The 57,671-nt window shown below is 61.4% G+C and carries 48 protein-coding genes and 1 tRNA gene (1 of these 49 running past the window's edge); 21 read left to right on the top strand and 28 right to left on the bottom strand.

The annotated features are described in order from the left end of the window. Nucleotides 1–3,339, bottom strand: partial view of a glutamate synthase large subunit gene (gene gltB, locus AC07E3_RS16390; RefSeq protein ID WP_478363374.1) — the 5' portion only. The gene continues 1,395 nt to the left of window position 1, outside the view; the window shows 3,339 of its 4,734 coding nt (coding positions 1–3,339); its start codon is at nt 3,337–3,339; the stop codon falls past the left edge of the window. Between the two features lie 548 nt (nt 3,340–3,887). Here gltB and AC07E3_RS16385 point away from each other — a divergent pair. The 5 genes from AC07E3_RS16385 to AC07E3_RS16365 all read left to right on the top strand — a co-directional run bounded on the left by AC07E3_RS16385 (nt 3,888) and on the right by AC07E3_RS16365 (nt 7,734). After that, nucleotides 3,888–4,940 (top strand): threonine aldolase family protein, encoded by a 1,053-nt coding sequence (locus AC07E3_RS16385; RefSeq protein WP_478363372.1) that lies wholly within the window; start codon nt 3,888–3,890, stop codon nt 4,938–4,940. A gap of 149 nt (nt 4,941–5,089) precedes the next feature. After that, on the top strand, nt 5,090–5,395 hold the full coding sequence (locus tag AC07E3_RS16380; RefSeq protein ID WP_007008556.1) for a BufA1 family periplasmic bufferin-type metallophore: 306 nt from the start codon (nt 5,090–5,092) through the stop codon (nt 5,393–5,395). Nucleotides 5,396–5,439: 44 nt separating this feature from the next. Beyond that, complete coding sequence (bufB, locus tag AC07E3_RS16375; RefSeq protein WP_223006193.1) at nt 5,440–6,360, top strand: MNIO family bufferin maturase; 921 nt, start codon at nt 5,440–5,442, stop codon at nt 6,358–6,360. Next, nucleotides 6,344–7,159 (top strand): HvfC/BufC N-terminal domain-containing protein, encoded by an 816-nt coding sequence (locus AC07E3_RS16370; RefSeq protein WP_478363370.1) that lies wholly within the window; start codon nt 6,344–6,346, stop codon nt 7,157–7,159. The genes bufB and AC07E3_RS16370 overlap by 17 nt, the downstream gene beginning before the upstream one ends. Further along, complete coding sequence (locus tag AC07E3_RS16365) at nt 7,159–7,734, top strand: DoxX family protein (RefSeq protein ID WP_336069207.1); 576 nt, start codon at nt 7,159–7,161, stop codon at nt 7,732–7,734. Before AC07E3_RS16370 ends, AC07E3_RS16365 begins: the two co-directional genes overlap by 1 nt. A 157-nt stretch (nt 7,735–7,891) precedes the next feature. On the opposite strand, the gene AC07E3_RS16360 is transcribed toward AC07E3_RS16365, so the two are convergent. Then, on the bottom strand, nt 7,892–8,350 hold the full coding sequence (locus AC07E3_RS16360; protein ID WP_007008552.1) for an Hsp20 family protein: 459 nt from the start codon (nt 8,348–8,350) through the stop codon (nt 7,892–7,894). Nucleotides 8,351–8,779: 429 nt separating this feature from the next. Between AC07E3_RS16360 and AC07E3_RS16355 the strand changes: the two genes are divergently transcribed. Continuing rightward, entirely contained in the window at nt 8,780–9,739 is a 960-nt protein-coding gene (locus tag AC07E3_RS16355) for an alpha/beta fold hydrolase (RefSeq protein WP_478363368.1), read from the top strand. A 6-nt stretch (nt 9,740–9,745) separates the two neighbouring features. Here the strand turns inward: AC07E3_RS16355 and hisN are convergent, their stop codons facing one another. Continuing rightward, entirely contained in the window at nt 9,746–10,516 is a 771-nt protein-coding gene (gene hisN / locus AC07E3_RS16350) for a histidinol-phosphatase (RefSeq protein ID WP_007008550.1), read from the bottom strand. A 289-nt stretch (nt 10,517–10,805) separates the two neighbouring features. After that, nucleotides 10,806–11,696 carry an N-formylglutamate amidohydrolase gene (locus tag AC07E3_RS16345; protein WP_336069198.1) on the bottom strand — a complete coding sequence of 297 codons (891 nt, stop codon included), beginning with the start codon at nt 11,694–11,696 and terminating at the stop codon, nt 10,806–10,808. Between the two features lie 184 nt (nt 11,697–11,880). Here AC07E3_RS16345 and cpdR point away from each other — a divergent pair, with 184 nt between their 5' ends. Both cpdR and AC07E3_RS16335 read left to right on the top strand, forming a co-directional pair. Continuing rightward, nucleotides 11,881–12,243 (top strand): cell cycle two-component system response regulator CpdR, encoded by a 363-nt coding sequence (gene cpdR / locus AC07E3_RS16340; protein ID WP_007008549.1) that lies wholly within the window; start codon nt 11,881–11,883, stop codon nt 12,241–12,243. 117 nt (nt 12,244–12,360) lie between these two features. After that, nucleotides 12,361–12,435, top strand: a tRNA-Val gene (locus AC07E3_RS16335). Nucleotides 12,436–12,544: 109 nt separating this feature from the next. On the opposite strand, the gene AC07E3_RS16330 is transcribed toward AC07E3_RS16335, so the two are convergent. Then, nucleotides 12,545–13,309, bottom strand: coding sequence for a GntR family transcriptional regulator (locus AC07E3_RS16330; protein ID WP_336069195.1), 765 nt, complete (start codon nt 13,307–13,309; stop codon nt 12,545–12,547). 87 nt (nt 13,310–13,396) lie between these two features. On the opposite strand from AC07E3_RS16330, the gene kynU reads away from it, so the two are divergent. From kynU to AC07E3_RS16305, 5 genes are all read left to right on the top strand, one after another. Then, nucleotides 13,397–14,617 carry a kynureninase gene (kynU, locus tag AC07E3_RS16325; RefSeq protein ID WP_478363400.1) on the top strand — a complete coding sequence of 407 codons (1,221 nt, stop codon included), beginning with the start codon at nt 13,397–13,399 and terminating at the stop codon, nt 14,615–14,617. Between the two features lie 194 nt (nt 14,618–14,811). Further along, on the top strand, nt 14,812–15,981 hold the full coding sequence (locus AC07E3_RS16320; RefSeq protein ID WP_459438732.1) for an efflux RND transporter periplasmic adaptor subunit: 1,170 nt from the start codon (nt 14,812–14,814) through the stop codon (nt 15,979–15,981). Then, nucleotides 15,978–19,100 (top strand): efflux RND transporter permease subunit, encoded by a 3,123-nt coding sequence (locus AC07E3_RS16315; protein WP_478363364.1) that lies wholly within the window; start codon nt 15,978–15,980, stop codon nt 19,098–19,100. The genes AC07E3_RS16320 and AC07E3_RS16315 overlap by 4 nt, the downstream gene beginning before the upstream one ends. Nucleotides 19,101–19,210: 110 nt before the next feature. Then, nucleotides 19,211–19,693: a MaoC family dehydratase gene (locus AC07E3_RS16310; protein ID WP_478363362.1), complete on the top strand. Its 483-nt coding sequence runs from the start codon at nt 19,211–19,213 to the stop codon at nt 19,691–19,693. Between the two features lie 210 nt (nt 19,694–19,903). After that, complete coding sequence (locus tag AC07E3_RS16305) at nt 19,904–20,611, top strand: methyltransferase domain-containing protein (protein ID WP_223006202.1); 708 nt, start codon at nt 19,904–19,906, stop codon at nt 20,609–20,611. Nucleotides 20,612–20,818: 207 nt separating this feature from the next. Here AC07E3_RS16305 and AC07E3_RS16300 read toward each other — a convergent pair whose 3' ends face one another. Both AC07E3_RS16300 and AC07E3_RS16295 read right to left on the bottom strand, forming a co-directional pair. After that, a complete protein-coding gene (locus AC07E3_RS16300; protein ID WP_322338529.1) occupies nt 20,819–22,825 on the bottom strand; it encodes a BCCT family transporter in 2,007 nt (668 codons plus the stop codon). Nucleotides 22,826–23,040: 215 nt separating this feature from the next. Beyond that, nucleotides 23,041–24,051 carry a DUF2156 domain-containing protein gene (locus AC07E3_RS16295; RefSeq protein WP_322338528.1) on the bottom strand — a complete coding sequence of 337 codons (1,011 nt, stop codon included), beginning with the start codon at nt 24,049–24,051 and terminating at the stop codon, nt 23,041–23,043. 138 nt (nt 24,052–24,189) lie between these two features. On the opposite strand from AC07E3_RS16295, the gene AC07E3_RS16290 reads away from it, so the two are divergent. Then, nucleotides 24,190–24,870: a helix-turn-helix transcriptional regulator gene (locus AC07E3_RS16290; RefSeq protein WP_478363359.1), complete on the top strand. Its 681-nt coding sequence runs from the start codon at nt 24,190–24,192 to the stop codon at nt 24,868–24,870. Nucleotides 24,871–24,892: 22 nt separating this feature from the next. Next, entirely contained in the window at nt 24,893–26,314 is a 1,422-nt protein-coding gene (locus AC07E3_RS16285; protein WP_478363357.1) for an MFS transporter, read from the top strand. Here the strand turns inward: AC07E3_RS16285 and AC07E3_RS16280 are convergent. From AC07E3_RS16280 to AC07E3_RS16255, 6 genes are read right to left on the bottom strand one after another with little or no spacing between them, the layout of a single operon-like run. Further along, nucleotides 26,311–26,607: a hypothetical protein gene (locus AC07E3_RS16280; protein WP_336069174.1), complete on the bottom strand. Its 297-nt coding sequence runs from the start codon at nt 26,605–26,607 to the stop codon at nt 26,311–26,313. The genes AC07E3_RS16285 and AC07E3_RS16280 overlap by 4 nt on opposite strands. Before the next feature lie 60 nt (nt 26,608–26,667). Next, nucleotides 26,668–27,210, bottom strand: a complete 543-nt coding sequence (locus AC07E3_RS16275) for a sarcosine oxidase subunit gamma (RefSeq protein WP_478363355.1) — start codon at nt 27,208–27,210, stop codon at nt 26,668–26,670. Continuing rightward, nucleotides 27,203–30,187, bottom strand: a complete 2,985-nt coding sequence (locus tag AC07E3_RS16270) for a sarcosine oxidase subunit alpha (protein WP_478363353.1) — start codon at nt 30,185–30,187, stop codon at nt 27,203–27,205. Before AC07E3_RS16270 ends, AC07E3_RS16275 begins: the two co-directional genes overlap by 8 nt. Then, nucleotides 30,187–30,480, bottom strand: a complete 294-nt coding sequence (locus tag AC07E3_RS16265) for a sarcosine oxidase subunit delta (RefSeq protein ID WP_336069167.1) — start codon at nt 30,478–30,480, stop codon at nt 30,187–30,189. Before AC07E3_RS16265 ends, AC07E3_RS16270 begins: the two co-directional genes overlap by 1 nt. Nucleotides 30,481–30,484: 4 nt before the next feature. Then, nucleotides 30,485–30,835: a cupin domain-containing protein gene (locus AC07E3_RS16260; RefSeq protein WP_478363350.1), complete on the bottom strand. Its 351-nt coding sequence runs from the start codon at nt 30,833–30,835 to the stop codon at nt 30,485–30,487. 23 nt (nt 30,836–30,858) lie between these two features. Further along, nucleotides 30,859–32,112, bottom strand: coding sequence for a sarcosine oxidase subunit beta (locus tag AC07E3_RS16255; protein ID WP_478363348.1), 1,254 nt, complete (start codon nt 32,110–32,112; stop codon nt 30,859–30,861). Nucleotides 32,113–32,365: 253 nt separating this feature from the next. Here AC07E3_RS16255 and AC07E3_RS16250 point away from each other — a divergent pair, with 253 nt between their 5' ends. Further along, nucleotides 32,366–33,127, top strand: coding sequence for an SDR family oxidoreductase (locus AC07E3_RS16250; RefSeq protein ID WP_478363346.1), 762 nt, complete (start codon nt 32,366–32,368; stop codon nt 33,125–33,127). Nucleotides 33,128–33,136: 9 nt separating this feature from the next. On the opposite strand, the gene AC07E3_RS16245 is transcribed toward AC07E3_RS16250, so the two are convergent. After that, a complete protein-coding gene (locus AC07E3_RS16245) occupies nt 33,137–34,201 on the bottom strand; it encodes a hypothetical protein (protein WP_478363344.1) in 1,065 nt (354 codons plus the stop codon). 252 nt (nt 34,202–34,453) lie between these two features. Here AC07E3_RS16245 and rpsU point away from each other — a divergent pair, with 252 nt between their 5' ends. The 3 genes from rpsU to AC07E3_RS16230 all read left to right on the top strand — a co-directional run bounded on the left by rpsU (nt 34,454) and on the right by AC07E3_RS16230 (nt 36,299). Then, nucleotides 34,454–34,681 (top strand): 30S ribosomal protein S21, encoded by a 228-nt coding sequence (gene rpsU, locus AC07E3_RS16240; RefSeq protein WP_007008828.1) that lies wholly within the window; start codon nt 34,454–34,456, stop codon nt 34,679–34,681. Between the two features lie 127 nt (nt 34,682–34,808). Further along, nucleotides 34,809–35,672 (top strand): tetratricopeptide repeat protein, encoded by an 864-nt coding sequence (locus tag AC07E3_RS16235; protein ID WP_083212899.1) that lies wholly within the window; start codon nt 34,809–34,811, stop codon nt 35,670–35,672. A 141-nt stretch (nt 35,673–35,813) separates the two neighbouring features. Beyond that, nucleotides 35,814–36,299: a DUF992 domain-containing protein gene (locus AC07E3_RS16230; protein ID WP_336069154.1), complete on the top strand. Its 486-nt coding sequence runs from the start codon at nt 35,814–35,816 to the stop codon at nt 36,297–36,299. A 79-nt stretch (nt 36,300–36,378) separates the two neighbouring features. Here the strand turns inward: AC07E3_RS16230 and AC07E3_RS16225 are convergent, their stop codons facing one another. The 14 genes from AC07E3_RS16225 to AC07E3_RS16160 form a co-directional block, all read right to left on the bottom strand. Then, nucleotides 36,379–37,776, bottom strand: a complete 1,398-nt coding sequence (locus tag AC07E3_RS16225; RefSeq protein ID WP_478363340.1) for an NAD(P)(+) transhydrogenase (Re/Si-specific) subunit beta — start codon at nt 37,774–37,776, stop codon at nt 36,379–36,381. A 1-nt stretch (nt 37,777) separates the two neighbouring features. After that, entirely contained in the window at nt 37,778–38,203 is a 426-nt protein-coding gene (locus AC07E3_RS16220; RefSeq protein WP_007008832.1) for a proton-translocating transhydrogenase family protein, read from the bottom strand. Then, nucleotides 38,203–39,525 carry a Re/Si-specific NAD(P)(+) transhydrogenase subunit alpha gene (locus AC07E3_RS16215; RefSeq protein ID WP_478363337.1) on the bottom strand — a complete coding sequence of 441 codons (1,323 nt, stop codon included), beginning with the start codon at nt 39,523–39,525 and terminating at the stop codon, nt 38,203–38,205. Before AC07E3_RS16215 ends, AC07E3_RS16220 begins: the two co-directional genes overlap by 1 nt. Before the next feature lie 80 nt (nt 39,526–39,605). Then, nucleotides 39,606–39,833 (bottom strand): aa3-type cytochrome c oxidase subunit IV, encoded by a 228-nt coding sequence (locus AC07E3_RS16210; RefSeq protein WP_007008834.1) that lies wholly within the window; start codon nt 39,831–39,833, stop codon nt 39,606–39,608. Nucleotides 39,834–40,034: 201 nt separating this feature from the next. Continuing rightward, on the bottom strand, nt 40,035–40,874 hold the full coding sequence (locus tag AC07E3_RS16205) for an ABC transporter ATP-binding protein (protein WP_025030465.1): 840 nt from the start codon (nt 40,872–40,874) through the stop codon (nt 40,035–40,037). A 71-nt stretch (nt 40,875–40,945) separates the two neighbouring features. Next, nucleotides 40,946–42,265 (bottom strand): ABC transporter substrate-binding protein, encoded by a 1,320-nt coding sequence (locus tag AC07E3_RS16200; RefSeq protein ID WP_478363334.1) that lies wholly within the window; start codon nt 42,263–42,265, stop codon nt 40,946–40,948. A 72-nt stretch (nt 42,266–42,337) separates the two neighbouring features. Beyond that, nucleotides 42,338–43,414 carry a branched-chain amino acid ABC transporter permease gene (locus AC07E3_RS16195; RefSeq protein ID WP_336069144.1) on the bottom strand — a complete coding sequence of 359 codons (1,077 nt, stop codon included), beginning with the start codon at nt 43,412–43,414 and terminating at the stop codon, nt 42,338–42,340. Between the two features lie 3 nt (nt 43,415–43,417). Then, nucleotides 43,418–44,377, bottom strand: coding sequence for a branched-chain amino acid ABC transporter permease (locus AC07E3_RS16190; RefSeq protein WP_336069141.1), 960 nt, complete (start codon nt 44,375–44,377; stop codon nt 43,418–43,420). Nucleotides 44,378–44,396: 19 nt separating this feature from the next. After that, complete coding sequence (locus tag AC07E3_RS16185) at nt 44,397–45,221, bottom strand: ABC transporter ATP-binding protein (protein ID WP_336069139.1); 825 nt, start codon at nt 45,219–45,221, stop codon at nt 44,397–44,399. Next, complete coding sequence (locus tag AC07E3_RS16180; protein WP_478363330.1) at nt 45,218–47,194, bottom strand: AMP-dependent synthetase/ligase; 1,977 nt, start codon at nt 47,192–47,194, stop codon at nt 45,218–45,220. Before AC07E3_RS16180 ends, AC07E3_RS16185 begins: the two co-directional genes overlap by 4 nt. 351 nt (nt 47,195–47,545) lie before the next feature. Continuing rightward, nucleotides 47,546–48,220 carry a Crp/Fnr family transcriptional regulator gene (locus AC07E3_RS16175; protein ID WP_336069135.1) on the bottom strand — a complete coding sequence of 225 codons (675 nt, stop codon included), beginning with the start codon at nt 48,218–48,220 and terminating at the stop codon, nt 47,546–47,548. Nucleotides 48,221–48,281: 61 nt separating this feature from the next. Beyond that, the gene (locus AC07E3_RS16170) at nt 48,282–49,067 is read right to left on the bottom strand and encodes an N-acyl amino acid synthase FeeM domain-containing protein (RefSeq protein ID WP_336069133.1); all 786 of its coding nucleotides are present in this window, start codon (nt 49,065–49,067) and stop codon (nt 48,282–48,284) included. Between the two features lie 164 nt (nt 49,068–49,231). Then, nucleotides 49,232–51,580 (bottom strand): putative bifunctional diguanylate cyclase/phosphodiesterase, encoded by a 2,349-nt coding sequence (locus AC07E3_RS16165; protein WP_478363327.1) that lies wholly within the window; start codon nt 51,578–51,580, stop codon nt 49,232–49,234. Nucleotides 51,581–51,629: 49 nt separating this feature from the next. Beyond that, nucleotides 51,630–55,109, bottom strand: coding sequence for an indolepyruvate ferredoxin oxidoreductase family protein (locus AC07E3_RS16160; protein WP_478363325.1), 3,480 nt, complete (start codon nt 55,107–55,109; stop codon nt 51,630–51,632). A gap of 448 nt (nt 55,110–55,557) precedes the next feature. Between AC07E3_RS16160 and AC07E3_RS16155 the strand changes: the two genes are divergently transcribed. Together AC07E3_RS16155 and AC07E3_RS16150 are read left to right on the top strand one after the other, a co-directional pair. Continuing rightward, a complete protein-coding gene (locus tag AC07E3_RS16155) occupies nt 55,558–56,130 on the top strand; it encodes a TRAP transporter small permease subunit (protein WP_478363323.1) in 573 nt (190 codons plus the stop codon). Next, nucleotides 56,130–57,521 carry a TRAP transporter large permease gene (locus AC07E3_RS16150; RefSeq protein WP_478363321.1) on the top strand — a complete coding sequence of 464 codons (1,392 nt, stop codon included), beginning with the start codon at nt 56,130–56,132 and terminating at the stop codon, nt 57,519–57,521. Before AC07E3_RS16155 ends, AC07E3_RS16150 begins: the two co-directional genes overlap by 1 nt. Nucleotides 57,522–57,671 lie beyond the last annotated feature (150 nt).

The raw sequence follows: 57,671 nt of genomic DNA, 5'->3' as shown, positions 1-57,671 counted from the left end.
CGGGCTGCCGGCATGCTTGATGGAGGTGAGCGGCGAAGCGCCCGTGCCGCCATCATAGCCGGAGATGGTGATGTGATCGGCGCGTGCCTTGGCGACGCCAGCCGCAACCGTGCCCACGCCGACCTCGGAGACGAGCTTGACGGAAACGTCGGCCTCCGGATTGACGTTTTTCAGGTCATAGATGAGCTGCGCCAGATCCTCGATGGAATAGATGTCGTGGTGCGGCGGCGGCGAAATGAGGCCGACGCCCGGCGTGGAATGGCGCACCTTGGCGATGGTGGCGTCGACCTTGTGGCCGGGAAGCTGACCGCCCTCGCCGGGCTTCGCGCCCTGCGCCACCTTGATCTGCATCATGTCGGAATTGACGAGATATTCGGTGGTGACGCCGAAGCGACCACTGGCGATCTGCTTGATGGCCGAGCGTTCGGGGTTCACCGAACCGTCGGGCATGGGCATGTAGCGGTCCGGCTCCTCGCCGCCCTCGCCCGTGTTCGACTTGCCGCCCAGCGCATTCATGGCGCGCGCCAGCGTGGTGTGCGCCTCGCGGCTGATGGAGCCGAAGGACATGGCGCCGGTGGAGAAGCGCTTGACGATTTCGGAAGCCGGCTCGACCTCGTCGAGCGAAACAGGCTTGCGGCCGGCATCCCTGGCCGTCTTGACCGAGAAGAGGCCGCGAATGGACTTGGCGTCTGCCGCCTCGCCATCGACCATCTTTGCGAAATCGCGATAGGTCTCGAAGGACTTGCCGCGCACGGCATGCTGGAGGGAGGCGACGGCATCGGGCGACCAGATGTGGGCTTCGCCGCGCATGCGGTAATTGTATTCGCCGCCCACTTCGAGTGCGTTCTTCAGCACCGGGTCGGAGCCGAAGGCCGAAGCGTGGCGACCTGCCGTTTCGGCAGCGATCTCCTCCAGCCCGACACCTTCAATCGTGGTGGCGGTGTTGGTGAAATACTGCTCGATGAAATCGCTTTCGAGACCGACGGCATCAAAAATCTGCGCACCGCAATAGGACTGATAGGTGGAGATGCCCATCTTGGACATGACCTTCAGAATGCCCTTGCCGATGGCCTTGATGTAGCGCTGCACGACCTCCTGCGGGTCCACCTCGGGCGGGAACTCGCCGGCCTTGTGCATGGCAAGCAGCGTGTCGAAGGCGAGATAGGGGTTGATCGCCTCGGCGCCATAGCCGGCAAGACAGCAGAAATGGTGCACCTCGCGCGGCTCGCCGGATTCGACCACGAGGCCGACGGCGGTGCGCAGCCCCTTGCGGATCAGGTGATGATGAACGGCGGCGGTGGCAAGCAGCATCGGGATGGCGATGCGGTCCGGGCCGATCTGACGGTCGGACAGGATGATGATGTTGTAACCGCCGGCAACGGCAGCCTCGGCGCGGTCGCACACGCGCTCCAGCGCGCCGCGCATGCCGGCAGCCCCCTCGCCGGACGCATAGGTGACGTCGATGGTCTTGGTGTCGAACCGGTCCTCGGTGTGGCCGATGGAACGGATCTTTTCCAGATCCCCATTGGTGAGGATGGGCTGGCGCACCTCAAGCCGCTTGCGGCGCGAGGAGCCGACCAGATCGAAAATATTGGGCCGCGGGCCGATGAAGGAGACGAGGCTCATCACCAGTTCTTCGCGGATCGGATCGATCGGCGGGTTGGTGACCTGCGCAAAGTTCTGCTTGAAATAGGTGTAGAGCAGCTTGGGTTTGTCGGACATGGCCGAGATCGGCGTGTCGGTGCCCATGGAGCCGATGCCCTCCTGGCCGGTCGTGGCCATGGGCGCCATCAGCATCTTCGTGTCTTCCTGCGTGTAGCCGAAGGCCTGCTGCAGATCGAGCGGGGAGACATCCTTGCGCAGGGCGCGCGGCTCCACCGGCTTCAGATCCTCAAGGATGAGCTGGGTGTTGTCGAGCCACTTCTGGAAGGGGTGCTTCGTGGCAATCTTCGCCTTCACCTCTTCATCGGAGATGATGCGGCCTTCTTCCATGTCGATCAGGAGCATGCGGCCGGGCTGGAGACGCCATTTGCTGACGATCTTCTCCTCCGGCACCACCAACGCACCGGCTTCAGACGCCATGATAACGCGATCGTCGTCGGTGACGATGTAGCGCGCCGGACGCAGGCCGTTGCGGTCGAGCGTTGCGCCGATCTGGATGCCATCGGTAAAGGCCACGGCAGCCGGGCCATCCCACGGCTCCATCAGCGCCGCGTGGTATTCGTAGAACGCCTTGCGCTCGTCGCTCATCAGACGGTTGCCGGCCCAGGCTTCCGGGATCAGCATCATCATGGAATGGACGAGCGAATAACCGCCCTGGAACAGGAATTCGAGCGCGTTGTCGAAGCAGGCCGTGTCGGACTGGCCCTCATAGGAAATCGGCCAGAGCTTGGAAATGTCGTTGCCGAAGAGCTCCGAATCCACCGAAGCCTGACGCGCCGCCATCCAGTTGACGTTGCCGCGCACGGTGTTGATCTCGCCATTGTGGGCGACCATGCGATAGGGGTGCGCCAGCTCCCAGGAGGGGAAGGTGTTGGTGGAGAAGCGCTGGTGCACGAGAGCCAGCGCCGTCTCGAAACGCGGATCCTTCAGGTCTTTATAATAGGCGCCGAGCTGATAGGCGAGGAACATGCCCTTGTAGACGATGGTGCGCGCCGACAGCGAGACGGTGTAGAAACCATGCGTGCCGCCTTCCAGCTCTTCGCGCACACGGCCCGAAATCACTTTACGCAGGATGTAGAGCCGCCGCTCGAAATCCTCTTCATTCTGGATACTCGCCCCGCGCGCGATGAAAATCTGCCGGTGGACCGGCTCGGAAGCAACGATTTCGGGCGCCTTGGACAGGCAGGAATTGTCGACCGGCACATCACGGAAACCGATCAGCTCCTGGCCTTCCGAGCGCACCACGTCGGCGATGATCGTATCGATCTTCTCGCGCAGCACGCCATCGCGCGGCATGAAGAAATGACCGACGCCATAGTGGCCGGGCTCGGGAAGCTCGACGCCGCGTTCGGCCCATTCTTCACGATAGAAACGGTCGGGGATCTGCATCAGCATTCCCGCACCGTCGCCCACGAGCGGATCAGCCCCCACGGCACCGCGATGGGTGAGGTTTTCGAGCATGGCAAGCCCGTCCTGGACGATGCTGTGCGAACGTTTGCCCTTCATATGCGCGACAAAGCCGACACCGCAGGCGTCATGCTCATTGCGCGGATCGTAAAGGCCCTGCGCGGCCGGCAGGCCGGGCACGATTGTCTTCGCTGTGCGTTTGACGGTGGCCGTTCCGGCCTCGGCGGCAGGTTCGAACCTGGTCGAAACAGATGGCGTCATTTCCGTCATCGCAATTCCTCACTATTGTTGCCCAGAGCCTCTCCTCACTGGGCGGTCGTTCAGTCGCCGGGCTGCCCTTGCGGCCATCCGGGGTGTATGCACGGCATTTCCATTTAGAAGCCGGAGGAACGCTACCGGTTCGCTCCGGCGCATTTTCTTGTTCTTGGGCGGGGCATTCCTGCCTATGGATTTTGCTCCGGTCATTGCCGGACCGCCTTCGTCGCGCCGATCACCGCTACATTACCACGACCCGGGGAGGCGTTTGCAATGCACCGTAACATGACCCGCACGTAATAAGACAGGATTGCTGTCCTAATCGCTGAAATGCCAGAAATACCAACACCAGACAAGACGGAAATGCAAATTTTTTGCGCAAAAAGCGAAAGAAAATTCCCAAACTGCAAGTATTGTCGAAATTATCCGTCATCACCGCAGATCATCCTGCAAAGCAAAAGAATGACCGCAACATCTCATCCCGGGGGCTTGATACGGAGGGGTGAAGCGCGCAATGTCGCGCCGCCACTGCTTATTTTAAGGTCAAAAGAGAGATCGACTGCATGAATTTCGCCTCCGACAACTGGGCCGGCGCCCATCCGCAAATCGCCGAAGCGCTCACAAACAATGCAGGCGGCTATGCATCGGCTTACGGTACCGGCGATCTGGACAGGCAGGTCGAGCGAACCTTCTGCGATATTTTCGAACGCGACGTGGCGGTGTTCTTCGTCGGCACCGGCACGGCCGCCAACAGCCTGTCGCTTGCGTGGGCTGCCAAACCCGGCGGCGTTGCCTTCTGCCACACGGAGGCCCACGCGATCGATGACGAAGGCGGCGCTCCAGAATATCTGACCGGCGGCGCGCGCCTCAAGGGTGTTGCAGGCCCGTTGGGGCGCATGGACCCGAATGCGCTCGACGTGGCGATCCGCGCGCATCCGGCCGAGTTCGTGCATGCAGGACAGCCCATGGCGGCGTCCATCACACAGGCAACCGAGATCGGCACGCTCTATTCCCTTGAGGAAATCGAGAAAATCGCCGGCATCTGCCGCGAGGCCGGCATCCCGCTGCACCTCGACGGCGCGCGCTTTGCCAACGCCCTGGTGGCGCTTGAAACCACACCGGCAGAGATGACCTGGAAGCGCGGTGTAGACATCGTCTCCTTCGGCGGGACCAAGAATGGCTGCTGGTGCGCGGAGGCCATTGTCGTGCTCGACCCGGCAAAGGTCGGGCAAATGCATTTCCTGCGCAAGCGCGCTGCGCACCTCTTTTCCAAATCGCGCTTCATCGCCGCACAGTTCGAAGCCTATTTCCGGGACGATTTATGGCTAAAGACGGCACAGCACGCCAACGCCATGGCCGCCGACCTCGCATCTGCCATTTCGGCCGCCGACGGCACGCGTCTCGCCTGGCAGCCACAGGCAAATGAGGTGTTTGCACTGATGACCGCCGAGAAGGCAAAGACACTGCAGGCCGCGGGCGCGAAATTTTACCCGTGGAAACCCCCTCTATCCTTTACCAGCGAGGTCAGCGCAGGAGAGGTTCTTCATCGGTTTGTGACCAGCTTTGCCACCGAGCGCTCCGAGATCGAAGCGTTCAGGCAGGCCCTGAACGGTTGAGCAGAAGGCGCGCGCGATAAACACCGCCTCACGCCCAAGTGATGGTGGCTCGCGCGCGCTTGATTTCCAAGTGAACTGTCCCTCTGAAAAAACGGGTCCTGCCGGAGCTGAAATCCGGCTTCGACACGACCTCTAGAGGAGATCATTTCATGTCCACGAAAACCGCACTCACCGCTGCCTACATTGCCGGCACAGTCGCTGCCGCTCTGTCGGCCGGTACACTCGCCACGACCACCGCTGCCCAGGCACAGGAAAAAGAAAAGTGCTATGGTGTTTCCATGGCCGGCAAGAACGATTGCGCTGCCGGCCCCGGCACCACCTGCGCCGGCACTTCGAAGGTCGACTATCAGGGCAACGCCTGGACCTATGTGGATGCAGGCACCTGCACCACGATGGAACTGCCCGGCGAACGCATGGGCTCGCTTGAGCCGCTCGATCGCGATCTGCCGTCCTGATCGACCTGACTGCATCCTGAACCAGTAATGCCGGGAGGCGCCTGATGGCACGCGAATTCGCAATTCACTCCGCAAACCAGAACCGCCTCCCGGCATTCACTCCCGCCGGCAGGGCCGGCGCGAGTTTCAAACCGCAGCATTTCGATGCAATCGCAGCAGACCCGACTTCGGTCGGCTTCGTGGAAGTGCATGCGGAAAACTATATGGGCGCGGGCGGACCGCCGCACGCCGCCCTGACCGAAATCCGCAACATGCTGCCCGTTTCCCTGCACGGCGTGTGCATGTCCATCGGCGGGATGAACCCGCTCGATCCCGAACACCTCGCCCGTTTTGCCGGCCTCGTCGAGCGATACGAACCCTTCAGGGTGTCGGAACATCTCGCCTGGTCGACCCATGACGATGTGTTTTTCAACGACCTCCTGCCCCTGCCCTATACCGACGAAACGCTGGCGCGCGTGTGCGAGCATATTGATCAGGTGCAGGAAGCGATCGGCGGACCGATCCTGCTTGAAAACCCGTCCACCTATGTTCTGTTTTCCGAATCTGTCTGGAAGGAAACCGATTTCCTGCGTGAAATCGTGAAGCGCACGGGCTGCGGCCTGCTGCTCGACATCAACAATGTGTTCGTCTCCGCAACCAATCACGGCTTCAGCGCCACCGGATACCTGGCCGATTTCCCGCTGGAGCATGTGGGCGAAATCCACCTTGCCGGCCATGACGAGCAGGAGGATGACGAGGGCGCGCCGCTGTTGATCGACAGCCATGACCGGCCCGTCGCCGACCCCGTGTGGAGCCTCTACGAGACGGTGATCAAGGCCTGCGGGCCGATCGATACCCTTGTCGAGTGGGATTCGGAGGTACCCGACTGGCCGGTCCTGCGCTCGGAAGCCATTGCCGCCGAACGCATTCTCGACCGTTATCGTGGCCATCAGCAAAACGTGAAACGCCATGCGCTCCACTCCTGACCTCGTGGCGGCCAATGCGTCCACCGCTTACGATGACGCGTTCGGTGCGGTGCTTCTCGATCCGGAGCGTGCGACACCGCGGGGCGTGACCGGTCCGCACGGCAAGGCGGCGCAGAAACGCTTCAACGTCTACCGCAACAATGTCACCCACAGCCTCGTCACGGCGCTCACCGAAATCTTCCCGGCGGTGACACAGATCCTCGGGGACGAGAATTTCCGCATGATCGCGCGCGATTTCCTGCGCGCACATCCGCCGCGCTCGCGGCTCGTCTTCGAATATGGGCATGATTTTGCGGATTTTCTCGCCGGTTTCACACCGATCCGCCATCTGAAATACCTGCCTGACGTCGCGCGGCTCGAACGCGCCTGGCTCGATGCCTATCACGCAGCCGACCGGACGCCGCTCACTGCTGCCAATCTCGGCGCGCTGCCGCCCGAGGCGCTGGCGACGGCGCTCTTCACGCCGCATCCGGCCGCACGCCTCGTCTCTTCAGACTATGCGGTCTACACGATTTTCACCGCGCACCGGGGAGGCCCGATGCCCGAGCGCATCAATGCCGGTATTGCCGAAGCTGCCCTTGTAACGCGGCCATCTATGAACGTGCAGGTGCGAAGGCTCGACCCCGGCCAGTTTCTTTTCCTTCAGGCCTTAAGCAAGGGCGTGCGCCTGCAAGACGCCGCAGGCCTGGCGCTTGAGAGCCAGCCGGACTTCGATCTCCAGGCGGCGATCGCCCTGACCATTGAAAGCGGCGCGTTTGAAGGCTGCCGCGCCGGCAACGATATCGACGAAAAGGACTGATGGCCGTGTTTCAGACAATCGAGGCGCTGCATGCGCGTGTCTTCTCAACCGTGGAGCGGATGCTCGACGGCTGGTTTCTGGGCTTTGCAGCCCGTTTCTCCTTCTTCGCCGTTCTCTATTTCTACTTCCTGAACTCGGCACGAACCAAGGTCGGAGACGGCTTTTTCGGCTTCTTTCATGTCGCTGACGGCGCCTATTACCAGATCGCACTGCCGGCGGTGGAAGCGGCAGGGGGCAACGTTTCGGCCGTGTCGTTCATTCCATGGGGATTCATTGTCTGGATGGGGACATATTCCGAGTTCGTGTTGCCATTGCTGATCGTGATCGGCCTCTTCACCCGCATTGCCGCACTCGGCATGATCGGTTTCGTGCTCGTCCAGTCCTATGTGGACATCGCCGTGCACAATGTGGGTTCGGAGACGGCGGGAGCCTGGTTCGACCGGTTCTCGGACGGACTGATCTGGGACCAGCGCACGCTCTGGGTTTTCCTGCTTCTCTATCTCGTGGTCAAAGGCGCGGGGTTGATCTCGCTCGACGCGCTTCTTTCACGCCGCCGCACGATTTCAAACAGCTGAACCAGAAGCGGCGCCACAAGGGCGCCGCCAATGCTCAATGAGCATTTCTCTGGTTTCGAGCATCGGACCGAAACGCGGAATGCGGTTTTCGGACTATTCCGATGCTCCATATATGATCTGGATCGTCCTTTGTGCGTCCGAATGGACGCACGGCGATCTAGTGGGCCTTGGCCTCAATCTCCTTCGCATCCTTCACCGAAGCGATGGGAATGCGGCGCGGCTTCATCTCCTCGGGGATGTTGCGCGTGAGATCAATGTGCAGAAGGCCGTTCTCAAGATTTGCGCCCGTCACTTCGACATGATCGGCAAGCTGGAAACGGCGCTCGAAGCTACGCGAGGCGATGCCGCGATAAAGCAGTTCGCTCTCGCCCTTCTGCTCGGCACTCTTCTCGCCCTTGACGGTGAGTACGTTGCGATGGGCCTCGATGGAAATGTCCTCTTCGCCAAACCCGGCGACAGCCATCGAGATGCGATAGGCATCTTCGCCCGTGCGCTCGATGTTGTAGGGCGGGTAAGTCTGGCCATTGTCCGGCTGACCGAGCGTATCAAGCATCGAGAAAAGCCGGTCGAAGCCGACGGTGGAACGATAAAGAGGCGAAAAATCTACGTGACGCATGGTCTGTTCTCCTGTTGAGCAACATTGCGTTATGGCCATGTTCCGAAACCCGCTTATGGGCGTTTCCGAGAGGCCAGCGACCCCGTTCTGGCGGCCGCAGAAAATATATGGGGACAGCAAAAATCAGGTTCAAGAGCCCGACCGATCCAGATGAACGGCGGATGAACGGAGCACTCGGAAACCGTTCAGCTTGGCCCCGATAGGGTGGCTCTACCTGATTGGCAGCCCTGTGTTGCCACCGGGTAAAGCACCGGATGTAACGTCCCTTCCACCGGTGCGGAACGCCGGAAGCGGCATGACGTCGCTTCCGGCATTCGATCTCCCAGAACCGTTCCGTTTCTTGCCTTTCAGCCCACCCGGCTCTATCAATCCATAGGAATATCATCTTCCGTCACCCCTCAACCATGCTCTTGAGGCCAATGATTCCGCATGGATGACCTGCTCATCGCCGTTCCGGAGAATCCCGCGCCAGACGGGATTGAAGCAGGCCTGTTGCAGACAGAGGATGGGATTTCGATCCGCTACGCGCGCGTGCCCGGCCAGGGCGAGACGAAGCGTGGCACGGTGGTGCTGCTTCCGGGCCGCAACGAATACATCGAAAAATATTTTGAGACGGCCGACGACCTCGCACAGCGTGGCTATGGATCGGCGATCCTCGACTGGCGCGGGCAGGGTGGCTCCGAGCGGCTTCTGGCGAATGCCAATCGCGGCTATGTGGAGAGTTTCGATGACTATGTGCGCGATCTGGACACGCTGTTTGAGCAGGTCGTTCTGCCGGACTGCCGGGGCCCTTACTACATCCTTGCCCACTCAACGGGCGTGCTGATTGCCCTTCTGGCCTCCCCCAGCCTCACCAACCGTGTGCGCCGCATGGTGCTTTGCGCGCCGCTGCTCGGCCTTGCCGGCTCGCCGGCCACAACGGTCTGGGTGGCGCGCCTCGCCCGGTTTCTCTACGCAATCGGGCTTGGAAAAATGTATATGCCGGGCCGGCGCAACCGGCTGAAGACACCGGATTTCTCACCCGCGGCGCTGAGTTCCGACCCCGAGCGCTTCAACCGCAACCGCGCGACGGTGACGGCATGGCCGGGGCTTGCCATCAATGGCCCGACGGTGGCCTGGACGCGTGCCATGTTCCGCGCCGTCGAGCAGGTGACGGATCCGGACTTCATGGCCCGGCTGCACATTCCCTCGCTGATTCTCGCAGCCGGAAGCGACCGTGTCGTTTCCAACAGCGCCATCGAAACCTATGCCCGACACCTGCGCAGTGGTTCGCTGCTGACGATCGATGGCGCGCGCCACGAACTTCTGCAGGAGGCCGACCGCTACCGCGAGCAGGCGCTGGCGGCCTTCTTCGCCTTTGTGGAAGGAACAGGCGACATCGACTTCTGAACCGTGTCAGCGCAGGAGCGCCATTGCCTTTTCATGGAGCTGGGGCGTGGCAGCAGCAACGATATCCCCGCCGCTTTCGGGCCGGCCGCCGGCCCAGTTCGTGATCACCCCGCCCGCCTGCTCGATGATCGGGACGAGCGCGACAATGTCGTAAGGCTGCAGGGCCGTTTCGACGACGAGGTCGATCTGCCCCGCCGCCAGCATGGCATAGGCGTAGCAGTCAGTGCCGTAGCGGGCGAGGCAGACGGATTTTTCCACCCGGTCATAGGCGGGACGGCGCAGCGCATCGAACAGCGCAGGCGTGGTGGTGCACAGCGTGGCATCGGCAAGCTCGGTCGTGTCGCGGGTTTTCAATGACCGCGCACCGCCCGGTCCCTCATAATGGGCGCCCTCGCCGACCGTATAGAAAAGCTCGCCCGTGAAGGGCTGGGACATCATGCCCGCAACCGCGCGGCCCGACACGGTGAGCCCCACCAGCGTTCCCCACAGCGGCAGGCCGGAGATGAAAGCGCGTGTGCCGTCGATGGGGTCGATGATCCAGCGATGATCGCTCGCCTCGCCCTCAAGGCCGAATTCCTCGCCCAGTATGCCATGATCGGGATAGGCCTCGCCGATCAGCGCGCGTATCGCCTTCTCGGCCTCGCGATCGGCCTCCGTGACCGGGTCGAAACCGCCATCGACCTTGTTGTCGATCAGCACCGGCTGGCGAAAGCGCGGCAGGGTCTGTTCTGCGGCAGCCTCGGCAATGCGGCGCATGAGGGCCGGCGACACGGTCATGGGGAACTCCTGAATTCTGAATTTGGGATTTCTGGATTCGGCTGACAGGCGGATGGTCGGACGCGATCTTCGCCGCGAATGCGACCGTTTGCAATGGTTGTCGAACGGTTAACGCTTGACAATGCTGCAATGCAACATAAACTTTCTTTCAGGCAGTTTATCTGCCGAATGCCCTTTTGGGCGTTTCCTCCCTAGACTTTAGGCCGCGTCGCCCATGCGATGCGGTCTTTTTTTACCCCGCCCTTCCCGGCTGAGGGAAACTCATGCTGCATTGCGAAAAATCTGCAGATCACTCGGCTGCGAGGGGAAGATCGGTGAAATGCCGCCCGGCGGTCAGCATCAGTTCGCGGGCGAAATCTGTCAGGTCATCCATCAGGGCGTTGAATCCCGGGGTCTTCTCGAGCGTCCGTTCATCCATATAGAGGCTGCGGTTGATCTCGATCTGCAGCGCATGGAGCCCCTGGGCGGGGCGGCCGTAATGCTCAGTGATGAAGCCACCGGCATAGGGCTTGTTGTGGACGACGCAATAGCCGCGCGCCGATAAAAGGCCGACCACCCATTCCGTCAGGACGGGCGCGGCCGACACGCCGAAGCGGTCGCCGATGATGAAATCGGGCCGCAGGCTGCCGTCTCCCGAACGCACCCCCGCCGGCATGGAATGACAGTCGATCAGAATGCCATGACCGAACGCGCAATGCGTGTCGATCAGAAGCCGTTTGAGACATTCATGATAGGGCTGGTAGATCGCCTCGATGCGCGAAACGGCTTCGGCCAGCGGCAACCGGCCCTGATAGATGTCGAGCCCCTCGCCGACCAGCTTGGGCACGGTGCCGAGCCCGCCGGCCACCCGCGGCGAGCGGATGTTGGCGTAGGGCGGCACCGGCTCGGAAAACATGCGCGGATCGAGTTCCCAGGGCTCCCGGTTCACATCGAGATAGGCGCGCGGGAAATTGGCGGTCAGGAGAGGCGCGCCGCAGGCGATCACGCCGGAAAAGAGCTCATCCACATAACAGTCTTCCGAACGCCGGATCACGGTGGCATCAAGCCGGCTCATTTCAAGAAAACGCTGCGGATAATGACGCCCGCTGTGCGGCGAATTGAAGACGAACGGCGCCTCCTGCGACGCTGGGGCATGCACCTCGAAAGCCGGAATCTTCCCGAAATCCGCTGCAGCATTCATCCGTGTTTTACGCCTCCGCCAAGCCTTGTCCCTGCAAAGCCTGCCACCGGCGCGCGCGCCTGTCCAGCCGCTCCACAGACTGGCCCATAAGGATTCACTTGATATTTACCACGCGAGAATCATATAGCTGATGACATACAAGCGGTTTGCGGGACGACCGCTCTCGCACGATTCGGACGGCACAATGGCACGGATTCTCCTGGCGGAAGACGATAACGACATGAGGCGCTTTCTCGTGAAGGCGCTGGAACGGGCAGGTTACGAAGTCGTCGACTTCGACAATGGCGCGGGCGCCTATGACCGGCTGCGCGAAGAGCCTTTCTCTCTCCTTTTGACCGACATCGTGATGCCGGAGATGGACGGCATCGAACTCGCCAGGCGCGCGACGGAAATCGATCCGGACTTAAAGGTGATGTTCATCACGGGTTTTGCCGCCGTGGCGCTGAACCCCGATTCGAATGCACCCCAGGACGCAAAAGTCCTGTCCAAGCCCTTCCATCTGCGCGATCTCGTCAACGAGGTGGAGAAACTTCTACAGGCGGCCTGAACCGGGTTTCCGGCGGGGAAAGCGCGGCATCCGGGACGGTTGTCGAAATTGCCGTAAAATCCCCAAACTACCTATTGACGCCTGCCGCAATTTTATGATCTATGCGCGGCGTCGGATGGGCGTGTAGCTCAGCGGGAGAGCACTACGTTGACATCGTAGGGGTCACTGGTTCAATCCCAGTCACGCCCACCATCCGTTTCCCATAAAAATAAGTATTTTACCAAAAGAGCCCGTGGCTCTAACGCACAACTTCAGTTGGCGTCGACGCAGCCGCAAACTAGCTGACCTCCCCTGCCCGGCGTCATGCCTGAAGGGGCGGCCCGCCGCCCGGTCGCGCCGCTGCCGACCGATAGACCGCCAGCGTGAACTGAACGTGTTCGCGCAGGAGCGCGGCCGCGCGCACCGCATCGCGTGCCAGCGCCGCCTCCATCAGCCGCGTGTGGTTGGCAAGGGACAGCGCTTCTTCCAGCAACGCCAGCGTCGGCGCATCGTGTTCGGCTTCACGCCCCGCATCACCATCTGGCGTAAACAGAAGCGCCTGATGGTGCCGCCTCAGCTGTTCGGAAATCTGCCTCTGAAAGGATTTCAGCCAGCCTGATCTGGCAGCGGCGAGAAGCGATCCATGGAAGGCATCATGCGCATCCATCCAGGAGACGAATGCCGCTGCACGATCGCTGCAAAGGGCGGCAGAGGCGCGTGCCAACCGATGGTGACACGCCACGATGGCGCTTTCCCATTCCAGATCGCCATGGGCTATGGCGTCCTCCAGAAGCGCCGTTTCCACGACAGCCCGCGCCTGCTCGAGATCTTCCAGTTCCGCAACCGAGACCGATGCTACACGGTAGCCGCGATTGGGGCTGAGAACGGCAAGGCCCGCCTCTTCAAGCCGCGACAGTGCTTCGCGCAGCGGCGTGTACCCGACACCATAACGCTTCGACAGCGCCATCAGACGCAGGGGCGCACCGGGCGCCAGAACACCACTGACAATATCCCGCTTGAGGGCAGCAAGCGCTCCCTCGGGCTCCAGCGGATCGCTCTGTGGCATTGTCTTGACCTCAGATTTCATATAATCAATCATATTATATATAATCTTGCGAGCCAATAGAGCTTTGATCAAATGAGCGTAGCCAAACCAAATCAGAACGCAGACACGATGGCAAATGCCCAGGAGAGCGACAGGCTCGACCCGCTGAAGGCGTATCGTTCCAGATTTACGCTTCCGGAAGGCGTTATCTATCTGGATGGCAACAGCCTTGGCGTCCTGCCGGCAGGTCTTGGCGATCGCATGCGCGACGTGATCGAACACCAGTGGGGCGAACGCCTGGTGCGCGGCTGGAACGACGCCGGCTGGATTGACCTGCCATCCCGGGTCGCCGGAAAAATCGCTGCCCTTGTCGGCGCCGGCGCGAACTGCGTGACCGTTGGCGATTCCACGTCGATCAATGTCTTCAAGGTGCTTTCCGCAGCCCTCTCCCTGCGACCGGATCGGCGTGTCATTCTCTCTGACAGCAACAATTTTCCAACCGATCTTTATGTCGCCGACGGGCTTACCCGCCTCCTTGGTCAGGGCTATGAGCTGAAACTTGCCACAGCCGACACGATGGAAGAAGCCGTGGACGAAACCGTTGCCGCAGTGCTGCTGACGGAAGTCGACTACCGGACCGGCGAGCGCTACGACATGGAGGCCATGACGAAGCACATTCACGGCAAGGGCGCGTTGGCAATCTGGGATCTGTGCCACAGCGCTGGCGCTTTTCCCGTCCACCTCGATGCCGCCGGGGCGGATTTCGCCATCGGCTGCGGCTACAAATACCTGAATGGCGGTCCCGGGGCGCCAGCCTTCCTTTATGTCGCAGAACGCCATCTGGAAGACGTCGCCCCGGCTCTTTCGGGCTGGATGGGGCACGACGCCCCCTTTGCGTTCACCACCGATTACAGGCCGGCAGACGGCATAGGCCGAATGAAGGTGGGCACACCGCCGATCCTCTCCCTCTCCGCGCTCAACATCGCGCTTGACGCCTTCGAGGGCGTCGACATTGCGCTGGTGCGGCAGAAGTCGCAGGAATTGTGCGATCGGTTCATAGCCGAGGTCGAGCATCGCTGCCCGGAACTGGAACTGGTGACACCCCGCGTGCATGAACAGCGCGGCAGCCAGGTGTCGTTCCGGCATCCTGAAGGCTACGCGATCATGCAGGCCCTCATCGCCAATGGCGTGATCGGCGATTTTCGCGCTCCCGACATTCTGCGGTTTGGCATGACACCGCTTTACCTGCGGCACACCGACATCTTGGCCGCTGCGGAAATTCTGGAACGTGTCTTGCGGCAGAAGCTCTGGGACCGGGAAGAATATCGCACGCGCGCGAAGGTGACGTGACACCTGCTCCCTGTCTGATTGGCGGAGCTGTTCGGGAAACGGCTCCGTCTGGCTCCCGTAGCCTTACGATAATTTAATACTAGAAAAGATGAAAAGCCGCCCGGAAGCTGGCATAAAGAACATGGCCTGAAGCGACCGGTATACCGGCTGACGAGCGCCGCCTCCATTGCCAAGACCGAATAGCCGGAGCGTGCATGTCTTTCTGGAAACAGGCAGTTGCCTGCCTCATCATTCTTATTGCAGCAGCCTTTGCATGGTTCCTGTACTATCCGGGCGCACAGGATGTGCTGGCGCGTGCGGGTCTTGTCTCTCCCAGCCAAACCTCTGCAGAAAACACCGCAGCGCGCGGACCGCAGCGCGGAGGCCGCGGCGGAGGCGCGCCCGGTCCAGTGGTGACCGCACCCATCACCCAAGCGACAATCAACGACAGGCTTTCCGCCATCGGCACCGGCAGGGCGCGACGCTCGGTCATCGTCAATCCGCTCACGGCGGGCACGCTGGTTGAAATTGCGGTCACGTCCGGCGCTGAGGTGAAGACCGGTGACCTTATTGCCAGGCTCGATTCCGATTCCGAGGAAATCGCTCTGGACCGTGCCGTAATCGCCCTTGATGACGCCCGGGCGACGCTCGAACGCATCAAGGCACTGCGCACATCCAACACGGTGAGCGTGGTGCAGCAGAACGAAGCCGAGCTTGCGCTGCGCAATGCAGAACTGGCCAAACGTGAAGCCGAACTCGCACTTGAACGCCGCTCCATCACCGCCCCCATCGACGGCACGGTCGGCATCCTGCCGATCTCGGCAGGCAGCTATGTGACGAGCAGCACGGAAATCGCCAGCATTGACGACCGGTCGCAGATCCTGGTGGATTTCTGGATCCCCGAGCGCTACGCCGACCTGATCGACATTGGTTCGCCGCTGACGGCCACCTCGGTCGCCCGGGCATCTTCGGTCCATGAAGGCGAAATCAGCGCCATCGACAATCGCATCGACCCGGAAAGTCGCACGCTGCGCATCGAGGGACGCATCGACAATCCCGACGACCGGCTGCGGGCCGGAATGGCATTCACCATTTCCATGCGCTTCCCCGGCGAAACCTATCCGGCTATCGACCCGCTGGCGATCCAGTGGAGTTCTGACGGGCCGTTCGTCTGGACCGTTGAAAACGGCATGGCGCGGCAGAAGCCGGTGCGCATCGTCCAGCGCAATGCCGACAGCGTTCTGGTCGATGCCGAGTTCGGCGAGAACGACCTTGTCGTCACCCAGGGCATCCACAATGTGCGCGAGGGCGCACCCGTTGAAACGGCGGGCAATCCGGCCAATGCCGGCGCAAGACTTGCCAATGCGGAAGGGTCCGCGACGTGAAGGAGACGCTTCACAACGCCCAGGCGGGCATCACCGCTCTCTTCGTCCGGCGGCCGGTTCTGGCCTTTGTTTTCAACACGCTGATTGCCGTGGCGGGTCTTGCCGCCCTCTTCGGCATCGAAGTCCGCGAACTGCCGGATGTCGATCGCCCGGTCATCACCGTTTCCACCAATTTTTCCGGCGCCGCCGCAGAAACGATGGACCGCGAGGTGACCGCCATCATCGAAGGTGCCGCGGCCCGTGTCTCGGGCGTGGTGGCGATCTCGTCGGATTCTTCCTACGGCCGCAGCCGGGTGACGGTGGAATTCAGCGACAGTGTCAATCTGGACACCGCCGCATCCGACCTGCGCGATGCGGTGAGCCGCATCCAGAACAGCCTTCCCGATGATGCGGATGCGCCGCGCATCATCAAATCCGACAATGATGCGCAGGCGGTGATGCGCATTGCGCTCACCTCTGCGAGCATGCCGGTGCAGGAACTGACGACGCTGGTCGAGGATGAAGTCGTCGATGCCTTTTCCGCCGTGCCCGGTGTCGCCGACGTGCAGGTCTATGGAGACCGGACCGAGATTTTCCGCGTCGACATCGACCAGACGAAACTCTCCAGCATGGGACTGACGGTCGCCGACGTTTCGCAGGCACTCGGCACGGTCGCGTTCGACACGCCGGCAGGCTCCCTCAGCAACACGACCCAGGACCTGACCGTGCGCGCCACGGCCGCCATCTCCACACCGGAAGAGTTCGAAGCGATCTATCTCAAGGACTACGTCCGGCTGGGAGAGGTCGCGACGGTAACACTTGGCGGCGATCTGGGAGAAAGCCAGTTGCGCGCCAATGGCCGCACCGGCATCGGGCTGGGCATCGTGCGCCAGGCACAGTCGAACACGCTCGAGATTTCCACCGGCGTCCGCAAGGCGGTGGAGGACGTGCGCGAGGTCCTGCCCGAAGGGGTCGACATCGAGGTCACCAGCGATGATGCGACCTTTATCAACGGCGCCATCCATGAGGTAGAGATCGCACTGATGATCGCCGTGACGGTGGTCCTTCTGGTCATCTTCATCTTCCTGCGCGACGTCCGCGCGACAATCATCCCCGGCCTCGCCATTCCGGTCGCGCTGATCGGCACTCTGGCGACCATCTATCTGACCGGCTTTTCCATCAACATCCTCACCCTTCTGGCGCTCGTCCTGGCCACCGGGCTCGTGGTGGACGACGCCATCGTGGTGCTGGAAAACATCGTGCGCCGGCGCAATGAAGGCATGGGCGCGCGCGCAGCCGCCGTGCTCGGCACACAGGAAGTCTTCTTCGCAGTGCTGGCAACGACGGCGACGCTGATCGCGGTCTTTGTGCCCATTTCCTTCCTGCCGGGGCAGGCAGGCGGCCTCTTCAAGGAATTCGGCTTCGTTCTGGCCATGGCGGTTTTTCTTTCTTCCATTGTGGCGCTCTCGCTCTGCCCGATGCTGGCGTCCCGCATGCTGGCCTCCCATCCCGAAGGCGAAGCGGGGGAGGCCACCGGAATGGGCGCACGCGCCGGGCGGGCCCTTTCCACCATCTATCGACGCTGCCTGCATGCCTGCCTCAACGCGCCTGCCCTGGTGATCGTGATTTCGGTTCTCTTCGCGGCGGCCGCCTATGGCGCGTTCGGCTTCATCAAATCCGAAATCACGCCGAGCGAAGATCGCTCGATTGCCTTCATGCGTGTTTCGGCACCACAGGGTGTCAGCCTGGACTACTTTGCAGAACGGATGCGCCGCATCGAAGCGCTGATAGAGCCGCTGCGCGACAGCGGAGAAGTGGTCAGCACATTCTCGATCGCCGGCCGCGGCTCTTCCAACAGCGGCTTCCTGGTTCTGCGTCTGGCCGACTGGGAAAGCCGCACGCGCAGCCAGCAGGAGATCGTTGCCGACATTTCCACCCGCGTGCGCAATGAACCCGGCGTACGCGCCTTCGTCTTCCAGCCCAACAGTCTTGGCATCCGCGGTGCGGGCAACGGACTGAGTTTCGCAATCGCCGGCAACAATTACGCAAAACTGACGGAGACCGCAGAAAAGATCGTCGCGGCCATGGACGAGGATCCGGACTTCCGTCAGGCCCGCCTCTCCGACGACACGACGCAGCCCCAGCTTTCCATCGCCATCGACCGCGACCGCGCGTTCGATCTGGGGATCGACATCGACGGCCTTGGCAACACGATCCAGGCGATGCTCGATGGCCGCAAAATCGGCTCGGTCTTCATCGACGACCGCAGCGTCGACGTCAAACTGGTTTCGACCACCAATCCGGTGAACGATCCCACCGATCTGGAGAACATCTACATCAAGGCCGGCGACGGACGCTTCGTGCCTTTGTCCGTCATCGCCACTCTGAAGGAGCAGGCCGTACCGCCATCGCTTTCGCGCGAGGATCAGTTGCGTTCGGTCGGCATCAACGCCGCGCTCGGCGATGTGGCACTCGGCGAAGCCTATCAGCGGGCGCAGGAGATCGCCGCGCCCCTGCTCGAACCGGGCATGCGGCTTGTGCCGCTCGGAGAAGCAGCCGCACTTGGCGAGACCGCCAACTCGATGCTGATCATTTTCGGTTTTGCGCTGGTCATCATCCTCCTCGTTCTGGCAGCCCAGTTCGAGAGCTTCGTCAGCGCAATCATCATCATGGCCACGGTTCCGCTCGGGCTCGCCTGCGCCGTGTTCGCCATGCTTCTGACGGGCACCAGCCTCAACGTCTACAGCCAGATCGGCCTCGTGCTCCTCGTCGGCATCATGGCCAAGAACGGCATTCTCATCGTCGAGTTCGCCAACCAGCTCCGCGATCGCGGGCTGGGCGTGCGCGAGGCCATCGAGGAGGCATCGTTGATCCGCCTGCGTCCGGTGGCCATGACAATGATCTGTACGATTGTCGGGGGCGTGCCGCTGGTGCTCGCAAGCGGCGCAGGCGCGGAAGCGCGCATCGCACTTGGCTGGGTGATCGTTGGAGGTCTCGGCCTTTCGACGCTGTCGACCCTCTTCCTCACCCCGGTTGCCTATCTGATGCTCGGGCGTTTCATCACCCCAAAGGTGGAGGAGGAAGCGAGGCTCCAACGCGAACTTGACCACGCGTCGCGGATCGGCGGGAAGGCATCCTGACGGATGCCTCTTCAGGCGGGTGACAATCGCAGTACAAAACTGTATCTGTGCGCGGCGCGCGGGTGGGGAAGCACACCGCGCAACCAGTTCAACAGCCACGGAGTGCCCCGTTGACCACCGGGACAATCAGCATTGAAGAAGCCGAGAAACTGGTAGGGCAGGAAGTCGGCCTGTCCAACTGGCGTGTCGTCACCCAGGAGATGATCGATCAGTTCGCCGCGGCGACGGACGATCACCAGTTCATCCATACCAACCCCGAGCGCGCGGCCCGGGAAACGCCCTATGGCGGCACCATCGCGCACGGTTTCCTGTCGCTGTCGCTGCTGTCGACCATGGTGTTCGAAGCCGTGCCGCGGCTCGAGGGGTCTGCCATGGGCGTGAACTTCGGCTTCGAGCGCATCCGTTTTCTGGCACCGGTGCGATGCGGCGCCCGCATCCGCGCCCGTTTTGTTCTCGCCGCGATCAAGCTGCGCCCATCGGGCATTGCCGAGGTCAACTACGATGTCTCCGTGGAGATCGAGAACTCGATGAAGCCCGCTCTCACCGCGCATTGGCTGACACTGGCGATGCCCGACCGGACAAAGGACGACTGACCGGTCTGGCGGTTTCCTGCAATCTCATCAAAGCGACACAGGGCCGTTCAGCACCCGACAGGCGCTGCCACCTTTCAAGAGAAGAGTCGCCGGCATTAACGTTACAAGCCTTAAGAGAATTGCCTGCCCGCTTCGCGGAAGCTATTCATCAAAATAAATAGCGTGTCATTTCAGATTGTTGACCGCGTTCCCGTTATTTCGAGAGTTTTCATGACCGTCAGTTCAAACGCCCCGCCAGAAGAAAAAGCCCCAAGAAATCCGTATGCAGATCGTGAAAGCCTCGAGTTCAATTTCCGCGCCAAGCGATTTCAAAACGTCCGTCCGCTTATCGAGGATGCCCTTGCCGAGAAACGGCAGATCAGAATTCTCGACCTCGGAGGAACCGAAGAATACTGGAAGATCGGTGCGGATTTTCTGAACCATCACCGTCAGAAGTTGAAGATCACGCTCCTCAACCTTGAAGCGGAACAGGTGGAGGACACGGAAATGTTCCACGCGCTTTCAGGTGACGCTGCCGATCCGGACCTTTTTGCCGGAGAGCGGTTCGATTTCGTTCATTCGAACTCTGTCGTGGAGCACGTTGGAAGCTGGGAACGCATGATGCAGTTCGCCGAGAACACGAAGCGGCTCTCTCGGCGCTATTTCGTGCAGACCCCGAACTTCTGGTTTCCCTTCGAACCGCATTTTCGCATGCCCGGGTTTCAGTATCTTCCCAAGGCAGCCAGGATCGCACTCGTACAGCGCTTTCAACTGGGTTTTTTCCCGCGCACTCCCGATCCGGAAGAAGCCTGCGATCTGGTTGAGCACAACACGCTCATCTCCACGCGGCAGATGCGGCGATTATTCGATGACGGCCACATCGTGCTTGAGAAATTCGCCTTCCTGAACAAGTCGATCATGGCCATGCGCACGCACTGAGCGCGGCATCAATATCTCCCGTCCCGGGTTACGCCAGACGGCAGGGAAACCAGGAGCAGGGACGATGAGAAAGGCCGGAAGCGGCTGACGTTCCGACCCTCGAGGGCAGTTCAGCGTTTCATGGAAACGCCGCTCCGCTCCATCTGTCTTTGCGCATTCACGCGAGCGTCAGGGGACTCTACCCCACCACAAAATGCTCAAAAGCCCCTACTCTTCCTTCTGGGCCTGAACGTCATGCTCGGGCGCCGCCGAGACCAGTTCAGATGCGGTCGACTGCACCAATAGCAGATAGCGCTCATACTGGATCAGCACATCGTGAATGATCTGATCGCGTGTCATACCCATGATGTCGTAGCCCCTGCTGCCGCTCGAAAACTGGGTGCGGGCCTCATAACGCAAGCCGGACCGCGCCGCATCGAAGGCCGAGAACGCCGGCAGTTTCTGCGAAGCCGGGGTCACCCCGTAAACGAAGTTGCGCATGTCGTCGGCCGGCGATGTGAGCGCGATCGCGCCGCTTTCCTCTTCCTCGACAAAGGCTTCACGCCCCCGCTCGGTCAGTTCCCTCGCCACCTGCTCCAGTGCGGGCTTCACGTCCTTGTGGATGAAGGCGAGCGTTTCCTTCTCACTCGGCGCATGCAGCATCAGCCCCAGCCTGCGCTGCCATGTGAGCCCGGAGGCGGGATAGGCCGGGGCCACCTGCGGCACTGCGGCATGGGCTTCGCGCTGCGCCAGGTCAGCCCGCATGCCGACATAGAGCGCCCAGACCAGCGCAAGCATGACAAAGGTGAACGGCAACGCACTGGCAATGGTTGCCGACTGCAGCGCCCCGAGGCCACCGGCCAGAAGAAGGGATGCGGCAACCAGCCCCTCCAGCGCGCACCAGAAGACACGCTGCAGGGTCGTCGTTTCCGTCTCACCGCCGGCTGCGATCGTGTCGATGACGAGAGAACCGGAATCCGACGAAGTGATGAAGAAGATCGCCACGAGCGCAACTGCCAGTGTCGATGTGAGGCCGGTAAGCGGCAGATAGGTGAAGAACTGGAAAAGACCGACTGACACATCCCTGGCAACTTCGGCACCCAGCTCACCAGCGGCGATGCCGGTGTCCACGAAGATCGCCGTGTTGCCGAACACCGTCATCCAGAAAAAGGTAAAACCCGCCGGGATGAACAGCACTGCCGTTACGAACTCACGCACGGTGCGCCCGCGTGAAATGCGGGCGATGAACATGCCGACGAATGGTGACCAGGAGATCCACCATGCCCAGTAGAAAAGGGTCCAGCCGTCGATCCAGGGGGTCGGTTCATATGCGTAAATGTTGAAGGTGCGCAGAACGAGCGTGTCGAGGTAGAGGCCGATATTCTGGACGAAGTCCCGAAAGAGATCAGCCGTTGGCCCGACAATCAGAACGAAGATCATCAGCAGGACTGCGACAATCAGATTGGTCTCGGACAGAATGCGCACCCCCTTGTCGAGCCCCGTAACCACCGAGATGGTGGCAAAGGCGGTGATGACCGCGATCAGCGGCAGCTGCACCCAGGGGGCGATGGGCAGGCCGATCAGATAATTGAGACCGGCATTGATCTGGGTAACGCCGAGCCCGAGCGACGTGGCGATACCGAACATGGTGCCGACGATGGCAAAGATATCGACCGCATGGCCGATGGGACCGTTGATCCTGTCCTTCAACAGCGGATAGAGGCCTGAACGGATCGTAAGCGGCAGATTGTAGCGATAGCCGAAATAGGCGAGCGACAGGCCAACCACGGCGTAGATGGCCCAGGCATGAATGCCCCAGTGGAAGAAGGTGACCGTCATGGCTTCACGCATCGCGGCGATGCTGCCGGGTTCCGCGGTGGGTGGCGCAAGAAAATGCGTCATCGGCTCCCCGACCGCATAAAACATCAGCCCGATGCCCATGCCTGCAGCAAAGAGCATGGCAACCCAGGAATGATATTTGAACTCGGGTTCGGAATCGTCCGGGCCCAGCTTCAGCCTGCCGAACTGCCCGAAAGAAAACAGAAGCACCGCCGCCAGAAAAATGCCGACAGCAAGGAGATAGAGCCAGCCGAAGCTCGCCAGGATGCTGCTCTGCAGTGCGGAGAACAGCTCCCCTGCCCGACCGGGAAAAACGATGCCGATCAAAAGAAACACGGCGATGATGGAGACCGCACCGAAAAAAACCGGCGGGTTGATGACAAAGCGATTAAACATGGGGATTACTTTTTGCGCTCCCGTTTTCGAAATGGCGGATGGCGCTCTCAAGCATTGGCTCGCACGGAGTATGGCCGTTCCCTGAATGGCTGGAACACGGCCGCGGAGCGCCGGCGGCAGGCGCCCCGTTTCTGGGGTCCATGACCCGGTTTGTCAATGACAGGCAGTTCCCGAAGCTGCGCATGCCCCTGCAGCCGGCAAGAGAGAACGTTTGTTCAGAGAACCCCGCATGCCCGAATGAGCTTGAGGAGCCGCGGCAGCGAGGGTTGTGTGTTCATCGCGCACCATGTTTCGCGCGCTTCACCGCCATAACTTTCCTTGTGTCTGGCGAGAGACTGGGTCGGATAGACAAGCTTCTGGGCAATCGGATTGGTGTAGATGAACCGGAAAGCGCGACGGGTCAGCCAGTCCTTCTGGAACTCCTGATCCTCGATCTTGTGGAAGGGCATGAGGCCGAGATAAAGCTTCGGCACCCCTTCGGCCTGAAAGGTTTCCACGGCGCGGCGCACCAGAAAGTAAGCAGCCAGCGGATCCGTATCGGGCAGCCAGCGCCGCGTGGCCGAAAGGTAGCCGACCAACCTGTCATCCTCATAGAGCGGATCGAAGAAGGCGAAAGCGACCGGCTGATCGTTCTGGTCGAGAATGAAAAACTTGCGAACATCCGCCTCGTCGCGCAGCTGAATCGGGCGCACAAGGAAGGAAAGCTCACGCCGTTTCGTGGTGCGGGTTCGCCGCCAGCCAAGTGAAATCGCCTCCACGCGTTTCGGGTCGAGCCCGGCAACGGGAACCTCCTCGACACGGCATCCCATGCGCGTGAACCGGTTGGTTGCCGTGCGGAAACTGCGCCGCGACGGGCCTGCGAATTCATATGTCTGAAGGTCGATCAGGCTTTCGATACCCAGCGCGTTCACGAAGAACCCGCTCGACGACAGGAGTTCTGCCATGGGGCGCGAGACCTGCCAGAAGGTGACATCCTGTCTGGCCGCAACAAAGGCGGCCAGCAGCTCAGGCCAGAGAGCGCGCGGCGCCAGAGGATCGGCCAGCGCATAGGCCGTGCGGCCCACCATGCGATACGCGATGACGCCATGCTCATTGCCGAAGTAGCGCAGCCCGGGCTGATGCGCGACCGAATAGGCCAGCACGAAATTACCGTGCCGGCGAAGTAGCGCATGGCGCTGGTCAGCGGAGAGGAGAGCGTTGTCGCTCAGGCGATCAAAACTGGACAAGCGAGATATCTGGTTCACGGCGAAGAATCATGTTCCGCGCCCCCACGGATGGAGGGATGCCACGCATTGCCCGACGTGACAAGCCGATTGACAATAAAGAAACCAATCGGTTATTTTATTGTCAATTGGAGATTCGTCATGCCCGCATCCCCCGCAACCATTGCACCCGTTCAGCCCGAAGCCGCACCGGAAAGGGCGGATGAGCGTATCCTCTTCGCACTAAAGACGAAGGGGGCGATGACGGCCCAGCGGCTCGCGCACTTCCTGAAGATATCGTCCGTTGCCGTGCGCAAGCAGCTTTCACGGCTGGAGGAAAGCCATCTGGTGCAGTTTCAGGAGGAAGCGCGTGGGCCCGGACGTCCGGAGCGTGTGTGGCGCCTGACAGAAAATGGCCATGGCCGTTTCCCCGACAGTCATTCGGACCTGACACTGGACCTGATCAGCTCGATCCGCCGCATTTTTGGTGAAGAAGGCCTCGACAGGCTGATCGGGCAGCGCGAACAGACAATGAAGACGTCTTACGAAAACGCGGTGAACGCGCATTCCGATCTTGAGGAGCGTGTCGTCGCGCTGGCCCGTATCCGCGCCCGCGAGGGCTACATGGCCGAAGTCGAACCGCTCGACGACGGCGCCTTTCTTCTGATCGAAAACCACTGCCCGATCTGCGCAGCCGCAACAGCCTGCCAGGGCTTTTGCCGTTCCGAACTCAGCGTTTTCAAGGCCGTGCTCGGACCGCAGACACGGGTCGAGCGCACGGACCATATCCTGGCGGGCGCACGTCGCTGCGCCTACCGCATAGAAGCACGTTCAGGCGACTGAACCCGATTTACCGAGGCACATCATGACCAATGCACACACCGAGGCACCGCTCGGCAATGCCGGCTGGGCGGCGATCCTGAAAACCGGCCAGCTCGGCCAGTTCGCGCTCCTTTGTCTCGGCATCTGGCTCCACGCCGCCGACACGCTGCTCGTCGCAACGGCAATGCCGGCGGCGGTTGCTGAGATCGGCGGCGACCGGCTGGTGAGCTGGACGCTATCGCTCTACCTGCTGGGCTCGATCATTTCCGCTGCCGCAGCCGCCCTTGCGGCAACGGCGATCGGCCTCCGCCGCGCCTTTGTGATCGCGGCCCTCATTTACACGGTGGGCTGTGCCATCAGCGCGCTCGCACCCAACATGCCGGTCATGCTGCTTGGCCGTTTTGGCCAGGGCGTTGGCGGCGGCCTTCTGGTCGCGCTCACATATGTTGCGATCCAGCGTCTTTTCCCGGAAAAGATGTGGCCGCGCCTGATCGCCCTGATGTCGGCCATCTGGGGGGCGTCGGCCTTTTGCGGCCCCATGATCGGCGGCTTCTTCGCCGATCTCGGCCTGTGGCGCTGGGGATTCTGGACCTTTGCGATCCAGGCGCTGCTGCTCGCGGTTCTGGTGCCAATGTTCCTGCGTCCGACGAGGGGCGCATCGGAAGCGGCTCAGCGCTTTCCCCTGGTGCGGCTTGTGCTTCTCTCGCTTGCCGTTCTGGCTGTTGCGACAGCGGGCATTTACGTGACACCCGGCATCTCGCTGCCTCTGGTGGCAGCGGGTGCGGCACTGTTCTTCCTCTTCCTGAAACGCGATGGAAGCCGTGCGACCGACAAAATGTTCCCGACACGCGCATTCGATATTCGCACGCCTGTGGGCGCCGGCTTCATCGCCAATCTGACGCTTGGCACAGCGGCCATGTCCTTCACCGTCTATGGCCCATTCCTCCTCCAGCGCATTCACGGCATGTCGGCGCTCGGTGCAGGCTATGTGATGGCGGCAGAAGCCGTTGCCTGGAGCTCGACGGCGATCCTTTTCGCCGGCGCGAACGAGGCAGGAGAGCGGCTCGTAATGAAAACCGGCGCCCTGCTTATCCTGCTGGCTGTTGCGCTGCTCGGTCCCGCCATGGCGGAAGGACCGGTCTGGGCCATCGTGCTGCTTTCGCTCGCACAGGGCGCGGGTTTCGGCATGCTCTGGGGATTTCTTATCCGCCGCGTGGTTGCCGCCGCGCCCGAGCACGAGCGTGACAGCGCGTCCGCGGCCATGCCGACAACGCAGCAGATCGCCTTCGCACTTGGTGCCGCCCTCGCAGGCATCGTCGCCAACATGGCCGGCTTCGCCGAAGGCGGCACGGTGGAAGCCATGCAGGCCGTGGCGCTCTGGGTGTTTGTCAGCTTCGTGCCACTGGCCGCCTTTGGCGCGGCCGCCGCCTGGCGCATTGCAAACCGGAGGGCTGAGAAGGGTTAGCGATCTCTTCTTGGACGCCCCGTGTGCGTGGTGGAGGTCACGGACACGGGGTCGCTGGCTGGAAACGTATCCTCGAGACCTTCGTCAAGTTCCTCTTCAAGCTCCTCGGCATTCAGCTTCCTCTTCTGAGGCTTTTTGGCAAACTCTCCCGGCGCCCCGGTGCGGGTCGTGCGCGTGACGGAAACCGGGTCGCTTGCCGGGAAACTGTCTTCTAAACCCTCCTCCAGTGCTTCCTCTTTGGCGGCACGCTCACTCTCGGTCTCGGGTTTCGGCTTCTTGGGATCAGGCTGCATCGAGATCATCCTTTTTCGGATCAATGCCCAAACAGCCGCTTCGGTTCCGCTCGTCTGCAACTATCGATCGCGCGCGGCTGCCTCCAGAAGCATGAAAACATAGTCGGAAAAAGAGCGCCAGCATTCCACCCGGAAAGCGTCCCCCTCCGTACGCCACAGGATGATTTCAGCCTTGCCAAAGACCGTGCGGGAGCACGCGCCGACGGGAAAGGCATCAGGCGACAGGTCCTGTGGGCAACCGGCATTGAGCACCGCTTCGGCGCGCGAACCCGAGACGAGAACAGCCGTGTTGCGATGCGAAACGTCCACGGCGGAATGAAATGCCCTGATCCCGGCACATGCCCCGAGCAGACCAGCCTCGTTCTCGTCGATCACCAGCCATTCGTCCGGGCCGAGCCAGAGAGCGGCACGGCCATCCTTCGCGCTGGACGTTTTCGGGCGCTGCGGCAGATCGAGACCCAGGGCCTTCGAAAGAGACTTCACCGCAGTTTTCGGCGCACGCAGCGAAAGCCGCGTGGCCGGCTCCGCGCGCACCAGCGTGATGCCTTCATCGTTGAGAAAGCGCCCTTCGAGCGCGCTTGCGCGGGCGATTGCGTCAGCCATTGGTGCGCGCTCCCTTCTCGTCAAAGAAAACCGTCGAGGTGACTTCTACCGCGATCGCGCCAACGGGCATCGGCACGTAGAGGGTTTCGCCCATCCGCTCATGACCGCCCTCAACCAGCGCCAGCGCAATGGAATGGCCGCAATTCTCCGACCAGTAGGAGGAGGTGACGTGGCCCAGCATGGGCACAGGAACCGGGGCGTCCGGATCTGCCACGATCTGCGCGCCCTCTTCCAGAACCGTCTTCGGGTCACGCGTCCTGAGGCCCACAAGCTGTTTGCGACCGGGAGCCACGAGGTCCGGGCGCATCAGCCCGCGCATGCCGACGAAATCCGTTTTCTTTTTGCCGATGGCCCAGGAAAGCCCCGCATCATGCGGCGTGACGGTGCCATCCGTCTCCTGCCCGACAATGATGAAGCCTTTTTCGGCTCTGAGCACATGCATGGTTTCGGTGCCATAGGCGCAGGCCCCATGCTTTTCACCTTCCGCCCAGACTGCCTCCCACACGGCGCGGCCATAGTCGGCCGGCACGTTGATCTCGAAACCGCGCTCGCCGGTGAACGACATGCGGAAAAGCCTGGTGGGAACGCCGCAGATCAGCCCCTCCCGCACCGACATGTGCGGCATCGCCTCGTCGGCAAGGTCGATCCCCTCCACCAGCGGGGCGATGATGTCGCGGCTTTTCGGCCCCTGAACGGCGATAACCGCCCATTGCTCGGACGTGGAGGTCAAATAGACCTTCAGATCGGGGAATTCGGTCTGGAGATAGTCTTCCATGTGGTTGAGCACGCGCGGTGCGCCGCCGGTCGTGGTGGTCACGTGGAAGCGGTCTTCGGCAAGCCGCCCCACCACGCCGTCATCATAGATGAACCCGTCCTCGCGCAGCATGACGCCATAGCGACAGCGCCCGACACCGAGCTTCTGCCACGGGTTCGTGTACATCAACTCCATGAAACGCGCGGCATCCGGCCCGACGACCTCAATCTTGCCGAGCGTGGTGGCGTCGAAAATGCCCGCACTCTGGCGCACCGTGCGGCACTCGCGGGCGACGGCTGCATGCATGTCCTCGCCGGCCTGCGGAAAATACCATGCGCGTTTCCACTGGCCGACATCCTCGAACACGGCCCCGTGCGCCTCGGCCCAGTCGTGCATGGGCGTTCGCCGCACCGGCTCGAACAGACGCCCCTTGCCGTGCCCCACAAGCGCACCGAAAGTGACGGGCGTGTAGGGTGCACGGAACGTGGTGAGCCCCACTTCGGGGATGGGCCTGCCCAGCATCTCGGCGGCGATGGCGAGACCGTGCATGTTGGACGTCTTGCCCTGATCGGTCGCCATGCCGGTGGTGGTGAAACGCTTGACGTGCTCGATGGAGCGCATGCCCTCGCGCACCGCCTGGCGGATGTCCTTCGCGGTCACGTCGTTCTGGAAATCGACAAAGGCCTTGGCCGTGCTTTCGGCTCCAGCCCCCTCGCCCGCACCCAGCATGCCGCCGGACCAGCGCTCAGTGCTGTCGGCGGAAAATTTTGGCAGCTTGCGGGCCGCGCCTCCGGCAGCCTCATGCCCGGCCTTCAGGGCCTCGGCCACCGTCTCGCCCAGATCGACCGTGCCGGCGCACGCGCCAACCGAGACCAGCTCCTGCACCGCCTGGCCGGGAAGAAAGCGCTGCGTTTCGGCATCGAAGACTAGCTTGCCACGCGACTGCGAAAAGAGATGAACGGCTGGCGTCCAGCCGGACGAGGTCAGAAGCGCGTCGCAGGCGATCGTGCGCTCCGCACCGCCTGAAACCGGTCGTACCTTTATGGATGAAACCCTGAGCCGCCCGCCCGTGCCGGTGACGGCATGCCCCGTCAGGCACTCGATGCCAAGCCGTCGCGCCTCTTCCACATGCGGCCCTTGCGGATCGGGCCGGCAATCGATGATGGCGGCAATGCTCCCGCCCGCGCGTTTCAAATCGACAGCGGCCTGCCAGGCGCTGTCTTCCGCCGTGTAGACCGCCACATTGCGCCCCACCGTGACGCCGAAATGGTTCAGATAGGTGCGGGCGGCGGACGCCAGCATGGTGCCCGGCCGGTCGTTGTCGGGAAACACCATGTGCCGCTCGATGGCCCCGGTGGCAAGCACGACGCGCTTTGCCCGTACCTGCCAGAGCCGCTCGCGCGGCTGATCGGTGGCCGGGCTGACCAGATGATCGGTCAGCCGCTCGACGAGCCCGACCATGTTCTGCGCGTAATAGCCGAAACCCGTCGTGCGGGTGAGAAGCCGGACATTGTCGCGCGCAGCGAGATCCGCCGTCACGGCCTGCGCCCAGTTCCAGCCGGGCATGCCCTCGATCATCGCGCCGGTCTCATAGCGCAGCGCGCCGCCCGTCTCCGCCTGTTCGTCGGCCAGAATGACCCGCGCGCCGGCATCGGCGGCAGCAAGCGCTGCGGAAAGCCCGGCAGCCCCGCCGCCGATGACCAGCACGTCGCAATGGGCGAAACGGTTTGCATAACAGTCGGGATCGGGCCGGTCGGGCGCTTCGCCAAGACCGGCAGCGCGCCGAATGAAGGGCTCGTAAACCCGCTCCCAGGCAGCCTTCGGCCACATGAACGTCTTGTAGTAGAAGCCGGCAGAGAAGAAGGGCGAAGCCAGATCGTTGAGCGCGCCGACATCGAAGGAGAGCGAGGGCCAGCGGTTCTGTGACACCGCGTCGAGCCCCTCATGGATTTCCTGAACGGTGGCCCGCACATTGGGCGCCCTGCGCGCGGCATCACGATGGACGCCGACAAGCGCATTGGGTTCTTCCGCACCGGCAGAGACCATGCCGCGCGGGCGGTGATATTTGAAGGAGCGACCGACCAGATGCACGCCATTGGCAAGCAGGGCCGATGCGAGCGTGTCGCCGCGCAGCCCCTCGAAGGACTTGCCGTCGAAGGTGAAACGAACGGGATCGGCCTTGCCAAGCCGACCGGCGGTGGCGATGCGGAAGGGCTGGGTCATCACTTGCCCTCCCCGCCGAGATCGGGCTTCGGCTCGCCGGCCTTATAAGTCGTCAGAAACCGGTCCGACACGGTGTCGCGCGCGGCATTGAAAAACCGGGCGCAGCCATGGACGTGCCGCCAGCGTTCATAGACGATGCCCTTGGGGTTTGAGCGAATGAAGAAGAAGCGCTCGAAATCTTCATCCGACAGTTCGGCCATGTTTTCAGGCCGGGCGATATGCGCCTCGCCGGCATGGCGGAACTCCAGCTCCGGCCGGTCTTCTTCGCAATAGGGGCAGTGAATGAGAAGCATGAGCTCAGATCCGCCTCTTGGTGGCAGCCGTGCGGGGATCGCCGGTATTGGGCGTGCCCGCGGGTTCGATCAACAGAAGATGCGCTTCCTCCTCGGCCACAGGGCAATGTTCAACGCCTTTAGGGACGACAAACAGCTCCCCGGGCCCAAGCTCCACATCGCCTTCGCGCATGCGGATGGTGATCCGTCCCTTGAGAACCAGAAAAAAGTCATCCGTTTCCTCGTGCGAATGCCAGACGAATTCGCCTTTGACCTTCACCACAAGGAGATCGTTGCCGTTGTAGGAGCCGACAATTCTTGGCGACCAGTGTTCGCTAAAAAGCGACAGCTTCTCCGAGAGGTTGACGGCTTTCATGCAAAATCTCCTGCGGTTTTGCTTTAGTGCGCCACGGCGGCGGCCGCGGCCTCGTCGATGAGCCGCCCGGACCGGAACCGCTCCAGCGTGAAGGGCGCGTTGATGGGATGCGGCTCGTCGCGCGCGACGGTGTGGGCAAAGACATGTGCCGAACCCGGCGTCGCCTTGAAGCCACCCGTGCCCCAGCCGCAATTGACATAGAGCCCCTTCACCGGGGTTTTGGCCAGAATGGGCGAACGGTCGGGCGTGACATCGACAATGCCGCCCCAGGACCGCAGCATCTTCATGCGGGTGAAGATCGGAAACATCTCGCAGATGGCGTCGAGCGTGTGCTGGATGATGTGCAGCCCGCCGGTCTGCGAATAGGACGTGTATTGATCGGTGCCTGCCCCGATGACCAGTTCGCCCTTGTCGGACTGGGAGATGTAGGCGTGAACCGTGTTGGACATGACCACGCAGGGGAAGACCGGCTTGACCGGTTCCGACACGAGTGCCTGAAGCGGGTAGGATTCCAGCGGCACCTGAACGCCCGCCATCTGCATCAGCACCGAGGAATGGCCGGCAGCGACAACGCCAACTTTCTTCGCACCGATGGTTCCGCGCGTGGTCTCCACACCGGTAACGGCCCCGTCAGGCCCGCGATTGATGCCGGTGACCTCGCAGTTCTGGATGATGTCGATGCCGCGCGCGGCGGCTGCCCGCGCATAGCCCCAGGCAACCGCATCGTGGCGGGCCGTGCCGCCGCGCCGCTGGAGAGCCGCGCCCATGACCGGATAGCGCGCCTCACGCGAAATGTTGAGCGGCGGGCAATAGGCCTTCGCCTCTTCGGGCGTCAGCCACTCATTGTCCACGCCGTTCAGTCGGTTGGCATGGATATGGCGCTTGAACACCTGCACATCGTGCACATTATGCGCCAGCATCATCACGCCGCGCGGCGAATACATGACGTTGTAGTTCAAATCCTGCGAAAGCCCGTCCCAGAGCTTCACGGAATGATCGTAGATGCCCGCGCTCTCGTCATAGAGATAATTGGAACGGATGATGGTGGTGTTGCGGCCGGTGTTGCCGCCGCCGAGCCAGCCCTTTTCCAGCACGGCGACATTGGTGATGCCGTGCTCATTTGCAAGATAATAGGCCGTTCCAAGCCCATGGCCGCCGGCACCGACGATGATGACGTCGTAATTCTTCTTCGGTTCGGGAGAAGACCACTGTTCCGGCCAGCCCCTGTGGCCACGCATGGCCTCGCGGGCGATGGCGAAGACGGAATATTTGCGCATGGGCCTCTCCGCAATGCAGGCAGCGCGCCGCAGCCGGGCGCCTTCAGACACAGCCTAGCAGTAGCGAAATCCCGCGCAATGGTTTGCGCTGATTGCGACGGCAATTGCCGTTTTGCGCCAAGCCCCGTTGTCATTCCTTTCGTCTGGCCTCCCCTCTGGCCTCTCGTCTGGTTTCGGGTGGCTGACACGCCGCATTGCTGAGAGTTTCGCATCACCCCGGCAATGCCGGCAGCGTGAAACGGAAGGACACCAGATGACATCGCTAAAAGAGAAAGTCGCCATCATAACCGGCGCAAGTGCCGGTATCGGTCGGGCGGCAGCCAGGCTGTTCGCCCAGCAAGGCGCCAAGGTCGTCGTTACAGCACGGCGGCAGGCAGAACTGGACACACTTGTCGGCGAGATCGAAGCGAATGGAGGCGAAGCCATCGCGCTTGCCGGCGATGTGCGCGAGGATGCTCACAATCAGAAACTTGTCGCAGCCGCAGAAAGCCGCTTTGGAGGTCTCGACATCGCCTTCAACAATGCCGGCGCTGTCGGCCCGCTGGTGCAGATCGACGCACTTGAACGCTCGGACTGGAACGATGTGATCGAAACCAATCTGAGCTCCGCCTTTTCGGCTGCCCGATACCAGGTACCAGCCATGAGGCGCCGCGGCGGCGGTTCGCTGATCTTTACGTCGAGCTTCGTTGGTCATGAGACCGCAGGCATGCCTGGCATGGCGGCCTATGCGGCAAGCAAGGCGGGGCTCGTCGGCCTCGTTAAATCGCTGGCATCGGATCTCGGGCACGAAGCCATTCGCGTGAATGCCCTTCTTCCCGGCGGGACCGACACCAGAATGGCCACGTTCGAGAACGAGGAACAGCGCGCCTTCGTCGAAAACATGCATGCGTTGAAACGCATCGCACGTCCCGAAGAGATCGCCCAGACGGCACTCTTCCTCGCTTCGGACGCCTCGAGCTTCACGACCGGCACAGCCATGCTGGCCGATGGCGGCGTTGCCATCAGCAAGGTCTGACGGGGCGCGCTATCGATGCTGGCGAAAACGCTTCGCCAGCATCCAGCCATGGGCAAGGAAAAGAAGCGAGATATAGAGCTCGCGCACCTCGGACAGCTCGTAGCCATCCACCATGTCGACGCCGCGAATGATGAACACCAGCTTGGAGATCACATAGACGGCGGCAAGGGCGATGGCGGCGAGGCGCAGCTCGAAGGATTTGAGCTGACGAACGATGTCGAGACAGATCAACAGCCCCAGAAAGAACCAGACCTGATAGGGCACGATGTTCCAGGATTCGAACATCAGCGACGCCACGGGCAGCCCGAAAAGCGCGAAGATGCGCGGCGGTAGATAAGGCTCCACCTGGGCGAAGAGACCGCCCGCACCACGCGGCCAGCACCAGGGCAGGACCACAAAGCAGAAGATCGCGCTCGTGTAGTAGATGGCCTCGAACTGGTAGGTGTAGAAATTGTGGATGTTGGTTTCGTTCTGGATGTTCTTGCTGAAGAGCTCGGGCGTGGCCCAGCCAAGCCAATGCTGCCCCCACGACATCTCTTCCATCAGAATGAGAAACACCACGCCTGCCATGCCGGCCAGCACCAGCCATGGCGGGAAGAGGCCGAGCAGACGCCCGCCGCGCCTGCCGCGCGCGCGCCAGGCGGCGATAAGGAAACTGACGACCGCGGCGACAAGCAGGGCTTCGGTGGCCATGCCAAGCGGCTGCATCTCGCGGACAAAGTCGTTCAACGCCGTGGGAACAAAATGAACGGCCGCTGCAACCATCAGAAGAAATGCGCCGGCAGCACCAGTGGCCCAGAACGCCTGCGCGCGGTCCCCTTTTGCCAGGACCAAGGCACCCATGGCCGGTTTCAAGGCAAAAAAGAGGAGGAGCGCTGCCAGGAAGGAAAAGCCGATCCGGGCGCGGCCAAAGAGCGTGAAATCAGGGTCGCCCTTGCGCAGCAGGCCATATCCATGGACGAGTTCGCCATAGACGGCCGAACCAACGACCAATATGAAAGCGCCCATGCCGAAACCAAGTCTCAACAGACTTGCCTCCAGGCCAGTGCCGGCCCGCCCGTCCCCTTCCGACATGTGGATATACTCCAATATAGAAAAACACGTTTGTGTAGTGTTCTTTCCTTTTCTCTACGTTAACGTGAACCCCCGAAGGAAGCGGGCGAAGGAAAAATTCACAAGAAATAGCTCGACAGAAATAGAGGCTTCTGCTATGAGCCAGCGCTATTCGCGGCAAAATATGGCTGCGGGAGCCTCTGCCCATGGGCGGAGGAAAACCAGAATTCACATTTGAAAATTAGAAGACCAACGTTCTGACAGGAAACCCACGTGCAGGTACTCGTCCGCGACAACAATGTTGATCAGGCGCTTCGCGCGCTGAAGAAGAAAATGCAGCGCGAAGGCATCTTCCGCGAGATGAAGATGCGTGGGCACTATGAGAAGCCGTCAGAAAAGCGCGCGCGCGAAAAGGCTGAAGCCGTGCGCCGCGCACGCAAGCTGGCGCGCAAGCGCGCTCAGCGCGAAGGTCTCGTCGGCGGCCGTCCGGGCGCACGCTGATAGCGCCCATCTTTCGACGATTTCTGTCTATAACGAACGCGGTACGATCTTTTGGTCGTGCCGCGTTTTCGCATATCCGATGACTCTTTGCATGGGTACGGCAATGGCTTGGTTTGGTACTCGGGTTATGGCATTAAATGGCATGACTTTTTTCGATACGCCCTCCCCCCGCTTTTCGCGCAATGCGCTTGCCGGTCTCGCCCTCGCTGCACTTGTGCCGCTGACAGCCTGCCAGACCTCCACAAACCCGGCAACGGATCTGAGCCGCATCGACACCGCTCAGGGCTCTGCGGAAAACATCAATTCGTTGAGCGCGGTCATCCAGCGCACCCCCAATGAGCCGGAAGCCTACAATATGCGCGGTGCAGCTTACGGTCGTGCGGGGCGCTATCAGGATGCTCTGAAGGATTTCGACAAGGCGATCTCGCTCAACCCGCGCTCGCCCAACACCTATGCCAACCGTGCACTGATCCATCGCTACACGGGCAACAACCAGCAGGCGCTTGCGGACTACAATCAGGCGATCTCGCTCGATCCAAACTACGACACGGCCTATATCGGGCGTGCAGAGATCTATCGCCTGTCGGGACGCTCCACGGATGCACTTGCCGATCTGGAACGCGCCATCCAGCTCGATACCACGGATCCGCGCGCCTATTACCGTCGCGGTCTTCTTTATCAGGCAAGTGGCCAGCACCAGTTTGCGATCGAGGATTTCGCGAAGGCGATCTCACTCGCACCCGACGCGCCCTATGGCTACAACGGCCGGGGCCTCTCCTATCTGGCGCAGGGGGATGACGAGAACGCATTCTCCGACTTCAATACCGCCATTCGGCTTGACGACGATCTGGCAGAAAGCTGGGCGAACCAGGCGCTCGTATACGAGAAGCGCGGCGACAAGGCGAAGGCTGCCAAATCCTATGCCCGAGCGCTACAGCTTGACCCGGAATACATGCCGGCACGCGACGGCCTGGCCCGGACACGCATCTGATTACTTATTATTGTCAGGGCCTTAGCCCCGGCTCTTTGCTCCGGGGCCTTTGGTTGTCTTCACGAAAAATCACGCAAATTAATCTGGAACCTTCCTCGCAGTGACGGGTTTTGAGCCCGGACCACGAAAGGAGTTTCAGTGATGAAAAAAGCAATCATTCTCGCTTCCGTCCTGACGGCTGCAGCCGCCACCCCGGCACTCTCACAGCAGCGTGTCGAAGTCGGTGTTCTCGACTGCGTGATAGAAGGCGGCGCGGGCGTGGTGATCGCCTCCTCCCAGGAGCTGGCCTGCACCTTCGAGCCTGCCGATGAGAACCGCCCGCCCGAAACCTATGTCGGCGTGGTGAACAAGTTCGGCCTCGATGTCGGCGTCAAGGATGCCACGCAGATGCAGTGGCTGGTTCTGGCTCCCACGGCCGATGCCTACGCGCCGGGCGCGCTTGAGGGCGACTATGCCGGCGTCAGCGCAGAAGTGGCAGCGGGCCTCGGCGCAGGCGCGAACATCCTCGTCACCCAGGACAGCGAAAGCCTGATGCTGCAGCCCATCAGTGTTGAAGGCAAGACCGGCATCAATGTCGCGCTGGGTGTGAGCGAGTTTCAGTTGCGCTCGACTGCCGCTGCCGAGTGATCATTCCCCTGCCCCACCCGACAGCAAAAAAGCCCGGCTTCACGCCGGGCTTTATTTTTTGGTGTTATCTTCTTCGAGGTCAGTGATCCATCGCCTTGACGATGTCTTCCGTCATTTTCTTGGCGTCGCCCAGAAGCATCATCGTGCCATCCTTGTAGAACAGCGTGTTGTCGATGCCGGCATAGCCGGAGCCGAGCGAGCGCTTGACGAAGAGACAGGTGCGCGCCTTGTCCACGTCGAGGATCGGCATGCCGTAGATCGGCGAGGACTTGTCGTCGCGCGCGGCCGGATTGGTGACGTCGTTGGCGCCGATCACATAGGCAACGTCTGCCTGGGCGAACTCGGAGTTGATGTCTTCGAGCTCGAACACCTCGTCATAGGGCACCTGCGCCTCGGCGAGCAGCACGTTCATGTGACCGGGCATGCGGCCTGCGACCGGGTGAATGGCGTATTTCACCTCGACACCGGCTTCCTTCAGCTTGTCGGCCAGCTCACGCAGCGCATGCTGCGCCTGGGCGACAGCCATGCCGTAACCGGGCACGATAATGACCTTCTGCGCATTCGCCATCAGATAGGCGGCGTCATCGGCGGAGCCCTGCTTGACCGTACGATCCATATCGTCGTCTGCGGCAGCGGCCGTCTCGCCGCCGAAGCCGCCGAGAATGACCGAGATGAAGGACCGGTTCATGCCCTTGCACATGATGTAGGACAGGATCGCACCGGAAGAGCCAACCAGCGCGCCGGTGATGATGAGCGCGAGATTGCCGAGCGTGAAGCCGATGCCGGCTGCGGCCCAGCCCGAATAGGAGTTGAGCATCGACACGACGACCGGCATGTCCGCGCCGCCGATCGGGATGATGATGAGCACACCGAGCACCAGCGAGGCAGCGACGATCAGCCAGAAGATGGTCGTGCTCTGCGTGGTGACGAGCAGCACGATCAGAACGACCAGCGCGATCGCCAGACCCGCATTCACCACATGGCGCACGGGCAGCAGGATCGGCTTGCCGGACATGCGGCCATCGAGCTTCAGAAAGGCGATGACCGAGCCGGTGAAGGTTATCGCGCCAATGGCGACGCCCAGCGACATCTCGACCAGCGCCTGCGCGTGGATCGCGCCCAGCGTGCCGATGCCGAAGCTCTCCGGCGCATAGAGGGCGGCAGCGGCCACCATGACGGCGGCAAGGCCGACCAGCGAGTGGAACGCGGCCACGAGCTGTGGCATGGCGGTCATGGCGATGCGCTTGGCAATCACCGCGCCGATGCCGCCGCCGATGGCGAGACCGACCACGATCAGCACGAACCCGCCGAAGGAAGGCGTTGCGTAGAGCAGCGTGGTGCCGATGGCGATGGCCATGCCGACCATGCCGTAGACATTGCCCTGACGGCTGGTGGTGGGATGCGACAGGCCCCTCAGCGCGAGGATGAAGAGAATGCCGGAAACGAGGTAGAGGAAGGATGCAAGATTGGCGCTCACGTCACTTGTCCTTCTTCTTGTACATGGCAAGCATGCGGCTGGTCACAAGGAAGCCGCCGAAGATGTTCACCGACGCCAGGATGAGCGCGATGAAACCGAAGCCGGTGGCAAGCCCGGAAGCGGAGATGCCCACGGCCAGCAGCGCACCGACCACGATCACCGAGGAGATCGCGTTGGTGACCGACATCAGCGGCGTGTGCAGCGCCGGCGTCACTGACCAGACCACGTAGTAACCGACGAAAATCGCCAGCACGAAGATGGCGAAGCGGAAGACGAACGGGTCGATCGCCCCGCCGGATGCGCCATGCGCAAGCGCGCCGGCGGCATCGGCGACTTCGGCCGCCTGCATGCCTTCAATGGCGGCACGAACGCTCGCCGCGGCGCTGTCGAGCTGGTCGAGCGCCTTTTCGAGTGCGGTTGGTTCCATCAGGATTCTCCCCCCGATTTGGTTGCGGCAGGCTTATCGGCAGCGCTGGACGCACCAGTCGGCTTTGCTGCCGCTTTCCGGGCCGCTGTTTTCTTCGCCGCCGTGCCTGCTGCCGGCTTGGCAGTGGCCTTGCGCGCCGGTGCCTTGCGGGCTGGCGCCTCTTTCGGCGCGGCGGCCTTGGCAGCGGGCTTTGCGGTGTCGACGAAATTGGGATGCACCACCTTGCCGTCATGGGTGAGCATGGTGGCCTTCACCAGCTCGTCTTCCATATCGACGGCGAGCACCTTCTTCTCCTTGTCGACCATGGTCTCAAGGAAGGTGTAGAGGTTCTTCGCATAGAGCAGCGAAGCGGATGCGGCGACACGACCGGGCACATTAAGATGGCCGATGATCTTCACGCCATTGGCGGTGGAGACGACCTCACCCACCTTCGCGCCTTCCACATTGCCGCCACGCTCGACCGCGAGATCGACGATGATGGAGCCCGGCTTCATCGACTTCACCATGTCGGCGCTGACAAGGCGCGGCGCGGGCCGGCCCGGAATGAGCGCCGTGGTGATGACGATGTCCTGCTTGGCGATGTGATCGGCGACGAGTTCGGCCTGGGCCTTCTTCTCTTCGTCTGTCAGTTCACGGGCATAGCCGCCCTCACCCGAGGCATCCTTCAGGGCCTCGGTCATGATGAACTTCGCGCCGAGCGACTGGACCTGCTCGCCGGCAGCCGCACGAACGTCGGTGGCGGTGACGACAGCGCCCAGACGGCGCGCGGTGGCGATGGCCTGAAGACCGGCAACGCCAGCGCCCATGACGAACACCTTGGCGGCGGGTACGGTGCCGGCAGCGGTCATCATCATCGGCAGCGCACGGTCATATTCGGCGGCGGCGTCGATCACCGCACGGTAACCGGCAAGGTTTGCCTGCGAGGACAGAACGTCCATGGACTGGGCGCGCGTGATGCGCGGCATGAACTCCATGGCAAAGGCGGTGACGCCTGCAGCGGCCATGACCGCCACATCGCCCTCATTGCCATAGGGGTCCATGCTGGCGAGAACCAGCGCGCCTTTTTTGTAGGTTTTGACTTCGGCCGGCGTCGGGCGCCGCAGCTTCAGGACGACATCGGCCTTGCCGGCATCCGAAGCCTTGCCGATCTTTGCGCCGGCCTTCTCAAATTCAGCATCGACAATACGCGACTGCTCGCCTGCGTTTTTTTCGACGACAACATCGAAACCCAGGCCCACAAATCGCTTGACCGTTTCAGGAGAGACCGCAACGCGGCCTTCCGTAATGTCAATTTCTTTAGGCACAAATATGCTTTGTCCCACCGTCATATCCTTTCGGTTGGACCGTCCCCCCAATCACGGAGCCGTGGCAACGACCCCCACGTCACGGCAAGCGACGCTTTCTAGCGCAGCAACCAGGCGCCGACCACCGAGATCAGAATGAAGAGAACGGTGCTGGAGAAGAAACCAGCGGAGGTGAAGAAACCAAACGCCATCGCCACCAGAATGGCGACGACCACCAGGCTCGAATATTTGATGACGGCCAGGAAAAGATCGTAGGTCTTCTCGTGCTCGGCGTAGTCCATTTCTGCGCCCGTTTCGGCCGGTCCGGCCGGCAAATTCTCTGCCATCTCAAAACCCCATGGGAATAGAATTGGTCTTGGGAGATAGCGAAAAGATGGCTGAAGGGCAATGGGAGGATTGCCGCATGAACAATCCGATGCGCTTTGAAGCGCCCTGAGAGAACGGATTTCGCGAAAACGGTACGGAATGAAGGGGATTCAGCTCACTGAGCGCGCGGCCGTCCGGCTTTTCGCGATGCCGGTCGTGAATCAGGAAAGCCAGCGCTTGCGTCGTTTGTAGTGTTTCACATTGCGGAAGGAGCGCCGTCCCTCGCCGCCGACGCCAAGGTAGAATTCCTTCACGTCCTCGTTTTCGCGCAGCGCCTTCGCCTCACCATCGAGAACGACACGGCCCGATTCCAGAATGTAACCGTATTTCGCGTAGCGCAGGGCCACATTGGTGTTTTGCTCGGCCAGCAGGAACGACACGCCCTGCTCTTCATTGAGCTGCTTGACGATCTCGAAAATCTCTTCGACCAGCTGCGGCGCGAGCCCCATGGAGGGTTCGTCAAGCAGGATCATCTTCGGGCGCGACATCAGCGCCCGGCCAATCGCCGTCATCTGCTGCTCGCCGCCTGAGGTGTAGCCGGCCTGCGAGTTGCGCCGCTCCTTCAGGCGCGGGAAATAGGTGTAGACCAGATCCAGGTCCTCGCGGATCGCCGCCTGTCCGTCACGCCGGGTGAAGGCACCCGTCAGCAGATTGTCCTCCACCGAGAGATGGCCGAAGCAGTGCCGCCCCTCCATGACCTGAATACAGCCGCGCCGCACCAGATCGTTGGGGGAGAGGTTCTGCACTTCGTCGCCGCCGAACAGGATCGACCCCTTGGTCACCTCGCCACGCTCGGCATGCAGCAGGTTGGAGATGGCCTTGAGCGTTGTGGTCTTGCCCGCTCCATTTGCTCCGAGCAAGGCGGTGATGCCACCGCGCGGGACGGAAAGGGAAACCCCTTTCAGCACCAGTATGACGTGATCGTAGATCACCTCGATATTGTTGACTTCGAGGATCTGTTCCGCGGTCTCAGCCGAGGCTGCAGGTGCTGTCGTCGTCATGCTTCGCTATCCCGGTTTCAAGAAAACGCCGCTCCCCGCCGCGCGCGACAGGGAGCGGCACCAGAGCGTGCCTACATCTTGCACTCTTCATTGACCGGCCAGGGCGCATTGGCCTCGGCATATTCCTTGGCTTTTTCAACTTCGAGCGGCTCGATTTCCGCCCGATCCGGTGTCAACAGGTCCGACGCCTTGACGAACTTTGCGCCGTCCCATTGCAGCATCCAGCCGCCGCCGTGGCCCGTGTGGTTCGAGCAGGAAGTGCTGAAGGGCACGAGCATGCCTTCCGCGCCAAGCTCTTTCAGGCGAGCTTCATCCAGATTGATGTTCTCCAGCCCCCAGCGAAGCTGCTCGGGGCTTGGTGCCCGCACATCGAACTCTTCCTGCGCCGCCTTGATGCCTTCCACCAGAATGACCGAGATCATGAGACCGCGCTGATAGAACACGGAATCGAACTCGCCTTCGGCCTGGTTGATCTGCGACTTGCCGGCATCGACAACATATTTCCTGATGTCGGCCATGAGCGGGGCTTCGGAATTCGGCACGCTCCAGGAGATTGAGCGGTAGCCCTTGCCCTGCTCACCAACCAGCTTCAGGTCGCCGTCATGGCCCGACCACCACACGCCGATGAACTGATCCATCGGATATTTGGTTTTCGCGGCTTCGGTGATGGCGCCGGCGTTCATCGCGCCCCAGCCCCACATCACCACGAAATCAGGCCGCTCGCGGCGGATCTGCAGCCACTGCGCCGACTGGTTCTGCATCTCGGTCAGCCCGACCGGGATCGGCACCAGCTCGAACCCATGTTTCTCGGCCAGCACCTCAAGCAGCGGAATGGGCTCCTTGCCGAACGGGTGATCGAGGTGCAGGAAAGCAATCTTCTTGTCCTTCAGACTGTCGAGATTGCCGTCCGAAATGTTCTTCAGGATCATCGACGCGCCATCCCAATAGGAAGACGGCGGGTTGTAGGCCCACTGGAACACCTTTCCGTCGGCCATGGGCGAGAAGCCATAGCCGGGCGCGAGGATCGGAATCTTGTCGACATTCGACTTGGGCAGGACCTGCAGGGTGATACCCGTCGACCAGGGCTGCGTGACCACGGCCCGCGCCTTGGTCTTTTCGTAGCACTCGACACCCTTCTCGGTGTTGTAGCCGGTTTCGCACTCGTCATATTCGAGTTTGACGCCGTTCAACCCGCCATCGCGCTCGTTGAGCAGGGTGATGTAGTCGCGCTGCCCGTTCATCAACGGCGTGCCGGTGGCCGCGAACGGACCGGTTCGGTAGGCCAGGTTCGGAATATAGATGCTTTCGTCCTGCGCGGCGGCAGGCGCGGCAAAGCCTGCGGCAGCGAATAGCGCTGACGACAGGATCGCATTTCTGAGCATTCTCTTCATACTCTCTCCTCCACTTGTTCCGTTCTCCGAAAGGAAGGGGCGAACAATCCCCGTCTCACGCACCTTTCCCGCCTAGTGCGGGAAGGGCCATAGAATGAACTTTTCGCGGATCATCGCCCAGAAACGCGCCAGACCGTGCGGCTCGATGATGAGGAAGGCGATGATGAGCGCACCGATGATCATGATGTTCAGATGCTCGACCATGGCGGAATCGACCGGGATGCCGAAAGCCCCCGGCACGCTGCTGATGATGACTGGCAGCGCGACGATGAGGATCGCGCCGAGGAAATTGCCGAGGATCGAACCGAGCCCGCCAATGATGGCGATGAACAGGACGCGGAACGACAATGGAATGTCGAACAGGTTCGCCTCCGCCGCACCGCGCCATAAAAAAACGAACAGCGCACCCGCAATGCCCACCACATAGGACGACACGAAGAAGGCCATCAGCTTGGTGCGCATCAGATTGATGCCCACGAGCTCGGCGGCGATGTCCATGTCGCGCACGGCCTTCCACATGCGGCCGATGCGCCCTCGGGTGATGTTGATGGCGAAGAAGGTGATCACGCAGACAACGCAGAGAACGAAGTAATACTGCGTGATTGCCGTGGCACGTGGACCGGCGACGGTGATGCCGAACATCTCGATATTGGGCACCTGGATCGCGCCGGACGCGTTGTAATTGTAGAGCCATGCCCATTTCTGGAACAGCCAGACGAGAAAGAACTGCGCGGCCAGCGTGGCAATGGCGAGGTAAAACCCCTTGATGCGCAGCGACGGCAGGCCGAACAGCACGCCAATGGCCGCCGAGAAAAAGCCAGACAGCGCAATCGCCACCACGATGTTCATCTCCGGGAAGATGGAGACGAGCTTGTAGCAGGCATAGGCGCCCACGCCCATGAAGGCACCGGTGCCGAGCGACAATTGCCCGGCATAGCCAGTGAGGATGTTGAGGCCGAGGGCCGCGAGCGCGTAGATCAATACCGGGATCAGCAATGCGCGAAATGCGAACTCGCTTGCGGTGAGCGGAAAGATGACGAAGGCGAAGACCAGGATCACGCCGAGCAGGACTGCATCCTGCCGCACCGGAAACAGCGCGTGATCGGCTTCATAGCTGGTCTTGAACTGGCCTGCTGTGCGGTAGAACATGAATTACACCCGCTCGATGATTTTTTCGCCAAACAGCCCCTGCGGGCGGAAGAGAAGCACGAGCAGCGCCAGCATGTAGGCGAACCAGGCTTCGGTGTTGCCGCCGAGCAGCGGCTGGCCCCAGTAGATCTCGAAGAGCTTTTCCAGAATGCCGATGGCGAGCCCGCCGATGATCGCGCCCATGACGCTTTCCAGACCGCCGAGCATGAGCACCGGCAGCGCCTTGAAGGCGATAACCTCCAGCGCGAAGGACACGCCCGCCCGCGCGCCCCAGACAATGCCTGTGGCAAGCGCGATGACACCGGCGATGAACCAGACGATGACCCAGATGGTGGAAAGCGAAATGCCCACTGAAAGGGCAGCCTGATGATCGTCGCCCAGCGCGCGGATGGCACGACCGATCTTGGACTTGTTGAGGAAGACCAGAAGAGCCGCCACGAGCACCATGGCTCCGATGACCGCCGTCAGATCCTTTTCCTCGATGGAGACGAAGCCGCCGAAAGGTTCGAACACGATGCTGCCGGTCGGGATGAAGAGCTGCTCGGTGATCATCACCTTGTTCTCGCCGCCGAAGATCAATTCGCCGAAGCCGATCAGGAAGAGCGTGATACCAATGGTCGCCATGAACAGGATAATGTCGGGCTGGTTGACCAGCGGGCGCAGCACAACGCGCTCGATGGTCATCGCCAGGATCAGCATGACGACGAGCGTGAGCGGCAGCGCAAGCAGGGCCGGAACGCCCTTTTCATAGAGACCCACCAGCGTCAGCGCGGCGAACACCACCATGATGCCCTGCGCAAAATTGAAGATGCGCGAGGATTTGTAGATCAGCACGAAGCCGAGCGCGATCAGCGCATAGAGCACCCCGCCCACAAGCCCTTCCCAGAGCACCTGAAGCAGGAAATCGGGAGCCGCGGCCATATCGGCGAAGGGCTGCACCAGAACATCGTTCAAGAATTCCATACGTTCCTCCCCTCGCTGCCTAGTGCGGGACGCCCAGATAGGCGTCGATCACGTCCTGATTGTTCTTTACCTCGTCAGGCGGGCCGTCGGCGATCTTCTTGCCGTAATCGAGCACCACCACGCGGTCGGACAGGTCCATGACCACGCCCATGTCGTGCTCGATCAGCGCAATCGTGGTGCCGCGCTGCTGGTTCACGTCGATGATGAACCGGCTCATGTCTTCCTTCTCCTCGAGATTCATGCCCGCCATGGGCTCGTCGAGGAGAAGAAGGGTTGGCTCCATGGCAAGCGCACGGCCGAGCTCGACGCGCTTTTGCAGGCCATAGGGCAGCTTGCCCACCGGGGTGCGGCGAATGTGCTGGATCTCCAGAAAGTCGATGATTTCCTCGACCTTCTCGCGATGCTCGATCTCTTCACGCAGCGCCGGCCCATGCCAGAGCATCTGCCAGCCAATGTTGCGCTTCATCCTGACCGAACGCCCGGCCATGATGTTGTCGAGCGTCGACATGCCCTTGAAGAGAGCGACGTTCTGGAAGGTGCGGGCGATGCCCTGCCCCACCGCCTGATGCGGCTTCATGGAGCGGCGCTCGCGTCCGCGAAAGATGATCGTGCCTTCCTGCGGCGTGTAAAACCCGTTGATGACATTGAGCATCGAGGTCTTGCCGGCGCCGTTGGGGCCAATGATGGCGCGAATTTCGCCCTTCAGCACATCTAGCGAAATGTCGGTGATCGCCTTCACGCCGCCGAAGGAAAGCGAGACGTTCTTCACATCGAGAAGCACACCGCCCCTAGCGATGCCGTCGTCGGGCGCGGTGAGTTGACTGGGATCGGGGCGCGGGTTCATTCGGCAGCCTCCCGGACATTTTCGGCCGGAACCTCATGGATCTCGGCATCGACAATCTTCACCGTCGCGCGGATGATGCCCTTGCGGCCATCCTCATAGGTGACCTGGGTTTCCACGAACTTCTCCGTCGAGCCATCGTAAAGCGCCTCGATCAGCTCGCCATAACGCTCGGCGATGAACTTGCGGCGCACCTTCTGGGTGCGGGTCAGTTCGCCATCATCGGCATCCAGCTCCTTGTGCAGAACGAGGAAGCGCTTCACTTGCGAGGCCGCCATCAGGGGCTCGCGGGCGAGCCTGCGATTGGCCTCGTTCACATGGGCGGCGATGGTCTCATAGACGCGCGGATGCCCAGCAAGCTCCTGATAGGACGCATAGGCGATGTTGTTGCGTTCGGCCCAGTTGCCGACCGCCTGCAAATCGATATTGATGAAGGCCGCGCAGAATTCTCGCCCATGGCCGAACGCTACCGCCTCCTGAATGTCGGGGAAGAACTTTAGCGTGTTCTCGATGTATTTCGGCGCAAACAGAGCGCCCGAGGCGAGCTTGCCGACATCCTTGGCCCGGTCGATGATCTTGAGCTGGCCGTCCGTGTCGAAGAAGCCGGCGTCACCCGTGTGCACCCAGCCATCCTCGGTCTTGGTTTCGCGGGTTGCCTCGTCGTTTTTGTAGTAGCCGACGAAAACGCCCGGCGAGCGATACATCACTTCGCCGCTCTCGGCGATGCGGATTTCCACCTCCGGCGATGGCAGCCCCACCGTGTCGGGACGGATTTTTCCGTCTTCCTGCGCGGTGATATAGACGGTGGCTTCCGTCTGACCATAGAGCTGCTTCAGGTTCAGGCCGAGCGAGCGGTAGAAGGAGAAGAGCTCCGGCCCAATGGCTTCGCCGGCCGTGTAGCCGACCCGCATGTTCGAAAAGCCCATCCGGTTTTTCAGCGGGCCATAGACCATGAACTCGCCGAGTCCATATTTCAGCCGGTCCACGAGGCCAACCTGCTCGCCATTCAGAATGCGCTCGCCAACCTTTGCGGCGTGGGCCAGGAAATAGTCGAACATGCCCTTCTTGAGCTTTCCGGCATCTTCCATCCGCACCATGATCGAAGTCAGCATGGCCTCGAAAACACGCGGCGGCGCGAAGAAATAGGTCGGCGCGATCTCGCGGCGGTCCTCGTTCACCGTTTCCGGGCTTTCAGGACAGGCGACGCAGAAGCCAGCCGTGTAGGACTGGGCGTAGGAGAACAGGTGATCGCCCACCCATGCCAGCGGCAGATAGGCGATGATCGTCTCGTTCTCGGTCAGCCTGTCGAAGGCGTTGCCGTTGATGGCCGAGCGCACGAAATTGTCGTTCGACAGCATCACGCCCTTGGGGCGACCGGTGGTGCCGGAGGTGTAGAGAATGACCGACAGGTCATCCCCGCGCCCCTTTTCGATCTCGGCCAGCCAGTTCGCATTCGCCTCCGGTTCCTCGGTGAGCCGGCGCATGCCCTCTTCACGCACGCTGTCATAGGCATGGAGGTGGGTGTGATCGTAATCCCTCAGGCCGCGCTCCTCGTCATAGACGATCTCGGTCAGGAGCGGCACCTCTTCCGAGATGGAGAGCACCTTGTCGACCTGCTCCTGATCCTCGACCATCGCGAAGGTGACCTCGGCATGGTTGAGCACATAGGCCATCTCTTCGGCAACGGAATCGGCATAGACCGGCACGGGAACCGCCCCCAGAGACTGGGCGGCGGCAAAGGTCCAGTAAAGCCTTGGCCGGTTGGAGCCGATCACGGCGATCTTGTCGCCCCGTTTCAGGCCGATTTTCTGCAGGCCGAGCGCAAAAGCCCGCACCTCCTCAAGCTGCTCCGCCCAGGTCCAGCTCTGCCAGATGCCATAGTCCTTGAACCGCATGGACGGCCTGTCGCCGAACCGCTCGGCGTTCCAGAGCAGATATTTGGCAAACGTATCCTTCGACGCGTCAGAATGCGCCAAGTCGCTTCCTCCCACTGTCAGCGGTAGACCCGCTGTTGTTCCGGTTCCTCCCCGAACCGGAGCTGTTGATTGAATTGAGGGTTCCACGAAACCCGCACCCGATCAACACGCCCCTTGACAGACAGGCGATCAGTTTGCCTTTATGCTAGCGGAATTATGTGCGCGGATGCGAGTATTCTGAAAGCATCAGATGCCTGCTCCGACTAAAGTCTAGATCGCCGTGCGTCCATCCGGACGCACGAAGCAGGATCTAGTCTTTTGATGGAGCATCGAAATAATCCGAAAACCGGATTCCACTTTTCGGTCCGATGCTCTAAGCGAACATCAAAATGGTGGCGGGCCCGAACGCGGTCAGGATTCGTAGTGGCTCAATGCGCCTGCGTCGACCACCGTGATGCGGCCGTGCTCGGCCTTCAGGAGCCCTTCGTCCTCCAGCGCACGCAGGGCCCGGTTGACCACCTGACGCGAAACACCGGCCAGAAGACCAAGTTCCTCCTGACTGATCTCGATCGTGGTACCCGCTCGTGGGTAAAGTGTGCGATTGAAGAACCAGGAGAGGTTGCGCGCGACCCGGGCCGTGGGCCCGAGGATGCGGTCATACTCTATCGTCGCAATGAACTGACCCATGCGCTCGTTGAGCTGGCGCACGAGGAAACGGTTGAAACCGGTGCTGTTCTCGTAGAGCCACAGGAAGCTTGAGCGTGAAAGCATGGCAAGCCGCGTATCGCGGATCGCGACGACATCGTACTGGCGCGGTTCGTTCTTGAGCACCGACCCCTCACCGAACCAGCCGCCATCCGTCACGCCGGCGAAGGTCATTGCCTTCCCGGCGGCGGAAATGGCGCTGATCTTGATGAGCCCCTCCACAACACCGGTCCAGTGATCGAGCCGGTCACCCCGGTGGCAGATATAACTGCCCTTGGAAAAAATCCGTTCCGTCAGCCCGCGGCGCGCCCGTTCCAGTTCGTCGTCCGTGAGCTCGGCAGCCCAGATGGTCTCCCCGGCGATGTCGCGTTTCGTAGTCATGCCTATTCGATAGCCCGACAGCCTGTCAGCGACAAGCAGCGATCCCGTCAAAGCATCCGGATCAGGCAGCGTGCTGGAGATATTTGGCTGTTGGCAGAATGGTGAGCGGCGCCGATATTCCAGACGCCGTGCGCTCAAACAGCATTCGCTGCTCCGATCGCGTCGAAAGGAAGAACGGGAACCGCTCGACGATGGGGCCGAACTCCCTGGCACAGACCCCGCCAAACAACATTAACGGTATGCTTATCGGCGGATAGGCACGCTCGGGGCTCATCTGCCGGGCACCAAATATCCGGCGATAAAACGCCGTGTGTTCCTGGCGGATGAGACAGGCGCAGTAGGTCGAGCGGAAATATTCATAGGCCGCGATAACCAGGCGCAGCGAGACATAGGGAAGGGCCCGGTATTCGCGCGCGAGATCGGGATCGGCAGCGAGCATGCTTGGATTGATACAGCTGTCGCCCTGCTCGATCAGCGGGGACATGACGTCGCCGAACCCTTTCGTCACCGGCCCAAGCGGGTTTTCCCGGTCGATCTGATGCAGGCGCACCGTGCTGACGAGGCGTTTGTCTATATAGACGGCGAAGTTGTAGCAGTTGGGAAGATCGTCGAGATCGTCCTTGACGATCTGTTGCTCCGTCTCGGGCACAAAACCGTGCGCCCGGTAGGAACGGTACCGCAGATGAAATATCTCTTCCCGGTCTTCGCCAGTTTCGCACCGTCGATATTCGGTGCGCTCCAGAAGTGCCATCACGCCATCTATGAAGCTAGAGGACTTCTTGGCCGGTTCGCGAGCAAAGCGCTCTGCCCCCGGTTTCAGGCCGACCAGGCCGGTACTCGTGACCATTGCCGCATGCCCCACGTCGACTTTTACCACCTCTCGTACAAAACAAGCGTAATCGCCTGACGAGCGATGTAAAGCTGAAAGTCGTATGAAACTTGTTTAGGTTTTATTAACCTTAACAGAAGGTTTCTGCGCATTCACCTTGCATATACGGGATGTGCGAAAAGTCAGATGGATGCGCGCGTCTTGGCGGCAATCTGCCCGGGCGCGTAGGGCTGCTTCATTTCAGCCATGGTCTCGATGCCGGATGCCGTCAGGGCCGGGCCGAAGAGAAAACCCTGCAGGAGATCGGGTTTGACCGCGCTTTCAAGCAGCTTCAGCTGATCGAACCGCTCGACACCTTCAACGGTGACCGCAAGGCCCAGCTTGCGCGAAAGATCGACCACCCCCTGCAGGAGGTGAAGCGAGCGCTCTCCCTCCTTCAGATTGGCGACGAAACTTCCGTCGATCTTGATTTTGTCGAGCGGCAGGGTGTGCAGGTAGCTCAGCGAGGAATAGCCGGTCCCGAAATCGTCCAGCGCGATGCGCACGCCGAGCTTCTTCAGCGTGTTGATGTAGCGGACCGTCGCCTCCGTATCGTTGAGGAGTGCGGTTTCCGTGACCTCGATCTCGAGACGGTCGGGCTTCAGGCCCGCCCCGTCGAGGGCTCGTTCCACTTTGCCGATCACTTCGTCTGAACGAAAGTCCTTGGCCGAAAGATTCACGGACACCCCGACATGCTCCGGCCATTTCGCGCACTCATGGCAGGCCGCTTCAAGAACGATCGTGCTAATCTCGGAGATCAGGCCCATTTCCTCCGCAAGGGGGATAAAGATCGCCGGCGATACAAGTCCGAGTTCCGGATGGTCCCAGCGGCACAGGGCTTCACAGCTCGAAACACGCATGGTGGCAGCATCGACGATCGGCTGGTAGACGACACGCAGATTGCGCGCTTCGATGGCACTGCGCAGATCAGCCTTCATCACCTGCCGATTGCGGAAGGCGACATCCATCTCCGTTTCAAACAGGCTCCAGGCGTTCTTGCCCAGTTCCTTGGCTCTATAAAGCGCCAGATCCGCCTTGACGATCATCGAGTCCACATCACCTGACCGCACCGGGACAACCACCGCCCCGCCACTCGCCTGAATGCGCATGGCATGGCCGGCCACATCGACTTCACCGGCAAGCGAGGCAAAGATTTCCTCGAACTGCCGGGAAAATTCGCCCTCGTCGGCCACCCGGTTGAAGTAGATCGTGAACTCATCGCCGCCGAACCGGCTGATGCGAACATTCGGGCTCTCGAACGCGGAGAGACGCTCGGCCACGGCATAGATCAAGCCATCGCCGACCGGATGCCCCAGAGTGTCGTTCACGGTCTTGAAATCATCGAGGTCAAGAACGCCAAGGCCGCAGAGCCTGTCCTGATCGCCCGCCGCCATCGCCTCGGTGACCTTCTCGTGAAAATAGGCGCGGTTGGGCAGGCTGGTGAGGCTGTCATAACGCGCCATGAAGCGGATTTTCTCCTCCGCCTCGACGCGGCTCGTGACCTCCTCGAAGGTCAGAACCCCCACCTCGTCATGCCCTTCACGGGCAGCAAACTCAAAATGCCGCCCATTGGTCATGCGCAACAGGACCTTGCGGTTGCGGCCTTCGCGCAAAGCCCGCGAAAGCTGCTCCTCGGCATAAGCATAATCGCGCTCCGAAAGCAGGCCGCTCGCCACACCGCGCATCAAGAGCGATTTCAGCGTCCGGCCCAGCATCTGCTCGGAGGACTTGAACCCGAGCATCTCCGCCGCCTGGGTGTTGCTCACCACCACGCGCTCCTCATTGTTCAGCATGAGCAGACCGTGATGCATGGTGTTCAGCGCGCGGTCGAAACGCTGCGCCAGCCGCGTGGAGCGCTTTTCCTCACTGATGGCAGTGAACAGGACCGTGCGTACGAGATCGGCCATCTTGGTCACGACCAGCATGAACGGTGCGATGAAAAGCCCAAGCACGAAATGATAGAAATCGCCCTTCAGCATCAGACCGAGCGCCATCGGGAACACGATGGTCAGCGTCAGGATCGACACCATTTTGTGTGATCCGTAATTGCGCCCGGCAATGGTGATCGTGCCGCTTAGAATGGCCGAAACAGCGGCAAGTTCGCTGAAATTGTCGTTCGACCACATCGTGGCAAAGAAGCCGAACGCCCCGACAACAAATCCGTGGAGACTGCCCCACCAGAGATATCGGGCCTCCCAGGCGAGTGCGGACGGATAGTCGGAGATCAGCGCGTGATCGACACGCGTAATCTTGAAGTAACGCCAGACGCCGGCAATGAACATGGCCGGCGCGAAGACGAGATAGGCCTCCTGGCCTGTTTTATAGTAGAGGAGAAGAGCAATCAGGCCGTAGCAGGCCGCGCCAACGGGGAGCACGCCGACGTCCTGAAACAACGAACGGATGTACCCAACGTAGACGTCTTCCGGAATGCTGTTTTTGCTGTTTTTCACCGCATGAGCCCGATTGACGGGCAAGATATGCCACAACAGCATTAAGAAAGGTTTAGTGAAGTTTTCTCGCCTCTGCCCTAAAGAAAGCCGGCTATTCTGCCGCTTTCAGGACAGGACCCGCCCTGTCTCCGTCCTCCAGACGCCGGACAAGCCTCGCCCGCTCCTGCGCCGCTTTCGCAGCGTTGGCTTCCTTGATGTGGCCATAGCCGCGAATGAGCGCCGGCACCGATGCCAGCGCCGCCGCGGCATCCGCCCGTTCGGGAGAAAGCAGCGCCTCGATGCGATCGAGATCTCCTTCATATTCGGTGAGCAGGCGCCGTTCCATCCGGCGCTCGTCGGTGCGGCCGAAGAGATCGAAAGCCGTGCCCCGCAGGCCGCGCATGCGCGCAAGCAGGCGGAAGGCCGACATCATCCAGGGACCAAAGCTCGACTTTCTCGGATGCCCGGCGGCATCACGGCGACCGAGAACCGGCGGCGCAAGATGAAACTCGAGGCGATCATAGCTCTCGAATTCAGCGTTGAGCTGGCGCTTGAAGGAGCCGTCCGTGTAGAGACGCGCCACTTCGTATTCGTCTTTTATGGCCATGAGCTTGAAGAGATTGCGCGCTGCGGCTTCCGTCACCGCGGTGGAACCCGGCACAGCTTTTTCTTCTTTGGCACGCAAACGGGCGATGCGGCCGCGGTAGCGCTCCGCATAAGCCTGGTTCTGGTAGCCAGCCAGGAACGTCGCACGCCGGTCGATGACCTCATCGAGCGTCTGCGATACGGGCTGCCGGACATCGCCATTTGAGGATTTTGCGACCAGTCGGCTCACATATTCAGGATCATGCGCCGCGCGGCGTCCCCAGCGGAACGCTGAAACGTTCATGGACACAGCCTGGCCATTGAGCTCAATCGCCTTCTCGATGGCTTCAGCCGAAACCGGCAGCCCGCCGAGCTGATAGGCCATGCCAAGCATGAGCATGTTTGCGCCAACGGAATTGCCGAAGAGGACGCTCGCGGTTCGTGTCGCGTCGAAAAAATGCGCCCTGTCCTCGCCGACGGCCGCGCGGATCGCCTTTTTCAGGCGCTCTGTGGGAAGCGAGAAATCGGCTGAGCGGGCGAAATCTCCCGGCATCACTTCCGCCGTGTTGGCCATGAACAGGGTATGCCCTTCACGGGCGGCTGCGAGAACCTTCTTCGCGCCGGAAACCACCAGATCGCAGCCAAGAACGAGATCGGCCTCGCCGGCGGACACGCGGATCGCGTGAATGTCTTCCGGCGTCCCGGCGACACGCAGATGGGTGAAAACCGCTCCGCCCTTCTGCGCCAGCCCCGCCATGTCGATGATGCCTGCGCCCCTGCCTTCCAGATGCGCGGCCATGCCAACGATCGCGCCAATGGTGACAACACCAGTGCCGCCTATCCCATCCACCACCGCCGACCAGCCGCGCGCGAGATCATAAAGCTTCGGCTCGGGAACGCCTTCCAGCGGATCGTTGGCGCCTGTCGCACCTTTTGCCTTCTTCAGCTTTGCACCGTGCACCGTCACAAAGGAGGGGCAAAACCCGTTCACGCAGGAAAAATCCTTGTTGCAGCTGGACTGGTCGATGCGGCGCTTGCGGCCGAATTCGGTCTCCTGCGGCTGTACCGAAACGCAGTTCGACTTGACCCCGCAGTCTCCACAGCCTTCGCACACGAGTTCGTTGATGAAGACGCGCTTGTCCGGATCGGGGAAGGTCCCGCGTTTGCGCCGGCGGCGTTTCTCGGCCGCACAGGTCTGATCATAGAGCAGGACTGAAACGCCCTTCACCTCGCGCAGCTCGCGCTGCACCTGATCGAGATCGTCGCGGTGGTTGATCGTGGTGCCCTGCGGGAAGTTGACAGCGCCGGCATATTTTTCCGGCTCGTCGCTCACGACTGCGATGCGCTGCACGCCTTCCGCACGCACCTGATCGGCGATCATGTCAACGGTGAGCCCGCCCTCGTGCGGCTGGCCGCCCGTCATGGCGACCGCGTCATTGTAGAGAATTTTGTAGGTGATGTTTGCGCCAGAAGCGCGCGCAAAGCGGATCGCCATGGAACCGGAATGATTGTAGGTGCCATCGCCGAGATTCTGGAAGAAGTGCTCCCGCCTGGAAAACGGTGCCTGGCCGATGAACTGCGCGCCCTCGCCACCCATGGCCGTGAAGCCGACATTGGACCGGTCCATCCAGGTCGCCATGAAATGGCAGCCAATGCCGCCGCCTGCAATCGACCCCTCGGGAACATTGGTCGAGGTGTTGTGCGGGCAGCCCGAGCAGAAATAGGGCGTGCGGCCTGACACGTCCTGCGTATCCGCAAGCATTGCCTGGAACTGGCGCAGCCGCGACACATGGGCCGCGATCTCTTCCGATGGGCCGATGATCCGCAGGATCCGCTCGCCGATGGCGATGGCGATCTCATTGGGATCGAGCGCCGCCGTGGGCGCGAAAAGACGGCCTCCCTTCTCATCCACCTTGCCGATGATTTCCGGTTGATTGGCCGTGCCGTAAAGGTTCTCGCGCAATTGCACTTCGATCAGCGAACGCTTTTCCTCGACCACGATCACCATGTCGAGGCCGCGCGCGAATTCGCGCATGTGCTCCACGTCGAAAGGCCAGGGACAGGCCACCTTGAAGAGGCGAATGCCAAGCTGGTTCGCCCGCGCTTCGTCGATCCCCAGATCGTCCAGCGCCTGCCGCGTGTCGAGATAGCTCTTGCCAAGCGTGACAATGCCGATCTTCGCCTTGGAACCGCCGGAATAGATGATGCGGTTGAGATTGTTTGCCTGGACGAACGCGGCGGCGGCGGCGCGCTTGAAATCGTAGAGCCGCGCCTCCTGCCCGAGCATGTTGATCTCGTTGCGGATGTTCAGACCGCCGGGCGGCATCTCAAATTCGGGCGTGACGATGTTCAGCCGCTCAAGCGACACATCCACGGCGGCTGTCGATTCAATGTTGTCCTTGACGCATTTGATGGCCGTCCAGGTGCCGGCAAAACGCGACAATGCATAGCCATAAAGACCGTAGTCTATGAGTTCCTGAACGCCGGCCGGGTTCAGGATCGGAATCATCGCGTCAACGAAAGCGAACTCGCTGGCATTGGCGACAGTTGAGGATTCGGCTGTGTGGTCATCGCCCATGAGCGCGAGCACGCCGCCATGTTTCGAAGAGCCCGCATGGTTGGCGTGGCGAAAAACGTCGCCGGAGCGGTCTACGCCCGGGCCTTTGCCGTACCAGACACTGAACACCCCGTCATATTTGCCTTCGCCCAGAAGCTCGGTCTGCTGCGAGCCCCAGCAGGCGGTTGCCGCCAGTTCCTCGTTCAGGCCCGGCTGGAAGATCACATTGGACGCTTCGAGCTGCTTTTTCGCCTTCCAGAGCTGCTGATCGAGCCCGCCAATGGGCGACCCGCGATAGCCGGAAACGAAACCGGCAGTGTTCAGCCCCGCACGTCGATCACGCTCACGCTGCATCAGGAGCATCCGGACAATCGCCTGCGCGCCGGATACGAAGATGCGCTCCTTCGTTAAATCGAACTTGTCATTAAGCGTGACGTCGTGAAGCGTCATATATGCATTCCTCCTCAGCGGATCACGGTTGGAAACGTTTCCGCAAGGGTAGTTTTCTATCCACCCGGCATCCCGTCAAACGAATTTGCGGGCTCCACAACAATGAGCAACGCCAACACAAAACACGGCATTTCCGGGGACATTTTATTAGCCGGGCCGCATGAACGGCGCACGAATCTGACCGGAGTATACCTGCCTGCTCCCCGAACGCAGCAGCCAGTCCGGCATATTCACTTCATAATTTAGGTTCGAAAGGCAAAAAGGCGACTTTTCCCGCCCGGTTACTTTTTCGCCAGAAACAAAGCTGCTAATCAGGCGCTGCCTGGCTACCAGGTTGAAGGGCAGGATAGGGAACAACTTCCGCCCGCATCGGGGAAATGCAAGAGGGCCTCATGGCATACCATCACGCGCCGCTCGCCGTGCGCGCCAACGGCGGAGGTAACTGACCGTGCGCGCAATCGCTTTTCTGGTCCGCATAATCAGCGGCCTGAATGCCCTTGTCGGCAATATCTTTTCGTGGCTGTCACTGGCCATCGTCCTGGTGTGTTTCACCGTCGTCGTGCAGCGCTACGTCTTTGCGACGAGTTTTGTGTGGATGCAGGACCTCTATATCTGGCTGAACGGAGCGATGTTCACCGCCGTCGCCGGCTTCGCCCTTCTTCGAAACGACCATGTGCGGGTCGACATTTTCTACCGGCCGGCGAGCACGCGGCGCAAGGCAATCGTGGATCTGGTTGGCGTGGTCCTGTTCCTGCTGCCGTTTTCCTGGGTCGTGTTCTATTACGGGTGGAGCTTCGTCAGCCGCTCCTGGCGGCTGGGAGAAGCATCGGCCAATGTCGGCGGCATGCCGGGGCTCTTTATCCTCAAAGGCTTCATTCTCGGCTTTGCCCTACTGCTCGCCCTGCAGGGCATCGCCATGGCGCTTCGCTCGGTCCTTGTCCTCAGTGGCAATGAGGCCCTGCTGCCGGCGAAACTGAGATACGAAACCAATGACGAAGAGCAGCCGGAGGCGAGCGTCTGATGGATCCGGTTCTGATTGGCGAGTTCCTTTCGGGGCTCATGTTCTTCGGCATTATCGGCTTTCTTCTTCTGGGCTTTCCCGTCGCCTTCACGCTGGCCGGCGTATCGCTCATGTTCGGTCTTGTCGGCATGTGGTTCGGCGTTTTCGACCCGTCGAATTTCGGCAGCCTGGCAAACCGCTATATCGGCTACATGACCAATGAAGTGCTGGTGGCTGTCCCGCTCTTCATCTTCATGGGCGTGATGCTGGAGCGCTCCAAGATCGCAGAGCAACTGCTTTTGACCATGGGCAAGCTGTTCGGCAATCTACGCGGCGGGCTTGGCATGTCGGTCATCATCGTCGGCGCGCTTCTGGCCGCATCCACCGGTGTGGTGGGTGCCACCGTCGTGACCATGGGCCTGATCTCGCTCCCGGCAATGCTGCGTGCGAACTACGATCCGAAGCTTGCGACCGGCGTCATCTGCGCTTCCGGTACGCTTGGACAGATCATCCCGCCATCCACGGTTCTCATCTTCATGGGCGACATGCTTTCGGGCATCAACGCGCAGGTGCAGATGGCGAAGGGCAATTTCGCCCCGGTTCCCGTATCGGTGGGCGACCTCTTCGCCGGCGCACTTCTTCCCGGTGTGCTGCTGGTCGGGCTTTATCTCGGATGGACGCTTCTTAAGGCCATCTTCGACCCTGCCTCCTGCCCGGCCACGCCGGTTCCGCCGGAGGAGAAGAAGGAATTGCTGGGCGAGGTCGCCGTCGCGCTCTTCCCCCCGCTCCTGCTGATCATGGCCGTTCTGGGTTCCATTCTCGGCGGCATCGCGACGCCGACGGAAGCCGCCTCCGTGGGCGCCGTCGGCGCCATGGTGCTTGCCGCCTTCCGCTGGCGACTTTCCTTTGCCGTTCTGCGCGAAACGGCGATCGCCACCGCCTCCATCACCTGCATGGTGTTCATCATCCTGTTCGGCGCTTCGGTCTTCTCCATTGTCTTCCGTCTCATGGGCGGCGACAATCTGGTGCATGAGTTCCTCGCCAACCTGCCCGGCGGCACGCTGGCGGCCGTGGCCGTGGTCATGCTGATCATGTTCCTGCTGGGTTTCATCCTCGACACGTTCGAGATCATCTTCATCGTGATCCCGATCACCGCACCGATCCTGCTGGCCCTCGATGTGGACCCGGTCTGGCTCGGCGTTCTGGTCGGTGTGAACCTGCAGACAAGCTTCCTCACGCCGCCTTTCGGCTTCGCGCTGTTCTATCTGCGCGGGGTCGCACCGGGCTCCGTGAAAACGTCGATGATCTACAGGGGAGTACTGCCTTTCGTGCTGCTGCAGCTCCTGGCCATCGCCATCATGTTCATGTTCCCTGAGATCGCCACCTGGTTGCCCAGGGCGATCTACAGTTGAGACCAGAACCCCAGTAACGAACCAGACAGCAAAAAAGCCCGGCGCGATGCCGGGCTCAGACTGCTGACAAACCCCTGGCATTTGCCGGGGGTTTTTGATTCACTGGGTCATGTTGAAGACACCGGCCCCCGAACAGACAGCGCTCGAGAT

It is taken from the genome of Nitratireductor lacus (genome assembly GCF_056431025.1).
The sequence above is the reverse complement of the archived record's forward strand: the minus strand, read 5'-3'. Positions and strand labels throughout refer to the sequence as shown.

Bases quoted from the DNA above. Each gene is read 5' to 3' on its own strand.
- AC07E3_RS16385 (WP_478363372.1), top strand. From the start codon at position 3,888: ATGAATTTCGCCTCCGACAACTGGGCCGGCGCCCATCCGCAAATCGCC.
- AC07E3_RS16380 (WP_007008556.1), top strand. From the start codon at position 5,090: ATGTCCACGAAAACCGCACTCACCGCTGCCTACATTGCCGGCACAGTC.
- bufB (WP_223006193.1), top strand. From the start codon at position 5,440: ATGGCACGCGAATTCGCAATTCACTCCGCAAACCAGAACCGCCTCCCG.
- AC07E3_RS16370 (WP_478363370.1), top strand. From the start codon at position 6,344: ATGCGCTCCACTCCTGACCTCGTGGCGGCCAATGCGTCCACCGCTTAC.
- AC07E3_RS16365 (WP_336069207.1), top strand. From the start codon at position 7,159: ATGGCCGTGTTTCAGACAATCGAGGCGCTGCATGCGCGTGTCTTCTCA.
- AC07E3_RS16360 (WP_007008552.1), bottom strand. From the start codon at position 8,350: ATGCGTCACGTAGATTTTTCGCCTCTTTATCGTTCCACCGTCGGCTTC.
- AC07E3_RS16355 (WP_478363368.1), top strand. From the start codon at position 8,780: ATGGATGACCTGCTCATCGCCGTTCCGGAGAATCCCGCGCCAGACGGG.
- hisN (WP_007008550.1), bottom strand. From the start codon at position 10,516: ATGACCGTGTCGCCGGCCCTCATGCGCCGCATTGCCGAGGCTGCCGCA.
- AC07E3_RS16345 (WP_336069198.1), bottom strand. From the start codon at position 11,696: ATGAATGCTGCAGCGGATTTCGGGAAGATTCCGGCTTTCGAGGTGCAT.
- cpdR (WP_007008549.1), top strand. From the start codon at position 11,881: ATGGCACGGATTCTCCTGGCGGAAGACGATAACGACATGAGGCGCTTT.
- AC07E3_RS16330 (WP_336069195.1), bottom strand. From the start codon at position 13,309: ATGAAATCTGAGGTCAAGACAATGCCACAGAGCGATCCGCTGGAGCCC.
- kynU (WP_478363400.1), top strand. From the start codon at position 13,397: ATGGCAAATGCCCAGGAGAGCGACAGGCTCGACCCGCTGAAGGCGTAT.
- AC07E3_RS16320 (WP_459438732.1), top strand. From the start codon at position 14,812: ATGTCTTTCTGGAAACAGGCAGTTGCCTGCCTCATCATTCTTATTGCA.
- AC07E3_RS16305 (WP_223006202.1), top strand. From the start codon at position 19,904: ATGACCGTCAGTTCAAACGCCCCGCCAGAAGAAAAAGCCCCAAGAAAT.
- AC07E3_RS16300 (WP_322338529.1), bottom strand. From the start codon at position 22,825: ATGTTTAATCGCTTTGTCATCAACCCGCCGGTTTTTTTCGGTGCGGTC.
- AC07E3_RS16290 (WP_478363359.1), top strand. From the start codon at position 24,190: ATGCCCGCATCCCCCGCAACCATTGCACCCGTTCAGCCCGAAGCCGCA.
- AC07E3_RS16285 (WP_478363357.1), top strand. From the start codon at position 24,893: ATGACCAATGCACACACCGAGGCACCGCTCGGCAATGCCGGCTGGGCG.
- AC07E3_RS16280 (WP_336069174.1), bottom strand. From the start codon at position 26,607: ATGCAGCCTGATCCCAAGAAGCCGAAACCCGAGACCGAGAGTGAGCGT.
- AC07E3_RS16275 (WP_478363355.1), bottom strand. From the start codon at position 27,210: ATGGCTGACGCAATCGCCCGCGCAAGCGCGCTCGAAGGGCGCTTTCTC.
- AC07E3_RS16270 (WP_478363353.1), bottom strand. From the start codon at position 30,187: ATGACCCAGCCCTTCCGCATCGCCACCGCCGGTCGGCTTGGCAAGGCC.
- AC07E3_RS16265 (WP_336069167.1), bottom strand. From the start codon at position 30,480: ATGCTTCTCATTCACTGCCCCTATTGCGAAGAAGACCGGCCGGAGCTG.
- AC07E3_RS16260 (WP_478363350.1), bottom strand. From the start codon at position 30,835: ATGAAAGCCGTCAACCTCTCGGAGAAGCTGTCGCTTTTTAGCGAACAC.
- AC07E3_RS16255 (WP_478363348.1), bottom strand. From the start codon at position 32,112: ATGCGCAAATATTCCGTCTTCGCCATCGCCCGCGAGGCCATGCGTGGC.
- AC07E3_RS16250 (WP_478363346.1), top strand. From the start codon at position 32,366: ATGACATCGCTAAAAGAGAAAGTCGCCATCATAACCGGCGCAAGTGCC.
- AC07E3_RS16245 (WP_478363344.1), bottom strand. From the start codon at position 34,201: ATGTCGGAAGGGGACGGGCGGGCCGGCACTGGCCTGGAGGCAAGTCTG.
- AC07E3_RS16235 (WP_083212899.1), top strand. From the start codon at position 34,809: ATGGCATTAAATGGCATGACTTTTTTCGATACGCCCTCCCCCCGCTTT.
- AC07E3_RS16230 (WP_336069154.1), top strand. From the start codon at position 35,814: ATGAAAAAAGCAATCATTCTCGCTTCCGTCCTGACGGCTGCAGCCGCC.
- AC07E3_RS16220 (WP_007008832.1), bottom strand. From the start codon at position 38,203: ATGGAACCAACCGCACTCGAAAAGGCGCTCGACCAGCTCGACAGCGCC.
- AC07E3_RS16210 (WP_007008834.1), bottom strand. From the start codon at position 39,833: ATGGCAGAGAATTTGCCGGCCGGACCGGCCGAAACGGGCGCAGAAATG.
- AC07E3_RS16205 (WP_025030465.1), bottom strand. From the start codon at position 40,874: ATGACGACGACAGCACCTGCAGCCTCGGCTGAGACCGCGGAACAGATC.
- AC07E3_RS16200 (WP_478363334.1), bottom strand. From the start codon at position 42,265: ATGAAGAGAATGCTCAGAAATGCGATCCTGTCGTCAGCGCTATTCGCT.
- AC07E3_RS16195 (WP_336069144.1), bottom strand. From the start codon at position 43,414: ATGTTCTACCGCACAGCAGGCCAGTTCAAGACCAGCTATGAAGCCGAT.
- AC07E3_RS16190 (WP_336069141.1), bottom strand. From the start codon at position 44,377: ATGGAATTCTTGAACGATGTTCTGGTGCAGCCCTTCGCCGATATGGCC.
- AC07E3_RS16185 (WP_336069139.1), bottom strand. From the start codon at position 45,221: ATGAACCCGCGCCCCGATCCCAGTCAACTCACCGCGCCCGACGACGGC.
- AC07E3_RS16175 (WP_336069135.1), bottom strand. From the start codon at position 48,220: ATGACTACGAAACGCGACATCGCCGGGGAGACCATCTGGGCTGCCGAG.
- AC07E3_RS16170 (WP_336069133.1), bottom strand. From the start codon at position 49,067: ATGGTCACGAGTACCGGCCTGGTCGGCCTGAAACCGGGGGCAGAGCGC.
- AC07E3_RS16165 (WP_478363327.1), bottom strand. From the start codon at position 51,580: ATGCTGTTGTGGCATATCTTGCCCGTCAATCGGGCTCATGCGGTGAAA.
- AC07E3_RS16160 (WP_478363325.1), bottom strand. From the start codon at position 55,109: ATGACGCTTCACGACGTCACGCTTAATGACAAGTTCGATTTAACGAAG.
- AC07E3_RS16150 (WP_478363321.1), top strand. From the start codon at position 56,130: ATGGATCCGGTTCTGATTGGCGAGTTCCTTTCGGGGCTCATGTTCTTC.